The sequence below is a fragment of the Rhodoferax sp. GW822-FHT02D07 genome (assembly GCF_058802405.1).
The window spans coordinates 56,084-111,348 of the sequence record NZ_JBXAOD010000010.1 but is presented as its reverse complement, the minus strand read 5'-3'; the positions used below and the strand labels follow the sequence as shown (position 1 = coordinate 111,348).

At 64.1% G+C, this 55,265-nt stretch carries 56 protein-coding genes and 2 tRNA genes (2 of these 58 running past the window's edge); 38 read left to right on the top strand and 20 right to left on the bottom strand.

What is annotated here, in order from left to right:
- The 7 genes in view from pncB to AC1RNN_RS19080 are tightly spaced (at most 58 nt apart) and all read left to right on the top strand, a layout consistent with a single transcriptional unit that may run on beyond the window.
- Positions 1–801, top strand: the 3' portion of a protein-coding gene (pncB, locus tag AC1RNN_RS19110; protein ID WP_493091243.1) for a nicotinate phosphoribosyltransferase. 423 nt of this gene lie to the left of the window's left edge; only the last 801 of its 1,224 coding nucleotides appear in the window; its start codon lies off the left edge, out of view; its stop codon occupies positions 799–801.
- Positions 802–824: 23 nt separating this feature from the next.
- Positions 825–1,328, top strand: a complete 504-nt coding sequence (gene ybiA / locus AC1RNN_RS19105) for a riboflavin biosynthesis intermediates N-glycosidase (RefSeq protein WP_493091241.1) — start codon at positions 825–827, stop codon at positions 1,326–1,328.
- 58 nt (positions 1,329–1,386) lie between these two features.
- Positions 1,387–2,010: a nicotinamide riboside transporter PnuC gene (pnuC, locus tag AC1RNN_RS19100; RefSeq protein WP_493091240.1), complete on the top strand. Its 624-nt coding sequence runs from the start codon at positions 1,387–1,389 to the stop codon at positions 2,008–2,010.
- Positions 2,007–3,143 carry an AAA family ATPase gene (locus tag AC1RNN_RS19095; protein WP_493091239.1) on the top strand — a complete coding sequence of 379 codons (1,137 nt, stop codon included), beginning with the start codon at positions 2,007–2,009 and terminating at the stop codon, positions 3,141–3,143. The genes pnuC and AC1RNN_RS19095 overlap by 4 nt, the downstream gene beginning before the upstream one ends.
- A gap of 1 nt (position 3,144) precedes the next feature.
- The gene (locus AC1RNN_RS19090; RefSeq protein WP_493091238.1) at positions 3,145–4,854 is read left to right on the top strand and encodes an NAD+ synthase; all 1,710 of its coding nucleotides are present in this window, start codon (positions 3,145–3,147) and stop codon (positions 4,852–4,854) included.
- A gap of 22 nt (positions 4,855–4,876) precedes the next feature.
- Positions 4,877–5,917 carry an NUDIX domain-containing protein gene (locus AC1RNN_RS19085; protein ID WP_493091237.1) on the top strand — a complete coding sequence of 347 codons (1,041 nt, stop codon included), beginning with the start codon at positions 4,877–4,879 and terminating at the stop codon, positions 5,915–5,917.
- Positions 5,918–5,925: 8 nt separating this feature from the next.
- Positions 5,926–6,537 (top strand): 5' nucleotidase, NT5C type, encoded by a 612-nt coding sequence (locus AC1RNN_RS19080; RefSeq protein ID WP_493091235.1) that lies wholly within the window; start codon positions 5,926–5,928, stop codon positions 6,535–6,537.
- Between the two features lie 51 nt (positions 6,538–6,588).
- Here AC1RNN_RS19080 and AC1RNN_RS19075 read toward each other — a convergent pair whose 3' ends face one another.
- Positions 6,589–8,658 (bottom strand): AsmA family protein, encoded by a 2,070-nt coding sequence (locus tag AC1RNN_RS19075; RefSeq protein ID WP_493091234.1) that lies wholly within the window; start codon positions 8,656–8,658, stop codon positions 6,589–6,591.
- 235 nt (positions 8,659–8,893) lie between these two features.
- Between AC1RNN_RS19075 and AC1RNN_RS19070 the strand changes: the two genes are divergently transcribed.
- On the top strand, positions 8,894–9,214 hold the full coding sequence (locus tag AC1RNN_RS19070; RefSeq protein ID WP_493091232.1) for a hypothetical protein: 321 nt from the start codon (positions 8,894–8,896) through the stop codon (positions 9,212–9,214).
- A 77-nt stretch (positions 9,215–9,291) separates the two neighbouring features.
- Here AC1RNN_RS19070 and AC1RNN_RS19065 read toward each other — a convergent pair.
- The 3 genes from AC1RNN_RS19065 to hrcA all read right to left on the bottom strand — a co-directional run bounded on the left by AC1RNN_RS19065 (position 9,292) and on the right by hrcA (position 11,307).
- Positions 9,292–9,368 (bottom strand) — tRNA-Ile (locus AC1RNN_RS19065).
- A 49-nt stretch (positions 9,369–9,417) separates the two neighbouring features.
- Complete coding sequence (locus AC1RNN_RS19060; protein ID WP_493091231.1) at positions 9,418–10,242, bottom strand: substrate-binding periplasmic protein; 825 nt, start codon at positions 10,240–10,242, stop codon at positions 9,418–9,420.
- Positions 10,243–10,287: 45 nt separating this feature from the next.
- Positions 10,288–11,307 carry a heat-inducible transcriptional repressor HrcA gene (hrcA, locus tag AC1RNN_RS19055; RefSeq protein WP_493091229.1) on the bottom strand — a complete coding sequence of 340 codons (1,020 nt, stop codon included), beginning with the start codon at positions 11,305–11,307 and terminating at the stop codon, positions 10,288–10,290.
- Between the two features lie 39 nt (positions 11,308–11,346).
- On the opposite strand from hrcA, the gene AC1RNN_RS19050 reads away from it, so the two are divergent.
- The 3 genes from AC1RNN_RS19050 to rapZ are packed head-to-tail and all read left to right on the top strand — an operon-like array spanning position 11,347 to position 14,797.
- The gene (locus AC1RNN_RS19050) at positions 11,347–12,243 is read left to right on the top strand and encodes an NAD kinase (protein ID WP_493091228.1); all 897 of its coding nucleotides are present in this window, start codon (positions 11,347–11,349) and stop codon (positions 12,241–12,243) included.
- Between the two features lie 32 nt (positions 12,244–12,275).
- The gene (gene recN, locus AC1RNN_RS19045; protein ID WP_493091226.1) at positions 12,276–13,925 is read left to right on the top strand and encodes a DNA repair protein RecN; all 1,650 of its coding nucleotides are present in this window, start codon (positions 12,276–12,278) and stop codon (positions 13,923–13,925) included.
- The gene (gene rapZ / locus AC1RNN_RS19040) at positions 13,925–14,797 is read left to right on the top strand and encodes an RNase adapter RapZ (RefSeq protein WP_493091224.1); all 873 of its coding nucleotides are present in this window, start codon (positions 13,925–13,927) and stop codon (positions 14,795–14,797) included. Before recN ends, rapZ begins: the two co-directional genes overlap by 1 nt.
- 83 nt (positions 14,798–14,880) lie before the next feature.
- On the opposite strand, the gene mutY is transcribed toward rapZ, so the two are convergent.
- The 3 genes from mutY to mutM are packed head-to-tail and all read right to left on the bottom strand — an operon-like array spanning position 14,881 to position 18,766.
- Entirely contained in the window at positions 14,881–15,918 is a 1,038-nt protein-coding gene (gene mutY / locus AC1RNN_RS19035) for an A/G-specific adenine glycosylase (RefSeq protein ID WP_493091223.1), read from the bottom strand.
- A gap of 2 nt (positions 15,919–15,920) precedes the next feature.
- On the bottom strand, positions 15,921–17,900 hold the full coding sequence (locus AC1RNN_RS19030) for a dynamin family protein (protein ID WP_493091221.1): 1,980 nt from the start codon (positions 17,898–17,900) through the stop codon (positions 15,921–15,923).
- Between the two features lie 50 nt (positions 17,901–17,950).
- Positions 17,951–18,766: a bifunctional DNA-formamidopyrimidine glycosylase/DNA-(apurinic or apyrimidinic site) lyase gene (mutM, locus tag AC1RNN_RS19025; RefSeq protein WP_493091219.1), complete on the bottom strand. Its 816-nt coding sequence runs from the start codon at positions 18,764–18,766 to the stop codon at positions 17,951–17,953.
- Between the two features lie 39 nt (positions 18,767–18,805).
- Between mutM and AC1RNN_RS19020 the strand changes: the two genes are divergently transcribed.
- The 8 genes from AC1RNN_RS19020 (at position 18,806) to AC1RNN_RS18985 (ending at position 24,964) form a co-directional block, all read left to right on the top strand.
- A complete protein-coding gene (locus AC1RNN_RS19020) occupies positions 18,806–20,548 on the top strand; it encodes a tetratricopeptide repeat protein (protein WP_493091217.1) in 1,743 nt (580 codons plus the stop codon).
- Between the two features lie 77 nt (positions 20,549–20,625).
- Complete coding sequence (locus tag AC1RNN_RS19015) at positions 20,626–21,051, top strand: outer membrane lipoprotein LolB (RefSeq protein ID WP_493091215.1); 426 nt, start codon at positions 20,626–20,628, stop codon at positions 21,049–21,051.
- 31 nt (positions 21,052–21,082) lie between these two features.
- A complete protein-coding gene (gene ispE / locus AC1RNN_RS19010; RefSeq protein ID WP_493091214.1) occupies positions 21,083–21,952 on the top strand; it encodes a 4-(cytidine 5'-diphospho)-2-C-methyl-D-erythritol kinase in 870 nt (289 codons plus the stop codon).
- Positions 21,953–21,985: 33 nt separating this feature from the next.
- Positions 21,986–22,062 (top strand) — tRNA-Gln (locus AC1RNN_RS19005).
- 78 nt (positions 22,063–22,140) lie between these two features.
- Positions 22,141–23,109, top strand: a complete 969-nt coding sequence (locus tag AC1RNN_RS19000) for a ribose-phosphate pyrophosphokinase (RefSeq protein ID WP_493091213.1) — start codon at positions 22,141–22,143, stop codon at positions 23,107–23,109.
- Between the two features lie 97 nt (positions 23,110–23,206).
- A complete protein-coding gene (locus AC1RNN_RS18995) occupies positions 23,207–23,836 on the top strand; it encodes a 50S ribosomal protein L25/general stress protein Ctc (protein WP_493091212.1) in 630 nt (209 codons plus the stop codon).
- A gap of 90 nt (positions 23,837–23,926) precedes the next feature.
- Positions 23,927–24,571 carry an aminoacyl-tRNA hydrolase gene (gene pth / locus AC1RNN_RS18990; protein ID WP_493091210.1) on the top strand — a complete coding sequence of 215 codons (645 nt, stop codon included), beginning with the start codon at positions 23,927–23,929 and terminating at the stop codon, positions 24,569–24,571.
- Between the two features lie 126 nt (positions 24,572–24,697).
- Complete coding sequence (locus AC1RNN_RS18985) at positions 24,698–24,964, top strand: hypothetical protein (RefSeq protein WP_493091209.1); 267 nt, start codon at positions 24,698–24,700, stop codon at positions 24,962–24,964.
- A gap of 15 nt (positions 24,965–24,979) precedes the next feature.
- Here the strand turns inward: AC1RNN_RS18985 and AC1RNN_RS18980 are convergent, their stop codons facing one another.
- From AC1RNN_RS18980 to rsmD, 4 genes are read right to left on the bottom strand one after another with little or no spacing between them, the layout of a single operon-like run.
- The gene (locus AC1RNN_RS18980; protein ID WP_493091208.1) at positions 24,980–25,270 is read right to left on the bottom strand and encodes a YfhL family 4Fe-4S dicluster ferredoxin; all 291 of its coding nucleotides are present in this window, start codon (positions 25,268–25,270) and stop codon (positions 24,980–24,982) included.
- 39 nt (positions 25,271–25,309) lie between these two features.
- A complete protein-coding gene (locus AC1RNN_RS18975) occupies positions 25,310–25,756 on the bottom strand; it encodes a universal stress protein (RefSeq protein ID WP_493091207.1) in 447 nt (148 codons plus the stop codon).
- Positions 25,757–25,774: 18 nt separating this feature from the next.
- A complete protein-coding gene (gene coaD, locus AC1RNN_RS18970; RefSeq protein WP_493091205.1) occupies positions 25,775–26,263 on the bottom strand; it encodes a pantetheine-phosphate adenylyltransferase in 489 nt (162 codons plus the stop codon).
- A gap of 26 nt (positions 26,264–26,289) precedes the next feature.
- Entirely contained in the window at positions 26,290–26,907 is a 618-nt protein-coding gene (rsmD, locus tag AC1RNN_RS18965; RefSeq protein ID WP_493091203.1) for a 16S rRNA (guanine(966)-N(2))-methyltransferase RsmD, read from the bottom strand.
- 101 nt (positions 26,908–27,008) lie between these two features.
- Between rsmD and AC1RNN_RS18960 the strand changes: the two genes are divergently transcribed.
- Positions 27,009–27,707, top strand: a complete 699-nt coding sequence (locus AC1RNN_RS18960; protein ID WP_493091201.1) for a diguanylate cyclase — start codon at positions 27,009–27,011, stop codon at positions 27,705–27,707.
- A 105-nt stretch (positions 27,708–27,812) separates the two neighbouring features.
- Here the strand turns inward: AC1RNN_RS18960 and AC1RNN_RS18955 are convergent, their stop codons facing one another.
- Both AC1RNN_RS18955 and AC1RNN_RS18950 read right to left on the bottom strand, forming a co-directional pair.
- Positions 27,813–29,153, bottom strand: a complete 1,341-nt coding sequence (locus tag AC1RNN_RS18955; RefSeq protein ID WP_493091199.1) for a M16 family metallopeptidase — start codon at positions 29,151–29,153, stop codon at positions 27,813–27,815.
- 14 nt (positions 29,154–29,167) lie between these two features.
- Complete coding sequence (locus tag AC1RNN_RS18950; RefSeq protein ID WP_493091198.1) at positions 29,168–30,604, bottom strand: M16 family metallopeptidase; 1,437 nt, start codon at positions 30,602–30,604, stop codon at positions 29,168–29,170.
- A gap of 29 nt (positions 30,605–30,633) precedes the next feature.
- Here AC1RNN_RS18950 and ftsY point away from each other — a divergent pair, with 29 nt between their 5' ends.
- The 6 genes from ftsY (at position 30,634) to AC1RNN_RS18920 (ending at position 36,192) form a co-directional block, all read left to right on the top strand.
- The gene (gene ftsY / locus AC1RNN_RS18945) at positions 30,634–31,749 is read left to right on the top strand and encodes a signal recognition particle-docking protein FtsY (protein WP_493091196.1); all 1,116 of its coding nucleotides are present in this window, start codon (positions 30,634–30,636) and stop codon (positions 31,747–31,749) included.
- 15 nt (positions 31,750–31,764) lie between these two features.
- Positions 31,765–32,346: a hypothetical protein gene (locus tag AC1RNN_RS18940; protein WP_493091194.1), complete on the top strand. Its 582-nt coding sequence runs from the start codon at positions 31,765–31,767 to the stop codon at positions 32,344–32,346.
- A gap of 12 nt (positions 32,347–32,358) precedes the next feature.
- Positions 32,359–32,898 (top strand): hypothetical protein, encoded by a 540-nt coding sequence (locus AC1RNN_RS18935; RefSeq protein ID WP_493091192.1) that lies wholly within the window; start codon positions 32,359–32,361, stop codon positions 32,896–32,898.
- Entirely contained in the window at positions 32,895–33,479 is a 585-nt protein-coding gene (locus tag AC1RNN_RS18930) for a hypothetical protein (protein ID WP_493091190.1), read from the top strand. Before AC1RNN_RS18935 ends, AC1RNN_RS18930 begins: the two co-directional genes overlap by 4 nt.
- Positions 33,480–33,561: 82 nt before the next feature.
- Positions 33,562–35,007 carry a cache domain-containing protein gene (locus tag AC1RNN_RS18925; protein ID WP_493091189.1) on the top strand — a complete coding sequence of 482 codons (1,446 nt, stop codon included), beginning with the start codon at positions 33,562–33,564 and terminating at the stop codon, positions 35,005–35,007.
- A gap of 75 nt (positions 35,008–35,082) precedes the next feature.
- Entirely contained in the window at positions 35,083–36,192 is a 1,110-nt protein-coding gene (locus AC1RNN_RS18920) for an SMP-30/gluconolactonase/LRE family protein (protein WP_493091188.1), read from the top strand.
- On the opposite strand, the gene AC1RNN_RS18915 is transcribed toward AC1RNN_RS18920, so the two are convergent.
- Positions 36,193–37,074: an EamA family transporter gene (locus tag AC1RNN_RS18915; protein ID WP_493091186.1), complete on the bottom strand. Its 882-nt coding sequence runs from the start codon at positions 37,072–37,074 to the stop codon at positions 36,193–36,195.
- 85 nt (positions 37,075–37,159) lie between these two features.
- Between AC1RNN_RS18915 and AC1RNN_RS18910 the strand changes: the two genes are divergently transcribed.
- From AC1RNN_RS18910 to AC1RNN_RS18900, 3 genes are read left to right on the top strand one after another with little or no spacing between them, the layout of a single operon-like run.
- Positions 37,160–37,831, top strand: a complete 672-nt coding sequence (locus AC1RNN_RS18910; RefSeq protein WP_493091184.1) for an alpha/beta hydrolase — start codon at positions 37,160–37,162, stop codon at positions 37,829–37,831.
- Positions 37,828–39,093 (top strand): Hsp70 family protein, encoded by a 1,266-nt coding sequence (locus AC1RNN_RS18905; protein WP_493091182.1) that lies wholly within the window; start codon positions 37,828–37,830, stop codon positions 39,091–39,093. Before AC1RNN_RS18910 ends, AC1RNN_RS18905 begins: the two co-directional genes overlap by 4 nt.
- 29 nt (positions 39,094–39,122) lie before the next feature.
- Positions 39,123–39,761 carry a nucleoside/nucleotide kinase family protein gene (locus AC1RNN_RS18900; protein WP_493091181.1) on the top strand — a complete coding sequence of 213 codons (639 nt, stop codon included), beginning with the start codon at positions 39,123–39,125 and terminating at the stop codon, positions 39,759–39,761.
- 34 nt (positions 39,762–39,795) lie between these two features.
- Here the strand turns inward: AC1RNN_RS18900 and AC1RNN_RS18895 are convergent, their stop codons facing one another.
- On the bottom strand, positions 39,796–40,074 hold the full coding sequence (locus tag AC1RNN_RS18895) for a hypothetical protein (protein WP_493091179.1): 279 nt from the start codon (positions 40,072–40,074) through the stop codon (positions 39,796–39,798).
- Positions 40,075–40,280: 206 nt separating this feature from the next.
- Entirely contained in the window at positions 40,281–42,488 is a 2,208-nt protein-coding gene (katG, locus tag AC1RNN_RS18890) for a catalase/peroxidase HPI (protein ID WP_493091177.1), read from the bottom strand.
- Positions 42,489–42,636: 148 nt separating this feature from the next.
- Between katG and AC1RNN_RS18885 the strand changes: the two genes are divergently transcribed.
- On the top strand, positions 42,637–43,269 hold the full coding sequence (locus AC1RNN_RS18885) for a LysE family translocator (RefSeq protein ID WP_493091175.1): 633 nt from the start codon (positions 42,637–42,639) through the stop codon (positions 43,267–43,269).
- 138 nt (positions 43,270–43,407) lie between these two features.
- On the opposite strand, the gene AC1RNN_RS18880 is transcribed toward AC1RNN_RS18885, so the two are convergent.
- Positions 43,408–44,367 carry a phytanoyl-CoA dioxygenase family protein gene (locus AC1RNN_RS18880; RefSeq protein ID WP_493091173.1) on the bottom strand — a complete coding sequence of 320 codons (960 nt, stop codon included), beginning with the start codon at positions 44,365–44,367 and terminating at the stop codon, positions 43,408–43,410.
- 116 nt (positions 44,368–44,483) lie between these two features.
- Here AC1RNN_RS18880 and AC1RNN_RS18875 point away from each other — a divergent pair, with 116 nt between their 5' ends.
- The 5 genes from AC1RNN_RS18875 to AC1RNN_RS18855 all read left to right on the top strand — a co-directional run bounded on the left by AC1RNN_RS18875 (position 44,484) and on the right by AC1RNN_RS18855 (position 49,745).
- The gene (locus AC1RNN_RS18875) at positions 44,484–45,350 is read left to right on the top strand and encodes a helix-turn-helix domain-containing protein (protein ID WP_493091171.1); all 867 of its coding nucleotides are present in this window, start codon (positions 44,484–44,486) and stop codon (positions 45,348–45,350) included.
- 79 nt (positions 45,351–45,429) lie between these two features.
- Complete coding sequence (locus AC1RNN_RS18870) at positions 45,430–45,834, top strand: Rieske 2Fe-2S domain-containing protein (RefSeq protein WP_493091169.1); 405 nt, start codon at positions 45,430–45,432, stop codon at positions 45,832–45,834.
- Between the two features lie 138 nt (positions 45,835–45,972).
- Positions 45,973–46,470: a TlpA family protein disulfide reductase gene (locus tag AC1RNN_RS18865; protein ID WP_493091168.1), complete on the top strand. Its 498-nt coding sequence runs from the start codon at positions 45,973–45,975 to the stop codon at positions 46,468–46,470.
- 65 nt (positions 46,471–46,535) lie between these two features.
- A complete protein-coding gene (locus AC1RNN_RS18860) occupies positions 46,536–47,663 on the top strand; it encodes an FAD-dependent oxidoreductase (RefSeq protein WP_493091167.1) in 1,128 nt (375 codons plus the stop codon).
- 150 nt (positions 47,664–47,813) lie between these two features.
- Complete coding sequence (locus tag AC1RNN_RS18855) at positions 47,814–49,745, top strand: YhgE/Pip domain-containing protein (RefSeq protein ID WP_493091166.1); 1,932 nt, start codon at positions 47,814–47,816, stop codon at positions 49,743–49,745.
- On the opposite strand, the gene AC1RNN_RS18850 is transcribed toward AC1RNN_RS18855, so the two are convergent.
- A complete protein-coding gene (locus AC1RNN_RS18850; protein WP_493091287.1) occupies positions 49,746–50,714 on the bottom strand; it encodes a Bug family tripartite tricarboxylate transporter substrate binding protein in 969 nt (322 codons plus the stop codon).
- A gap of 248 nt (positions 50,715–50,962) precedes the next feature.
- Between AC1RNN_RS18850 and AC1RNN_RS18845 the strand changes: the two genes are divergently transcribed.
- From AC1RNN_RS18845 to groL, 3 genes are all read left to right on the top strand, one after another.
- The gene (locus tag AC1RNN_RS18845; RefSeq protein ID WP_493091165.1) at positions 50,963–51,256 is read left to right on the top strand and encodes a hypothetical protein; all 294 of its coding nucleotides are present in this window, start codon (positions 50,963–50,965) and stop codon (positions 51,254–51,256) included.
- A gap of 363 nt (positions 51,257–51,619) precedes the next feature.
- Positions 51,620–51,910 (top strand): co-chaperone GroES, encoded by a 291-nt coding sequence (locus AC1RNN_RS18840; RefSeq protein ID WP_493091163.1) that lies wholly within the window; start codon positions 51,620–51,622, stop codon positions 51,908–51,910.
- An 82-nt stretch (positions 51,911–51,992) separates the two neighbouring features.
- Positions 51,993–53,642, top strand: coding sequence for a chaperonin GroEL (gene groL / locus AC1RNN_RS18835; protein ID WP_493091162.1), 1,650 nt, complete (start codon positions 51,993–51,995; stop codon positions 53,640–53,642).
- Positions 53,643–53,772: 130 nt separating this feature from the next.
- Here groL and AC1RNN_RS18830 read toward each other — a convergent pair whose 3' ends face one another.
- Both AC1RNN_RS18830 and AC1RNN_RS18825 read right to left on the bottom strand, forming a co-directional pair.
- Positions 53,773–54,423 (bottom strand): HAD family hydrolase, encoded by a 651-nt coding sequence (locus AC1RNN_RS18830; protein ID WP_493091161.1) that lies wholly within the window; start codon positions 54,421–54,423, stop codon positions 53,773–53,775.
- Positions 54,420–55,265 carry the 3' portion of a winged helix-turn-helix domain-containing protein gene (locus tag AC1RNN_RS18825; RefSeq protein ID WP_493091159.1) on the bottom strand. It continues 396 nt past the right edge of the window, so the window shows 846 of its 1,242 coding nt (coding positions 397–1,242); its start codon lies beyond the right edge, outside the window; its stop codon occupies positions 54,420–54,422. Before AC1RNN_RS18825 ends, AC1RNN_RS18830 begins: the two co-directional genes overlap by 4 nt.

Below are 55,265 nucleotides of genomic sequence, written 5' to 3'. Positions count from 1 at the left end.
GCGCGGGAGCGCGGTGGCAAGGATGCGTTCCTGCAAGAAGCCCGACAACGCCTGCAGGCGAAGATTGCGCAGTTGCGTGCATACACGACCGCCGCGTCATCGCGCCACCCCTTCGAGTTTTTCGACTTCGGCGTGCGCCGGCGCTTCTCGGGCGAATGGCAAACCGAGATGGTGAAGACCCTGGCACGGGAGGTGCCGCAGTACTTCAAGGGCACATCCAACGTCTTGCTCGCCAAGGAGTGCAATCTGGTCCCCATCGGCACCATGGCGCATGAATACCTGCAGACCTTCCAGGCCACCGGCGTGCAGCTCAAGGGCTTTCAGAAAGCCGCGCTGGAAACCTGGGTGCAGGAATACCGTGGCGACCTGGGCACCGCGCTGACCGACGTGGTCGGCATGGACGCCTTTCTGGCCGACTTTGACCTGTACTTCGCCAAGCTGTTTGACGGCCTGCGGCACGACAGCGGAGACCCGGTGGTCTGGGGCGAAAAGGCGCTGGCGCACTATGGCAAGCTGAAGATCGACGCCAACACCAAGCGCCTGGTGTTCTCGGATGGCCTGAACGTGCCCACGGCGTTGCAACTGCACCAGCACTTTGCCAACCGGGTGCAGACCGGCTTTGGCATTGGCACCAACCTGAGCAATGACACCGGGCTGCGGCCGCTGAACATCGTGATGAAGCTCGTCACCTGCAACGGCCAGCCCACCGCCAAGCTGTCGGACACGCCCGGCAAGACCCTGTGCGACGACGCCACCTTTCTGGCGTACCTGCGGCAGGTGTTCAACCGCCCGGCGGACTGAGTGATAAATACAAAAGGAAAACCATGCGTACCGTCCAAGGAATGACGCTCTTCTGGCGAACCGCCGAAGTGTTCAGCAACTGGAACCTCGGCGACTTCACGGTGGAAGGGCGCAGCTTCAACTGTGCAGAGCAGTTCATGATGTTCACCAAGGCCATACTGTTTGGTGATGTGCAGATCGCAAACCAGATCATGGCCGAATCCAATCCCCGCAAGCAGAAAGCACTGGGGCGCCAAATTTCGGGCTATGTCGATGCCGTGTGGCAAAGCCAGGCGGAAGACTTGATGTTTCCGGGCCTGCTCGCCAAGTTCACACAAGATCCGGACCGCAAGGCTGCCATTCTGGCCACGGGCGACACCTTGCTGGTGGAAGCTTCACCGGATGACGTGGTCTGGGGCATTGGGCTCGAAGAGTCCGACCCGCGATGCCTGAACCCCGAGGAGTGGCTGGGTCAGAACAAACTCGGACGCGTGCTGACCCGTGTCAGGGACGCCATCCAGGCGGACGAGATCACGCGCCAGTCCTGACCGGCCCCCAACGATTCACCAGGAGAGCACCTGGACTCCTGGAATAAAGAAGACCCACATGGACATCATTGCAATACTGAACGCCAGCTTCGAGATAGGTGCGGTTCCCATCACCGTGGGAGATGCGCTGGGCTTTGCCACTGGCTTACTCTGTGTCTGGCTGACTGCCAAGGCCAGCATCTGGAACTTCGCCTGGGGCATTCTCAACAGCGCCATCCTGGGCCTTGTTTTTCTGGACCAGCGTCTATTCGCGGATTCCGCCCTGCAAATCGTTTTCATCGTGCTGTCCCTGCGCGGCTGGATCCAGTGGGCCAGTGATAGGCAGGCAGCGACACCCGACTTCAGGACGACGAGCTGGCGTGAACAAACCACGCTGCTGGCCGTGGCCGCAGCCATGGCACTGGTCCTGTGGGTGACCCTGCTGGAATTGCGCGGCAGCGCTCCGCCTATGGACGCGCTGATCACGGCCATGAGCCTGTGCGCGCAATGGCAGCTCAACCGGCGCCAGGTGTCCAGCTGGTACTGGTGGATTGCGGTGGACCTGATCTCCGTGCCGCTGTACTGGAGCCGCGGCCTGTACCTGATTGCCGGGCTGTATGTCATCTTCCTGGCCCTGTGCGTGCACGGTTTGCGTAACTGGCAACAGGCGCGGCGCACAACGCCACAAGTGGCCCTGGCATGAACCGGCGCGAGTTTCAGCACGGCCTGGTGATCGGCAAGTTCTACCCACCACACCTGGGCCATGAATACCTGATCCGCACCGCTGCCCTGCACAGCCAGACCGTCACGGTGGCGGTGCTGGGTGCCAGCGCGGAGCAGCTGACGATTGCGCAGCGCGTGCAATGGCTGCGCGATGCGTTTGCCGACACACCCAAGGTGCGCATCGTTGGCGAGCTGGACGACGTGCCCGTGGACTACAACGACGCGGCCATCTGGCAGGCCCATGTAGACATCATGCGTTGTGCCATCCGGCAGGCCGATGCCTGCTGGAGCCCGCAGCCCCCGGTGGATGCCGTCTTCAGCTCCGAGCCCTATGGCGACCGCCTGGCGGGCTACTTCGGCTGCCAGCACGTCTGCCTGGACCAGACCCGCAGTCTCTACCCCACCTCCGGCACCGCAGTGCGCGCGGATGTTGCGGGCCAATGGCACATGCTGTCGCCCGCCGTTCAGGCCGGCATGGCCTTGCGCGTGGTGGTGGTGGGCGCGGAATCCACGGGCACCACTACGCTGAGCCGGGACCTGGCGGCTGCCCTGCGCCAGCGCAGTGGCGTGTGGGCGAAGACCCAATGGGTGGCCGAATACGGCCGCGAGTACAGCGCCAATCTGCTGGCCCTGGCCCGCGCCATCAACCCGCAGGTCACGGCCTTTGACATTGCCTGGCAATCGCCGGACTTTGTGCAGGTGGCCCAGGAGCAATGCCGCCGGGAGAACGCTGCCGCTGCGCATGGCGGCCCGGTGCTGGTGTGCGACACCGATGCCATGGCCACCCGCATCTGGCATGAGCGCTACATGGGGACCACCAACCCCACTGTGGATAAGGCCGCAGCCGCCATGCCACCGCGTGCGCTCTATATCCTGACCAGCGAGCAGGGCGTGCCCTTTGAGGACGATGGCCTGCGCGATGGCGAGCACCTGCGCCACTGGATGAGCCAGCGCTTTCGCGATGTGCTGGCCAAGCAAGACACACCCTGGCTGGAAGTGCACGGCACACCCCAGGCACGCTGTCAGGCCGCATTGCAAGCCATCGACGCCCTGATGGCACAGCGATGGGCCTTCGCACCCCCATTACAGTTCGCAGACATTGAAAGCCAATGACATGCTGAAAATCACCAGCGCCCAAATCAATCCCACCATCGGCGACATTCAGGGCAACATCGCCCTGATGCTGCGCGCCGCGCGCCAGGCCCGCGACGAGCACGCCCACCTGGTCGTGTTCCCCGAACTCAGCCTCACTGCCTACTACCCGGCGGATCTGCTCGACGATGCGCACTTTCAGGCCCGACTGGATTCCGGCCTGGAACAGCTCAAGCTGGCCACGCGGGAGACCCCTGCCCTGCTGTGGGTGGTGGGCACGCCCGTGCGCCGCCAGGGGGCGGGCAAGCCTTTCCACAACGCGCTGCTGGTGCTGAAGAACGGCGAGACCGTGCTGGAGTACTCCAAGCAGCTGCTGCCCACTTACAACATCTTCGACGAGCGTCGCCACTTCGAGCCGGGGCCGGACGTCGCCCGTGTGCTGCGCATTGCCGACCAACAGGTGGGCATCATGATTTGCGAAGACGGCTGGAACGACGACGGCCACGACTACACCGTGAACCCTTTCCAGCGCCTAGCAGATGCTTCGCCAGACCTGGTAGTGTCCATCAACGCCAGCCCCAGCAACGTGGGCAAGCGCGAGCAGCGCCACACCGTCTTTGGCAAGGCCTGCCAGCGCCACAAGCTGCCGCTGCTGTATGTGAACCAGGTGGGCGGACACGACCAGTTGGTATACGACGGAGCCTCATTCGCCATGGATGCGGCGGGCCAGGTGGTGTTTGAAGCCCGGCGCTTTGCCGAAGACGTGACCACGCTGAGCTTTGACAGCCACGACCAGAGCTTTGGCGATGCGCATGGGCAGCCACTGGCCACCGTACAGCGCGATGGCCTGCCCACGCTGGAGTTCTACCGCCAGCAGATCGTGCTGGGCCTCAAGGACTACGCGCGCCGCTGCGGCTTCAAGACGGCGGTGGTGGGTTGCTCGGGTGGCATCGACTCGGCCCTGACACTGGCCCTGGCGGTGGAAGCCCTGGGCGCACAGAACGTGGTCGGCATCACGATGCCCTCCAAGTTCTCCAGCGAAGGCAGCGTTTCGGACTCCGTAACCCTGTGCCGCAACCTCGGCATTGCGCTGGTGGAGCACCCCATCCGCGACATAGTGGCCAGTTTCGAGTCCGGGTTCGAGACCGCATTTGGCACACCCCTGCAAGGCCTGCCGCTGGAGAACCTGCAGGCGCGCGTGCGCGGCACCACGCTCATGGAGTATTCCAATGCCTTCGGCCACCTGCTGCTGACCACGGGCAACAAATCCGAAGTCAGCGTGGGCTACTGCACGCTGTATGGCGACACCAATGGCGGCCTGGGCCTGATTGGCGACCTGTACAAGACGGAGATCTTTGAACTGTGCCGCCACATCAACACCACGGCAGGACGCGAGCTGATCCCGGCTGCCATCATCGATAAACCCCCGTCGGCCGAGCTGGCCCCGGGGCAAAAAGACACGGACAGCCTGCCGCCCTACGAGGTGCTGGACGAAATCCTTAAAACCCTGATCGAGGGCGACCGCCTGCCCGAATGGGAACACGAGCGCGCTGCCGCGCTGATGACGCAGCTGCAGTCTGAAGCAGCTGGCCGAGCCACCATTGAGCGCATCCAAAAGATGATTGCCCGCAACGAATACAAGCGCCGCCAGGCACCGCCCGTACTGCGCGTGCGCGGCCGTGCCTTTGGCAGTGGTCGGCAGGTCCCCATCGCCGCCGTGCAATACGCCTAAGTCACACACCACAGGGAACAACATGACAGTCAACACGCAAACATTGCCCGGCACCGCCATCATCGTGGGCCGCTGGCAAATCTTCCACAAGGGCCACGAAACACTGCTGCGCACGGCGCTGGGCCTGGCCGGCCAGGTCATCGTGGTGATCGGATCGGCCTACCGCTCACGCAACCCGCAGAACCCCTTCACTTGGCAAGAGCGCCAGAGCATGATCCTGTCCACGCTGTCGGAGTCGGACAAGGCGCGCGTGCAGTTCCTGCCCGTGCGCGACTACTACGACGACACACGCTGGAACGCGGCCGTGCGCGAAGGCGTCAAGCAGTTGGCACCCAGCGCGCCGGCCAACGCCATCACGCTGGTCGGGTTCAAAAAGGACCACACCAGTTATTACCTGGACAACTTCCACCCCTGGGCGTGGAAGGAGGTGGAGCAGGACATCGAGATCGACGCCACCGCGCTGCGCAATGTGTACTTCGAAGGCACTGACCCCGACGCGCGCATCGAAGTCATGCGGCCTTACGTCAGTGCGTCCGTGCTCGCCTATCTGCAGGCCTGGGCTCGCCTTGCGACCTATACCGAGCGCGTGACAGAACACACCGCCGTGGTGAATTACCGCAAGCGCTGGGCGGCTCCCTTCCACCTCACAGCCGACGCCATCGTGCAAGCCCGTGGAAGCGTGTTGCTGGTGCGGCGCGGAGGAAACATCGGCCACGGCCTGTGGGCACTGCCTGGCGGCTTTGTCGAACCCGGCGAACGCATGTACACCGCCGCCCTGCGCGAGCTGCACGAGGAAACCGGTTTCAAGACTCTGGCCTCCACCATGCAGGCGGCGTTCAAAGGCAGCGTGGTGTTCGACCACCCCGGACGCAGCCCGCGCGGACGCATCATCACCCACGCCTGCCACTTCGACCTGGGCAACATCGCCCTGCCCAAAGTCAAGGGAGCCGACGACGCCCAGGAAGCCCGATGGATTCCGCTGGAAGACTTGGCCGGGATGGAAGACCAGCTCTTTGACGACCACGCCGCCGTGCTGGACCATTTCTTCGGTTTGTACCGGTAGCAGGTGCAATGGCCATTCTGGCCGTCGACTGCGACGGAGTATTGCTGGACTACAACACGGCCTACGCGGGAACATGGGAACGGGCTTTTGGAGAAACGCCCCGTCTGGTCAATCCCGATGCCTACTGGGCCACAGATCGATGGTCCGTACACAAACTGGAAGGAGCGGAATTGGCTCATTTCCATTCCTTCTTCGATGAAACGTTCTGGAGCGGCATCCCTGCCATACCGGGCGCACTGGAGGCTTGCGAAGTACTTGTCGATCTTGGACTGGAGCTGGTTTGCGTCACCGCCTTGGAGCCCCAGTTTCAAGGCGCCCGCATGCGCAACCTGCAAGCCCTGGGTTTTCCCATCCAGCGCGTGATGGCCACCGCAGGGGCTTCAAACGGAATCAACCCCAAGGCCTCCGCATTGAATTCCCTCAAGCCCGTTGCCTTTGTGGACGATTTCGCACCCTATCTGGTTGGTATTGATCCCGGCACACACTTGGCGTTGGTAGAGAGGGAATCTGCTGGCGGCCCAAACACGGGGCCTCTGCTGCAAGTACCTCACTCCCGCCATCTCAACTTGCTTCAGTTCGCGCAATGGTGGGAGGAAATAGGCCCTAGCCCCCGTGAATAGTTCGCAAGCAGCTCCTGAAAAAGGAGCAAACTGCGCACCACGGTGACGGGTTTACTTGCCCAGCAAGCCCTTGAACAAGTCCTTGGCCTTGTCTTTCACAGCCTCTTCGGCCTTGGCCTTGATCTCCTGTTTCTTCTCTTCCACCTTGGCCTTGGTGGCGTCTTCCAGCATGGCGCCCCATTCGATCTTGTAGCTCAGCGCTTCAAACGGGCCGCTCAGGCGCACCGGCACGGTCAGGCCCTTGAGGTCGCCGGCCTCCTTGCCGCCCTGCCCTTCGCCGCTGGCCACTACCGTGGCCTTGGCGAGATAGTTCATCTGGCCGGCGCCCACATTCACATCGCCCGCACCGCCCAGGCGGATGAAGGGCGATTTCATGGTCAGGTCGTCATTGCGGGCCACGCCGTTGGCAATCTTGAAGGATGCGCTCAGCTCTGAGAAATCCGTCTTCTGGCTGGCATTCGCCGCCTGCGTGCTGTCGGCCTGGCCCAGCTTGGCTTTCACGTCGCGCAGGCTCTGCGCGAGGTTGATGCCCTTGATGGCGCCGTCCTTCAGCGCCAGCGATGCGCTGCCGCCCAGCGCCTTCTTCATCGCCGTCACCGTACTGCCCTGGGTGTTGAGGTCCAGCGTCACATTGCCCTTGCCTTCCAACAGGTCCTTGGCCACCAGGTCTTTCATCAGCGGGTTGATGCTCACGCCCACCAGCGCCTGCTTGATAGCCACGGCGTTGCCATTCGCGTTGACCGACAGGCTGCCGCTGGTGCTGCCCTCGTACAGGTTGAGCGACAGGGGCGCCACCTCCAGCTTGCCGCCGGCCAGCGCCAGCTTGGCGTTGATCTTTTCCAGCTTCAGGTTGGACACCTGCAGCGCGCCAATGCGGATGGCGCCGTTGACGTTGTGGCCCTTGAGTGCGCTCAGGTCGATGGGCGCCTCCTGGCCTGCGGCGGCCTCCTTGGCCGGTACCGCCGCAGCGGGCTTGGGCGGCAGGTACTTGTCCACATTGAGCTTGTCCACGTCCAGATCAAAGGCCAGCGCCAGGGGCGCGAACTTGGCCACCTTCACGCTGGTGGCGATCTTCGATTCGTCAAACTGCGTGGCCAGCTCCAGCGCGGCGGTCTGCTGCAGGGCGTCCACCTTCAGGCTGCCGTTGATGGGCAGGGTCACGCTCTTCATTGGCATGCTGGGGTGGGCCAGATCAAGGCTGCCCGACAGCTTGGCCAGCGCCACGCTCTGGCCTGCCACGTTCACTGCCACAGGAGAGCTCAATTGCCCCTTCACCGACGCGTCCCCCGCCTTGGCATCCAGCTTGAGCGCCAGGCTGGCGATCTTGAGCGCATCGGCATTGCCCTCCACACCATTCAGCGCCAGGTTCACCGTCGCATTGCGGGCCGCGCCCTGCAGCGTGGCCGACAGGGTGATGGCCTCGCCAGCCGACTTCTCGGGCGACAGGCTCAGCTTGGGCGCGTCCAGCGTCAGCGCAAAGGCATCGGCGCCGCTCTGCCCCTTGGCAGTGAAGCTGAGCTTGTCCACGGCCGCAGTCTTCTTGCCCGTATCCGCCTGCACCGCGCCGGTCGACAGGCTCAGGTTCGACAGCGTGGTTGTGCTGCCGGCCTTTTCATCGCGCCAGGTGAGCTGCGCATTTGCAATGCGCACACCGGCCACATCGATCTGCAGCGGCTCGGCCGGTTTGGCAGGCTCGTTGGGTTTGCCGGCATCGGGCGCAGCGGGCTGGCCCAGCAGGTCGGCAATGTTGAGCGAGCCGTCTTTCTTCTTCACCAGCGTGAGCTTCAGGCCCTCAATGTCCAGGGCACGCACCTGCACCTGCTTGCTCAGCAGCGGCATCAGTGCCACCGAAATCCGCGCGGACTGCAGCGCCGCAAACTCGTCCTTGCTCGCGTGCTCGGACAGGGTCACGCCGTCCAGCTGAATGCCCACATTGGGCCAGACCGAGAGCTGCGGCTTGCCCACAATCACCAGCGTGCGCTGCTTCTGCTCCAGCACTGTGCGGCTGATCTCGGCCTTGATCTTGTCGCCGTCAAACAGGGCGTAAAGCACGCCCACGGCAAGCACCAGCAGTGCGAGGATGGCAGCGAAGATAAGACCGACAACGCGAAGCGCCTTCATGGTGGAACGTCCTTGTGCAAAGGGTAAACCCGATGCAAACCATTCTATTTCTGCACTGCACGCCCGCCTGGGCCAGAGTGTGCGGTTTTCCGCAGTAACGCTTTGTAATTGCTGACACAGTGCTTTGCCAAACGCGTGTTTTGTCAGGCTCAGTTGGTGCGCAAGGGGCACACTGCGGAGATGGGATCACACACCACCACCGCGGCCACTGGCACCGCGGCAGCCCGCTGACCACATGCGCATCAAAAACAGTTTTTGGAACTTCGTGGGGCCTGAGTCCGTCGAGACCCAAGAGGAAGCTCTCGAACGCATTCGCATCACGATGCTCCAGGTGCTGCGCGCCTACTGCCCCAACGCCGACTTCCACCTGGAGTTCAGGATCACCTACGCCAAGGACATCACCGAACTCTGGTACCTGCGCTCCGAACTCATGCAGGCCCTGTGCGCCCACCAGGCGGAGGCCCGGGCCCACGCCTTGATGGTGGGCGTGACCACGCTGTTTGTGGAACACCACCCTGCAGCGTCGGGCTCCAAGCTCAACAAGCCCGGACGTTGAATGTCCCAACGGTAACGAATCGGCAACAAAAAGGCCCATCGCCTTGGAAGCGATGGGCCTTTGTATAGGTATTCAATTGGTAGGGCGTGAGGGACTTGAACCCGCGACCAAAGGATTATGAGTCCTCTGCTCTAACCAACTGAGCTAACGCCCCGACCGAAGGCGAGATTGTATAGGCGTCGCGGCGGCCTCTTGCTTGCGGCTCAGCGCGTCGCTGGAGGTGCAGCGGTGGGTTTTGTACCTTGCTTGCCAGCCAGCACCGCAGGCACCGTGATGCTGTGGCGCCTAGCCAAGGCCAGGTATTCGCCGGAAGCGATCAGCCGACCCATGCCCGCATTGAAGGCCTGACGAATCGCATCATGGTCCGCGCCCTTGCCAAATGCGAAGTAACCCACCTCGGTGCCAATCATCGGGGACACCCTGGCAAAGGCATCCTGCTTCCCCAGTGCGGCCATGCCCGCCATGGTGTTGCGCTCGTTGGCCACAAAGAAGTCCATGCGGTCGTTCAGCAGCATGGACAAGCCGCTCTCCACCGTGCTGGCATTGGTCACACCCAGGCTGGCACGTTCCTGGTCGAACGGCTGGCCATAGGCCCAGCCCAATACCGCCACCAGGCGTTTCCCTTTGAGCGAGGCGTAGGTACCGTCCCAACTGGCCTTGGACGCTGCCAGTTTGTAGAACACCATGTTGTCTTGATAAAACGGCGTTTCGGCAAACGCAAACAGCGCTTCCCGCGCTGGCGTTTTGTAGGGCCCCACCAGCACGTCCGCAGCCCCCTTGGCCACCATGTCCTGCGCCCGGGCCCAAGGGTAGAGGCCGAACTTGATGTCCAGCCCCTGCTGCCGCGCAATGCTGCGCGCCAGCTCCGCCCCCAAACCGACAAACTCGCCCGCGTCGGTGCGTTCAAAAATCCGCGCAAACGTGGCTCCCACCACCAGCAGTTCCCTGGCCTGCACCATTCCCATCACGCAGGCGGCAAACAGGCCTACAACGGTGCGTAACAGGAATGAAAAACGGGAGGAAGACATGCTGCGCAAGTTATAGCGCATGTACCCCGCTCTGGGAACCAACGACTACTTGTTGTGGCTCAGCGCGTTGCTCACCAGCTTGGACGTGATGTCCACGATCTGGATCATGCGGTCATAGGCCATGCGCGTGGGGCCGATGACACCCAGGGTGCCCACCACCTTGCCGTCCACCTCGTAGGGGCTGCTGACGATGGACAGGTCTTCAAAAGGCACGACCTGGCTCTCGCCGCCAATGAAGATGCGCACGCCCTCGGCCTGGCCGGTCACGTCCAGCAGGCGCATGAGCTGGGCCTTTTGCTCGAACAGCTCAAAGGCGCGACGCAGGTGGCCCATGTCGCTGGAGAAATCGGTCACGGAGAGCAGGTTGCGCTCGCCCGAGATCACCACCTCGTCCTGGGTTTCGCTGATGGCTTCGGAGCTGACCTTGACCGCCGCCTGCATCAGGGCGACAATTTCTCCGCGCAGGCTTTCCACCTCGTTCTGCAGGCGCGCGCGCACCTGTTCGATCTCCAGCCCCATGTAGTTGCTGTTGAGGAAGTTGGCCGTCTCGGTGAGCTGGCTCTGGGAATAGTCAGCCTCGGTATAGATGACGCGGTTCTGCACGTCGCCATCGGGCGAGACGATGATGACCAAAAGGCGCTTTTCAGACAGGCGCAGGAACTCGATGTGGCGGAAGGCCGAGCTGCGGCGCGGCGCAATGACCACGCCCACGAACTGCGACAGGCTGGAGAGCAGGTTGGCCGCGTTGGAGATGACTTTTTGCGGCTGGTCCGGCGCCAAGCTGTGCGAGGGAAACTGGCCGCCCTGTGCATGGCCGGGCTGCACGGTGAGCATGGTGTCCACAAACAGGCGGTAGCCGCGCGCCGTGGGCACGCGCCCGGCCGAGGTATGGGGGCTGACGATGAGGCCCAGCTCCTCCAAGTCCGACATGACGTTGCGGATGGTGGCGGGCGAGAGTTCCAGGCCCGAGGCTTTGGACAGCGTGCGGCTGCCCACGGGCTGTCCGTCGGCGATATAGCGCTCCACCAGCGCCTTCATCAACAACTTGGAACGATCATCGAGCATGCGGCCATTTTAGTAACCTATTTAGTGTCTAATTTGCGCATGTTGTCCAAATTCCGACAGGTTGCCGTCATTGGCAAATACCAGACCACGGGCGCCCGGGCGGCCGGTGCGTCTTCGCGCGAATCGCTGGACGAAATTGCCCACTTCCTTATGGCCCAAGGCTGCGAAGTGGTCATTGAAGCCGCCACCGCGGCCAACACCGAGCTCACTGGCTACACCACCATGGATGTGGCCGGCATTGGCGCCAGCTGCGACCTGGCCCTGGTGGTGGGTGGCGACGGCACCATGCTGGGCATTGGCCGCCAGCTCGCGCAGTACAAGGTGCCGCTCATCGGCATCAACCAGGGGCGCCTGGGGTTCATTACCGACATCCGCTTCGAGCAGTACAAGACCACGCTGGCGCCCATGCTGGCGGGCCAGTTTGAACTGGATGACCGTAGCCTCATCCAGGCGCGCGTGATGCGTGACGGGCACTGCGTGTTCTCGGCCCTGGCCATGAACGATGTGGTGGTCAACCGCGGCGCCACCTCCGGCATGGTGGAGTTACGCGTGGAGGTGGACGGCCACTTTGTGGCCAACCAGCGTGCTGACGGCCTCATCATCGCCACGCCCACGGGTTCCACCGCCTACTCGCTGTCGGCGGGCGGCCCGCTGATGCACCCCTCCATCCCCGGCTGGGTGATGGTACCCATTGCGCCGCATACCTTGTCCAATCGGCCCATCACCATCCCCAATACTGCGCAAGTCGCTATCGAAATCGTAGCGGGCCGCGATGCCAGTGCGAATTTCGACATGCAGAGCCTGGCCAGCCTGATGCACGGCGACCGCATCGAGGTGACGCGCTCCGAACACCAGGTGCGCTTCTTGCACCCCAAGGGCTGGAACTACTTCGACACCCTGCGCCAGAAGATGCACTGGAATGAGGGTGTGGCCTGACACGGCCACCGTGACACGACCTGTAGCGAGATATGGCACTCAAACGCATTGTTCTGCGAGATTTTGTAATCGTCAGCGAGCTGGAGCTGGACCTGGAGTCCGGCTTCTCGGTGCTGACGGGTGAAACCGGGGCTGGCAAGTCCATCCTCATCGACGCCTTGCAACTGGTCACCGGCGCGCGCGCCGACACCGGCGTGATCCGCGAAGGCGCGGCGCGCACCGATGTGTCTGCCGAATTCGACTCCGCCCCCGGTGTGCAAGCAATATTGGACGAGGCTGGCTTTGAAGCTGGCGACACCTTGCTATTGCGCCGCACCGTGGACACGCAAGGCAAAAGCCGCGCCTGGGTCAACGGCAGCCCCGCCACCGCCCAGCAACTGCGCGCCATTGGCGAACAGTTGCTCGACATCCACGGCCAGCACGCCTGGCAAAGCCTGACCCGGCCCGAGGCCGTGCGCGGCCTGCTGGATGCCTATGCCAAGGTCAACACCGCCACGCTGACCCAGCTGTGGACCACCTGGCGCCAGGCCCAAGCCGCGCTGGAAAAAGCCCAACAAGCGCAGGATTCGCTGCAGCGCGAACGCGAACGCCTGGCCTGGCAGATTGGCGAAGTGGACAAGCTCAGCCCCCAGCCACAGGAGTGGGACGAGCTCAACACCAGCCACAGCCGCCTCTCCAACGGCCAGGCCCTGCTGGACGCTGCGCAAGGTGCAGTGAACCTGCTCGAAGATGAAGACGGCAATGCGCTGAACCCCTTGCACGCGGCGCTGCAGCTGCTGCAGGCCCAGGCCGCGCTGGAGCCCGAATTCAAGGACCCGCTGGAGGCGTTGAACTCCAGCATCGCGCAGATCGAAGACGCCGTGCACACCCTGCGCAGCTACGCCCGCCGCACCGAGCTGGACCCCGAACGCCTGGCCGAGTTGGACGAGCGCCTGTCGCTCTGGGTGAGTCTGGCGCGCCGCTACAAGCGCAGTCCCGAAGATCTGCCCGAACTCTGGGCCAGCTGGAAAGACGAGCTGGCCCAGCTGGATGCCGCGGCTGATCTGGACGGTCTGCAGGCCGCCGAGCGCAAGGCCCAAACCGCCTGGCTGGCCGAGGCCAAAAGCATCTCCAAACAGCGCACCAAGGCCGCGCCTCTGCTGGCGCAAAGCATCACCCAGGCCATGCAAGGCCTGGGCATGCAGGGCGGCCGCTTCGAGGTGGCACTGGAGCCCCTGGCCCAGCCCCAGCAAAGCGGGCTGGAAGATGTGCAGTTTCTCGCCGCCGGCCACGCCGGCAGCAGTCCGCGCCCCGTGGGCAAGGTGGCTTCGGGTGGCGAGCTCTCGCGCATGGCGCTGGCCATTGCCGTCACCACCAGCCAGCTGGGCACCGCACAAACGCTGATCTTTGATGAGGTGGATTCGGGTGTGGGCGGCGCGGTGGCCGAGACCGTGGGCCGCCTCATGCAGCAGTTGGGTACCGACCGCCAGGTGCTGGCCGTCACCCACCTGCCCCAAGTGGCAGCCTGTGCGGACCACCACCTCGTGGTCTCCAAGACACTGCAGGGCAAAGCCACGCTAAGCACCGTGGCCCCCGTTGCTGGCGAGCAGCGCGTGGGCGAGATTGCCCGCATGCTGGGCGGCGAAAAACTCTCCAGCACCACCCTGGCCCATGCCAAGGAAATGCTGCAGGCGGGCGCGTGATGGAGATCGTGCTCATTACCGGCATGTCCGGCTCCGGCAAATCGGTGGCGCTCAACGCGCTGGAAGATGCGGGCTTCTACTGCGTGGACAACCTGCCGCCCGAGCTGCTGCTGGATTTTGTGGAACTGGAGAAGAAACACAACGCGCCGCGCGTGGCGATTGCCATGGACGTGCGCAGCGCCACCTCCCTGCCGCTGGTGCCGCAGCAGCTGGCCGCAGTGCGCGCGCTGGGCGTGGTGGTCAAACCCCTGTTTCTGGACGCCAGCACCGACACCCTGGTTCGTCGCTACTCCGAGACACGCCGCAAGCACCCGCTCTCGCAGCACAGCAGCCTGCCCGGCGCGCAGGACGAACGCCGCGCGCTGATGGACGCCATTGAGCTGGAACGCGAGCTGCTGGCCGACCTGCGCGAGCAGGCCCACGTCATTGACTCCAGCATCATCCGCCCCTCGCAGCTGCAGGGCTACGTCAAGACGCTGATCGCCGCGCCCGGCGGGCAGCTCACGCTGGTGTTCCAGTCCTTCGCCTTCAAGCGCGGCGTGCCCACCGATGCGGACTATGTGTTCGATGTGCGCATGCTGCCCAACCCGCACTACGACCCCGAGCTCAAGGCACTGACGGGCCGCGACCAACCCGTCATCAGCTTCCTGAAAGCGCAGGACGAAGTGCTGCGCATGCAGCAGCACATCACCGACTTTCTGGAACACTGGCTGCAGGCCCTGGCCCATGACCACCGCAGCTATGTCACCGTCGCCATCGGCTGCACGGGTGGGCAACACCGCTCGGTCTATCTGGTGGAACAACTGGCCCGCCACTTCAGCGGTGCCTGGGTGACGCTCAAGCGCCACCGCGAGATGGACGCAAGGGAATAGAGCCCCCACGCTCCGCCGCTATGCGGGTCGCTGCCCCCTCAGGGGGCGTTTCAGCTTGGGGCGGCCCTACGCTGAAACCTCACTTAACCTTCCAGCAGCTTGCGCACCGGCGCAGGCAAGCCAGCGGCGCTCCACTCTGCGGGCGAGAACCAGGCACCCGCTCCTAAATCCATAGCTGCTTGCGCACTGTCCACGCGGGCTATGTGCATAAACAGGTCTTTGTGCGTGAGGACGTGGGTGAAGGTTGGCAAAAACTCCAGCGCCTTGGTTTGCGCCGGTGGCAGCGCCGCACGCAAAGCCTCTTCACTCTCAAACAGCGGAAAGCACTGCAGCCCTGCCCACACGCCGGGCGTAGGCCGCTGGGCCAGCCAGACCGCGCCATCTTCGCGGCGCACCCACAGCAGCCACAGGCTCTGGCTGCTGCGCTTGAGCTTGCGGGTACGCACCGGGTAACGCTCGGCATCGCCCGCCCTGGCAGCCACGCAGTGGCTGTGCACCGGACACAGCAGGCAGCTCGGCTTCTTGGGGCTGCATACGGTGGCGCCCAAGTCCATCATGCCCTGCGTGTAGCGCGGCATGGCCTGCGCGGCGCCCTTACCTGCCGGCAGCAAACCGGTCGCCGCATCCCATAGCTTCTTCTCGTTGGCGGAAGACGCTAGGTCCGCGTCAAAACCCAGCACGCGGGTCAGCACGCGTTTCACATTCGCATCCAGAATCGCCACCCGCTCGCCAAAGCACAACGATGCAATGGCCGCCGCAGTGGAGCGGCCTATGCCGGGCAGTGTGGCCAGCGTGGCCGCATCGCGCGGAAACTGGCCGCCATGGTCCGCTACCACCCGCTGTGCGCAGGCGTGCAGATTGCGCGCGCGGCTGTAGTAACCCAGCCCGCTCCACAGGCCCATGACCTCTTCGCTGCTTGCAGCGGCCAAGTCGGCCACCGTGGGGCAACGCGCCAGAAAGCGGTCGAAATAGCCCATGACAGTAACCACCTGCGTCTGCTGCAGCATGATTTCCGAGAGCCAGACACGGTAGGGGTCCTGCGTGTTTTGCCAAGGCAGCGTGTTGCGCCCGTGCTCGCGCTGCCAGGCCACCACCCGGGCGGCAAAGTCCTGCGCGGCCACGCTCAGGCGATGACCACGTCCACCGGTGGGGTGGCGGCCGCGACAGACATCAGCGTGGCTGCGTCCTGTGCGGCAATCAGGTAGGCGGTGAGTTCGGAGAGCTTGCTGTCAAGCTGGTCCAGCGCAGACTCCTGCGCACTGATCTCGCCAATGCGGTCGTCCAATCCACCCGCGGCCTGCGAGATGCGGTCGATCGCCTCGATACGGCGCGCAAAGTTGCGGCGGCGTTCGCGCAACTGGGCGTCGAGCTGGGCTGCAGCAGATTTGCTCCACAGCTCCACCTCGCCCAGTGCGTTCTCGTGCACGGAGCGCAAGCGGGTGGACAGGGCGCGCACCAACCGGTCCGAGAACTCGGGCTGGGCCAGCTTGAAGGCATTGCCCACGCCCAGGTACTGCAGGTGGTTGCGCTCGATGGTGTCAAGTTCGGCCACAAACCGGGCCATGTCCGGCTCGGCAGGCACCTGCAAGGAGAAGCCATATTCGCCATTGAGCAGCTTGAAGCTGGCTACCAGCATGCTCTGGATTTCAGTGCACAAGCCCTGCACTTTTTGCAGATTGGCACGCAGGCGGTCGAAGGTCTCGCCGTAGGCGCGCTTCACCCCCAGCTTCAGGCCCTTTTGCATCAAGGTATCGGTCAGCTGCGCCATCTCTTTCTTGAGCGCGCTGGAGCCCAGAATGCCAAACACCTCGCGCAGCAGCTTGAGGTGCACCGAACGCACCGCATGGATCTTGGCGCCACCCTGGTCGAACTCGGCCTGCTCCTGCGAGATGCGGTTGCGCATGTGCTTGATGACGGTGGCGTTCTTGCCCTGCAAGCCCTTGAGCTCCATCATCTGCTCGGTCAGGTCGCGCTTTCGGATGTTGATCACGCGGCCGCTCTCGGCACGCAGATCCACAATATTGCTGGCCATGGCGGCGCCCAAAATCTTCTGGCGCTTGCCCATCATGCCGCGACCCAGCACATCTTCCAGCACGGGCAGGCAGCTGCGCTTGAGCAATTCGTCGTCTTCGGTGACCTTGGCCACCAGGCCCTTCTGGGCGGATACGGCAATCACCTTGTCCTTGGGCAGGCCCAGGATGTCGGCGGTGCTGGCCTTCTGACGCTCAATCTGGGTCTGGATCTGCGCAGGCGTGCTCAGCGCATCCCACAGCGTGTCGATCTTGTTGAGCACCACCAGGCGTGCATCGGGGTCGGTGGACTCGGTGATCAGGTGTTCGCGCCAGATCGACAGGTCGGACTTGGTCACACCCGTGTCAGCGCCCAGCATGAACACCACCGCATGCGCCTGCGGAATCAGGCTCACGGTCAGCTCGGGTTCGGCACCAATGGCGTTGAGCCCCGGCGTATCCAGAATCACCAAGCCCTGCTTGAGCAGCGGGTGGGCGATGTTGATGAGGGCATGGCGCCACTTGGGCACTTCGACCATGCCCTGCGCGTCGACCATGGGGTTGTCTTCAGGCGCCTGGTTGTGCCAGAAGCCCAGGGCGCGGGCTTCGTCCTGCGTCACCTTGCGTGTCTCGGCCACCTTCTCCAGCGCCTTGGCCAGCTGCTGGGGGTTGTTCACATCCAGGTCGATGCGGATCCATTTCTCGGGCGCCATGCGCCATTCCATCAGCGCTTGCGGCTGCAAGCGGGTTTCGATCGGCAGCAGGCGCAGGCAGGGCGGCACATCGGCGTCGTAGCCCATCTCGGTCGGGCACATGGTGGTGCGGCCCGCACTGGCCGGCATGATGCGCCGGCCATACCCTGCGAAGAACAGGGCGTTGATCATCTCGGACTTGCCACGCGAGAACTCAGCCACAAAGGCGACCATCACCTTGTCGGAGCGGACCTGGCCTTCCAGGCGGCGCAGGCGCTCTTCCACTCCGGCGTCCAGCAGGTCGTGGTCTTTCATCCACTCGCCCAGCAGCTTCAGGCGCAGCGCAAACTCGCGCCGCCACGTACCGTGCTGGTCAAACTGTTCGTTAAATGAAGTAGCCAAGAATCCCCCGTGCAATCATTCAATATAGCACCGCCCCCCTGCGCACCCGCTCAGGGTTTCTGGCAAGTGGGACAGAAAAACGTGGAGCGCTGCCCCTGCCGTATGCCCCGTATCAGCCCGCCGCAAACCCGGCATGGCTCGCCCTCGCGGCCATACACCATGGCCTCCAGCTGAAAGTACCCGCTTTCCCCTTTGGCATTGGAAAAGTCCCGCAGGGTACTGCCGCCCTTTTGGACGGCACGCGCCAACACATCGCGGATCGCCCCGTGCAGCCGCGCCAAACGGGGCTTGCTAACCTTGTTGGACGCCGTCGTCGGGCGTATGCCCGCCAGGAACAGTGCTTCCGACGCGTAGATATTGCCCACACCCACCACCACCTCGCCCGCCAGCAGCACCTGCTTGATAGGCCCTTTGCGCTGCGCCATGGCCAGCTGGAAGGCTGGCAAATCAAAGCCATCTCCCAGCGGCTCCACGCCTAGATGCGCCAGCAGTTTCTGTGCCACGGGGTCGGCCTCGCTGGCAGCGAACACCACGGCGCCAAAACGGCGCGGGTCGTTCAGGCGAAGCGTCCCGCGCGTCGTCACCAAGTCAAAGTGGTCGTGCGTGCCGGGCGGCGGCATGCGGCCGCCAAAGGCCACGCTGCCCGACATGCCCAGGTGCACCAGCAATAGGCCCGGGTCCATGTCGAGCAAGAGGTATTTGCCGCGACGGCGCACCTGCTGCACCTGCCGCCCCACCAGTTGGTCCGGGGCGCAACCCAGCGGCCAGCGCAGCGGCTTGCCCAGATGCACGGCCTGCACCTGGCCGCCGGAGATCCGGTCCGCAAAGCTCAAACGGGTGACTTCAACTTCGGGCAATTCCGGCATGGGACCTTCTGGCAATTCGGGTTGGATTATTATGGTCCGATGAACCGATCCAAGCACCTCGTTTCCCTCAGCATTCTGGCGGCCTGTTTGGGTCTCGGGCCACTGGCCCACGCGCAGGACACCGAGGGCGGCCCGGTACAAAACTCGGAACTCAACAGCGAGCTCTTTTACCAATTGTTACTAGGGGAGCTCAGCGCCACCAACGGCGACCCGGCCACCGCCTATGTGCGCATGCTGGATGCCGCACGCAAAACAGGCTCAGAAAAGCTGTTTGAACGCGTCGTGGAACTGGCCCTGCGCGCCCGCAGCGCCGACGCGGCGCTGGACGCAGCCCGCGCCTGGCAGCGGAGCGTGCCCAGCTCTAGGGAAGCCAACCGCTATGTGCTGCAAATCCTGATCGGCCTGAACCGGGTCAGCGACACGCTGGACCCGCTCAAGCGTGAACTCGCTGGCGTCACCGGCAAGGAGCGCATCGCCACCATCAGCCTGCTGCCGCGCTACTTTGCCCGCGTCACCGACAAGGCCCTGGCCGCCCAGCAGGTGGAGCTGGCCCTGGCACCTGATCTGGGCAACGCGCTCACCGGCCCCGCCGCGTGGTCTGCCGTGGGCATGTTGCGCCTGGGCAGCGGCAATGCGGACAGCGCCCTGGAAGCCGCACGCCGTGGCGCGGCGCTGGACCCGCAGGCCGACGAAGTGGCCATCCTCGCGCTCAACCTGATGGAAGCCAAAGGCGCTCAGGTCGAGCCATTGCTGCTGAAGTACCTGAACGGTAAACCCATGCCCGAGCTGCGCATGGCCTACGCCCGCCGACTGATCGACGGCACCCGCTACGCCGAAGCGCTGGCGCAAATGCGCACGCTGACGCAGCAGGCTCCAGCCTTTGCCGACGGCTGGCTGATCAAGGGCTCGCTGGAGTTCCAGGAGAAAAAGCTGGCCGAGGCCGAGGCCTCGCTCAAGCAATACCTGCAACTCGCAGCCCCCCAAGAGAACGCTACCGACGAAACAGAACCCGGCCGCGGTCTGGTACAGGCCTTGCTGCTGCTGTCGCAGATTGCAGAACAGACCCAGCGCCCGGACGAAGCCGGCGCCTACCTGGCCCGCATCCACAGCCCGCAGGATGCGCTGCGCGTGCAGTCCCGCCGTGCCACCCTGCTGGCGCGCCAGGGCAAGATGGACGAGGCCCGTGCCCTGATCCGCGCCACCCCCGAAACCCAGGCCGATGACGCGCGCGCCAAGGTCAGCACCGAAGCCCAGTTGCTGCGTGACTTCAAGCAGTACCAGGCCGCCTACACCCTGCTGCAGGAGAACGCCAAGCGCTTCCCCAAGGACATGGGCATCACCTATGACCTCGCCATGCTGGCCGAGAAGCTGGGCAAGCTCGGTGAAATGGAGCAGCTGCTGCGCAAGGTGATTGCCGAGCAGCCCGACTACCACCATGCCTACAACGCGCTGGGCTACTCGCTGGCCGATCGCAATATGCGCCTGCCCGAGGCCCGCCAACTCATTACCAAGGCCCTGGAGTTCGCGCCCAACGACCCCTTCATTGTCGACAGCATGGCCTGGGTGGAATACCGCAGCGGCAACCTGCAGGAAGCTCGCCGCCTGCTGGAACAGGCCTACGCCAACCGCCAAGACGCCGAAATCGCTGCCCACCTGGGCGAAGTGCTCTGGAAGCTGGGCCAGCGCGACCAGGCCACCATGCTGTGGCGCAAGGCCCTGAGCGAAGACAAGGACAACGACACCCTGCAGGAAACCGTGCGCCGCCTGGGCGCGGCCCTGTAATGCAGCGTCTGGTCACCGCCGGCCTGCGTGCCGGTCTTCTGCTTGCTACACTTTTGCTAGCTGCTTGCGCAACATCCATGGGGGCTAGAGGCACAAATGATGCCGAAAATCACTGGCAAGGCCGCATCGCCATCAAGGTACTCGCTACGCCGCCCCAGAGCTTTGCCTCCAGCTTTGAACTGGACGGCCAGGGCGACGCGGGCCGCCTGACCCTGCTGTCCCCGCTGGGCACCACCGTGGCGCAGATGCAATGGGCCCCTGGCCTGGCCCAGCTGCGCCAGGGCAGCGAGGTGCGCGACTTTGCCTCCCTGGACGATCTGGCCCTGCAGGCCACGGGCACCGCCTTGCCAGTGGCCGCGCTGTTTGACTGGCTGCACGGCACCCCCACCCCCGCCCTAGGCTGGGACGTGGAGCTGAAGCAATTGCCCGAAGGCCGCCTGCAGGCGCGCCGCCAGGCCGACACCGCCCCGGCCGTCGAGCTGCGCATCCTGCTGGAACGCTGAACCCCGCGGGGCAGCCCCGATAATCCGGGCCATGCAGTCGCTTTACGACATTCCCGCCCCCGCCAAACTCAATCTGTTCTTGCACATCACAGGGCGGCGCGCCGATGGCTACCACCTGCTGCAATCAGTCTTCATGCTGATCGACTGGTGCGACACCCTGCACTTCTCGCTGCGCCACGACGGGCAAATCTCCCGCGAAGACCTGAACATGCCCCTGCCGGCCGAAGACCTCACGGTCCGTGCGGCGCGAGCCCTGCAACAGGCCACAGGCTGCGCCTTGGGCGCACATATCGGTGTGCTCAAATCTGTGCCCGCACAAGCAGGCATGGGCGGTGGTTCTTCGGATGCGGCCTCCACACTATTGGCACTCAACCGCCTCTGGAAGACCGGGCTCACCGTGCAACAGCTCTCCGCCATCGGCCTGACCTTGGGCGCCGATGTTCCTTTCTTTCTCAGTGGACGGCATGGCTGGGTCGAGGGCATTGGCGAAAAAATCAGCCCCATCGATCTGCCTGCAGCACGCTGGGTCGTGGTCAAACCCGACGCCGGCCTGGACACAAAATTGATTTTTTCTGATCCCGAGTTGAAACGCGACTCAGAGTGCGCTACAATCTATGGCTTCGCTGCAGATACTTTCGGCAAACCTTGGCGGTACGGCCGAAACGACTTGCAAGCTGTCGCCCAGAAGCTCTGCCCTGGTGTGAATCAAGCGCTGCAATGGCTTGATGACAAGGGATTGGAAGGACGGATGACAGGCTCTGGAAGTGCGGTTTTTGCGCACTTGCAGCACGACATCGATGTGGGAAATGTGCCAAGCGCATTTCAAGTCAAGTTGTGCAGCGGTTTGGAAGTTCATCCTTTGTTGGGGTGGGCAACCAGCGACAGCCAAATGAAGGTTTAGCGGTGGGCAGCACGTTGTGCTGTCAACCTGTGTAGGGGAGTCGCCAAGTTGGTTAAGGCACTGGATTTTGATTCCAGCATGCGAAGGTTCGAATCCTTCTTCCCCTGCCAAATTGCTGTTCGGGCCGGTCCCGCTTCAGCATGCGCATAGTGACGACGTAAACCCAAATTCTCTTCGCTGGATTCCACATGCAGGCTTTCACCCCCCCTGATTTCATGGTTTTCACTGGCAATGCCAATCCTGGCATGGCCGCCGACATCGCCAAGCACTTGGGCATTTCCCTCGGCGCGGCGGCAGTCGGGCGCTTCTCGGATGGTGAAGTCACGGTCGAGATCAACCAGAACGTGCGTGCACGTGATGTGTTTGTGGTGCAGAGCACTTGTGCGCCCACCAATGACAACCTGATGGAACTGCTGATCATGGTCGACGCCCTCAAGCGCGCCTCGGCCGAACGCATCAGCGCCGTCATCCCCTATTTCGGCTACGCCCGCCAGGACCGTCGCCCGCGTTCCACCCGCGTGCCCATCACCGCCAAGGTGGTAGCCAACATGCTGCAGACCGCTGGTGTGTCCCGCGTGCTGACCATGGACCTGCACGCGGACCAGATCCAGGGCTTCTTCGACATTCCGGTGGACAACATTTATGCGTCCCCCGTACTGCTAGGCGATCTGCGCCAGAAGAATTACGAAGACCTGATCGTCGTGTCGCCCGACGTCGGCGGTGTGGTGCGTGCCCGTGCGCTGGCCAAGCAACTCGGTTGCGACCTGGCCATCATCGACAAGCGCCGTCCCAAGGCCAATGTGTCCGAAGTGATGCACGTCATCGGTGAAATCGAAGGCCGCAACTGCGTGATCATGGACGACATGATCGACACCGCCGGCACACTGGTAAAAGCTGCCGAGGTATTGAAGGCCCGTGGCGCCAAGAAGGTGTATGCCTATTGCACGCACCCCATCTTCTCGGGCCCGGCCATTGAGCGTATTGCTGGTGGCGATGCGCTGGACGAAGTGGTGGTGACCAACACCATCCCGCTGAGCGCTGCGGCTGCCCAATGCACCAAGATTCGCCAACTCACCGTGGCACCGCTGATCGCCGACACGATCCAGCGCATTGCCAAGGGTGAGTCGGTCATGAGTTTGTTCTCGGATCAAATCTGATCGGGGCAAAAAGCCGACGCCAACGACCACGGGGTTGACTGGCGTCTTTTAAAACCGGAGTCACACTGGTCGCGGTGGACTCTTACTGGAGTGAGTTATGAAATTTGTCGCTTTTGAGCGCGCTAAGCAGGGCACGGGTGCGAGCCGCCGTCTCCGCGTTACCGGCCGTACCCCCGGCATCGTTTATGGTGGTTCTTCCGAACCCGCACTGGTTGAGCTGGACCACAATGCACTGTGGCACGCCCTGAAGAAGGAAGCCTTCCACTCGTCCATCCTGGACATGGAACTGGCCGGCAAGGAAAGCAAGGTTCTGCTGCGCAACGTGCAAATGCACCCCTACAAGCAACTGGTGCTGCACATCGACTTCCAACGCGTGGAAGCCAACACCCGCCTGAGCATGAAGGTCCCCCTGCACTTCAGCGGTGAAGAGAACTCTCCCGCCGTGAAGGCCGACGCCTGCCTGGTGAACCACGTGATCACCGAACTGGAAGTGGCCTGCCTGCCCGCCGACCTGCCCGAGTTCATCAATGTGGACCTGTCCGGTCTGGTCAAGGGCAAGTCCCTGCACCTGGCTGACCTGGCTCTGCCCAAGGGTGTGACTGCCGTGACCCATGGCAAGCCCAACCCCGTGATCGTGGCCGTGGTGGCCCCGGTGGTGGAAGAAATCGTGGCGGCTCCCGCTGCGCCCGCTGCTGACGCCAAGGGCAAAGGCAAGGGCAAGAAGTAATTCTTCCCTGCGCTGACGCACACACAAGGGCCCACTTCGGTGGGCCCTTGTCGTTTCTGCGGCGCTTTTTTGTACGCGATAATTTTCCCGATGATCAAACTGTTTGTTGGCCTGGGCAACCCGGGCCCCGAGTACGAGGCCACCCGCCACAACGCGGGTTTCTGGTGGGTCGATGCCCTGGCGCGTGAGCTCAAGGTAAACCTCGCCATGGATCGCAGTTACCACGGCCTCATGGCGCGCACCACGGCGCAGGGCCAGACCGTCTGGCTGCTGGAGCCACAGACCTTCATGAACGTATCCGGCAAGTCGGTCGGTGCGCTGGCGCGTTTCTTCAAGATCCAGCCCCAGGAAATTCTGGTGGCCCATGACGAGCTCGACATAGTTCCCGGCGAGGTGAAGCTCAAGTTTGGTGGCGGCCATGCCGGCCACAACGGTCTGCGCGACATCCACGCCCAGCTGGGCAGCGGGGATTACTGGCGCCTGCGCCTGGGCGTGGGCCACCCGGGCGTGAAATCCGAAGTGGCGAACTGGGTGCTCAAGAAACCATCGTCGGACCACCGCATCGCCATTGACCAGTGCATAGACCGCTCGCTCAAAGCCCTGCCCCACCTGCTGGCTGGTGAGATGGACAAGGCCACCATGCTGGTCCACACTAGCAAGCCGCCGCGTCCCAAGCCCCCTCGCCCCGCCCCGGCGCCCGATGCCGGCCCAGCACCTGTACTGCCAACGGAATAAGCCATGCCCCTGCCCAGCCGGAATGCTCTCATTTTCATAGCTGCTTGCGCACTATCTACGGGGGCTAGCGCCCAAAAAATCTATAAATGCGGAGCCAGCTATAGCCAGGTGCCCTGCCCGGACGGCGTGTCCATCCAAGCGGACGACGCACGTACCCCAGCCCAGAAGGCAGCCGCTGACAAGGTGGCGCGCGAAGAAGCCACCCAGGCCCGGCAGCTGGAAAAAGCACGGCTGAAAGACGAGGCCCAGGCAGAGGCATCCAGCAAAGCGGCCAAGCCGCAAACCAAGGCAGAGAAGGCGTCCAAGAAAGAGGACGCGGCTGCCAAAAAGAAGAAGGGCAAGGAGCCTGAGTACTTCACCGCCAAAAACACGGCGGAGCCGAAGAAGAAGTAAGGCGCGGTAGCCAGCTCAGACTGTGGTCTGGGGCTGAACTGGCGCCGGATCGGCAGGGCCTTGCGCCTGCAGGCGGCGGTATTTCTGGAACAGGGTTTCGCGGTCTTCCACAAACTCCGGGTTCACCGGAATGCAGGCCACGGGGCAAACCTGCACGCACTGCGGCTCGTCAAAGTGGCCCACACATTCCGTGCACTTGTGCGGGTCGATCTCGTAGATCTTCTCGCCCATGTAAATCGCCTCGTTCGGGCACTCGGGCTCGCACACATCACAGTTGATGCATTCGTCGGTAATCAGCAGTGCCACGGCAATTCACGCTCCATGGCCGCAATTATCGCCGCAGGGTCAGGATACCTCTTCGTCCTGTGGGGGTTTGACGATGACTACAGGCACTGCACTGGCGTGCAGCACCTCGTTGGAGACCGAGCCCAGCATCGCGCTGCGCAGGGTGCTGGTGCCTCGCGCACCCATCACCACCATCTCGCAACCAAAGCGCTCACAGATGTCGATCAGCGTGTGGGCCGGGTCGCCCTTGGCCACCTCGCACTCGTAGTCCACGCCTGCTGCATCCAGCAGCTTGCGCGCGGGCTCCAGCGCGTCCAGACCGGCTTCGGCGCTCACGTTGTCGATGACCTCCGGGTCGTGGGCCACCAGCATCTCGTAGAGGCTGGCGGGCTCCTGCACATTGGCCAGCACGACCGTCAGGTGCAGGCCCTGCTGGCGCATGCGCAGGGCCACACGCACGGCCTCCATGGACAACTCCGAACCATCCACTGGCAACAGAACTTTCATGGCGACCTCCTTGGGGTGTCAGGTGGCTAATTTGTCCATCAGGCGGGCATGGACCACGGGCGCCACGAACTGGGCAACATCTCCCTTGAGCGTGGCGATCTCGCGTACCAGCGTACTCGAGATGAACTGATAACGCGAATCCGGCGTGAGGATGACCGTCTCCACGTCGGGGGCGAGTGCCCGGTTCATGCCGGCGAGCTGGGCTTCGTAGTCAAAGTCGGTAACCGAACGTACGCCACGCACCATGGCGCGCGCGCCACGTGCCACGGCAAAGTCGCGCACCAGCCCGGTAAAGCTCTCCACCTGCACATTGGGGAGCGGCGCAAACACCTCACGCACCAACGCCAGGCGTTCGTCCAGGGTGAACAGGGTCTTCTTGTGGTGGGCGACGGCCACTGCCACGATGACGGTGCCAAACAGGCCAGCCGATCGGCGGATCAGGTCCTGGTGGCCGAGGGTGATGGGGTCGAAAGTGCCGGGGAACACGGCGATCACGGGGTGGGACATGGGCGCTCCAGACAGGAATGCGGAAATTATGCGGCGCTGTGCTTGAGCAGGTGGGCGTGTACCATGCCGGCCTTGAGATGCCGGTGCACGCTGAGGCCCACCGCAGTCAACAGCGCGTCGGTGTAGGCCGTGGGCGCTTCCAGGTAGACCCAGCCATCCGGGGCCAGGGCACGGGCGCAGGCGCCGAGCGCGGGTTCAAACAGCGGCGCGTCGAACGGCGGGTCGATGAAGATCACATCCAGGCTGGCAGGGGCGGCCTGGCGGATGGCCGACACCCCGTCACCGCGCACCACGTGCACGGCGGTGGCCTGCAGCTGCGCTTGTGTCTTCTTGAGCTGATCGACCAGCACGCCGTCCTGCTCCACCAGCAGCACTTCCTGGGCGCCGCGTGAGGCGGCCTCAAAGCCCAGGGCACCGGTACCGGCAAAGGCGTCCAGGCAGCGCAGGCCTGACAAGTCCTGGCCCAGCCAGTTGAAGACGGTTTCGCGCACGCGATCGGGCGTGGGACGCAGGCCGGGCTTGTCGGCCACCTTGAGCTTGGTGCGCTTCCACTGCCCGCCAATGATGCGAATCTCGTGGCTTTGGGCGGAACGGGGACGGGGCGCGCGGGCTGCGGCGCCGGAAGACGGGACTTTGGCTTTCATGCAAGCAGCTTACCGCATGGGCTGTGGCTTGGCGGAGCGACATGTTTGGTAACAAATTACCTAGTACAAACCCTAGATAGCCACCGCAGAATGGACAGCAGATGAAGTCTTTGCTTACCCATTTCCAATTGGAGGCATTGGCCTTGCTGGCCGCCGCGGCGTGCTTGGCCGTGTCTCCTTACCTGGCGCTGCTGCCCCTGGCGCTGGCGCTGGTTCACCTGGGCCTGCGGCTGCGCAAGGCGCTACGCCAGCAAGCAGCTTTGCAGCGCGAAATCGCCACCCTGGAACGCAATACCCAGCAGCTCAAGGGCCAGGCCTTCACGGACAGCCTGACCGGTCTGGCCAACCGCCTGCTGCTGGCCGACCGCTTTCAGCTCACGCTGGAGCGGTCCAAACGTAAAAAAGTGCCGTTTGCCTTGCTGATGGTGGATCTCGACGGCTTCAAGACCATCAACGACACCTATGGCCACGCTGCCGGTGACATGGTGCTGCGCGCAGTGGCATTGCGCCTTCTGAGCACGGTGCGCGCCTCGGACACCGTGGCGCGCATTGGGGGCGACGAATTCGTGTTGCTCATCGAGTCCTTTGAAGACCCCGACGAACTGGTCCACGTCGGCCGCAAGCTGATTGCAGCGGTGTCCGAACCCATCGAACTACCGGGCTCAGGCCGTGTCAGCGTGGGCGCCAGTGTGGGCTTTGGCCTCTTCCCCCGCCACGGCACCGACCTGGATGAACTCCTGGACACGGCCGACCGTGGCATGTACGACTGCAAGGCCTCCGGCCTGATGGAGCTGCATTAGAGTTCGCTGCCCCCACGCTCCACCGCTGCGCGGGTCGCTGCCCCCCAAAGGGGGCTAATTTGCCTTGGGACGGCCCGGCGGCAAATAGCCCTTCATCCTCTTAGCCTAAGGCGCGCCTAGCACCACCGTGGCCATCTTCTGCGGCTGCAGCACGCGCGCAAAGGCGGTGCGCACCTCGGCCGCGCTGATCTTTTCCATGCGCTGCGTCCAGGTGTCCAGGTAGTCCAGCGGCAAGCCGTTCCACGCGATGTTGGCGACGTTGTCCAGCAGCTTGCGGTTGCTGTCCAGGCGAAGCGCAAAACCGCCCACCAAGTTGTCCTTGGCGGCGCGCAGCTCCTTCTCGGTCGGGCCCTCGGCCACAAACTTGGCCAGCACCTCGCGTACCAGACCCAGTGCCTGCTCGGTCTGGTCGGGGCGGGTCTGCAGGCCGATGCTGAAGGCGCCCGCATGCAGGCCGGGCGCGAAGCCGCTGTAGACGCTGTAGGTGAGGCCGCGCTTCTCGCGCACTTCTTCGGTCAGGCGCGAGGTAAAGCCCCCGCCACCCAGAATGTGGTTGCCCAGCAGCAGGGCAAAGAAGTCCGGGTCATTGCGCTTGTAGCCGGGTTGGCCCAGCAACACTTGCGCCTGGGCCGAGGCGAAGGGAATGCGCTTCTCGGACGCTGCCGCCAAGGGCTGCACCTCGGGCACCGTAGATTGCGGCGTGCAGGTGCTCGCCGACAGGCGGGCGAACAGCTGGGTCACCAGCGCATCGGCCTGGGCTCGCGTCAGCGCCCCCACGATGCTGACCTTGGCATCGCAGGCGCGCACGGCGCGGGTGTGCAGGCTGCGCATGTCGTCAGCGCTGATGCGCAACAAACCGGCTTCATTCATCTCCCAGCCGTAGGGGTGGTTGCCGTACACCGCCTGGCTGAAGGCGCGGCCGGCCAGCGTGGCGGGGCGGGTGTCAGCCTCTTTCAGGCTGGCAATGAGCTTGGGCCGGTCGCGCAGCCAGGGCGCTTCGGGGAAGGACGGCTCGCCGAGCTGGCGCGCAGCCAGCCGCACCGCCTTGTCCAGCAGGTCCGGGTAGGTCAGCGATCGCAGCGCAAAGCTCATACGGTCGGCACTGGCGCTGCCACCAAACGAGGCGCCCAGGTCGGCCCAGGCTTCGCCCAGCTGGTGCTCGTCCAGCGCAGGTTCGCTGCTGGTGGCGCGCACGCCATTGGAGGTGCCCGAGGCCGTGAGGCTGGCCAGACCGGGTTTGTCGGCGGGGTCGCGGCGGCTGCCGGCGTCCAGGTCAATTTGCACATCCACCATGGGAATGGCCGGGCTCTCCACCAGGTAGACGCGGGCGCCGTTGGGCTGCGTCCAGTGCTGGATGGGAATGCCCGCCCAGGCAGAGTTCATGTAAAAAAAGGCTGTAACCCCCGTAGATACTGCGCGAGCAGCTACTGATTTGATAGTGATCATGGTGCGTCTGAATGTCAGTGGCGGCTGCCGGCGGGTGCCTGGCGGGGCTTGCGGGTGGTGTCCACGGGCTGGGGCAGCAGCGTGGCCACGGTGAGTGCGTCATCGCCAAAGTACTTCGTGGCCACGGCCTGTACCTGGGCCGCCGTCACACCGCGCAGGCGCTGCAGCAGGCGTTCATCGCTGCCCAGCGGGTAGCCGCTGATCCAGTTCACGCCCAGGGCGCGGGCCTGGTTGAACACGCTGTCTTGCTTGTAGACCTCGCTGGCCACCCAGCGGTTCTTCACACGGGCCAGTTCGGCCTCGGTCACGCCGTCCTTCGCCACCAGGGCGATCTGCGCACGCAAGGCCAGCTCTACCTCTGCCGCGGTCTTGCCCGAGGCGGGCACGCCATAGAGCATGAAGAGCTGCGGCCCGCGGCCGCTGAGGCCGTAATAGGCGCCCACGTTGTCCGCCACCGAGTTGGCATCCAGCGTCAGCGCACGCGGCAGGCGTGCACCGTCGTAGCCATTGAGCACGGCCGACAGCACGGTCAGCGCCAGCGCGTCCTGCGCAGCCGGGCCCTCGTCGGCCAGTGCTGCGGGCGTCAGCGCCGGCACCTTGAAGGCCAGTGCCACGTAAGCCTGCTCGGCCTGGGCCTTGAAGTCCAGGCGGCGCATGCCGGCCTGCTCCGGCTCCTCGCGCGGCTTGCGCGGGGGCACGGCATGGACTGGCAGGCTGCCGTAGTACTTTTCGGCCAGGGCGCGCACATGTTCCACGTCCACATCACCGGCCACCACCACGGCGGCGTTGGCGGGCGTGTACCAGCGGCGGTAGAAGGCGCGCGCGTCCTCGGGCGTGAGGTTGTCCAGATCGCTCATCCAGCCCACCACGGGGCGGCGGTACGGGCTGGCCTGGTAGACCATGGCGTCCAGCGCCTCGTGCAGGCGGGCGTGGGGTTGGTCTTCGGTCCGCATGCGGCGCTCTTCTTTCACCACCTCCAGCTCCTTGGCAAACACCTCGTCACTCCAGGCGTTGTGGGCGAAGCGGTCAGACTCCAGGCGCATCACGTCTTCGAGCCGGTTCGACGGAATCTGCTGGTAATAGCCCGTGTAGTCCCGCGTGGTGAAAGCGTTTTCACGCCCGCCCAGCGCTGCCACCTGGCGCGAGAAGTCGCCAGCCTTCACGGTGGGCGTGCCCTTGAACATCATGTGCTCCAGCAAATGGGCCACCCCAGTGGTGCCATCCACCTCGTCCATGGAACCCACGCGCACCCACACCATTTGCACTGCCGTGGGCGCGCGCCGGTCAGGCTTCACGATCAGGGCCATGCCGTTTTTCAGCGTGAACTGCTGGGCCTGGGGAGGTGCAGCCGTCTGGGCGGCAGTGGGGAAAGACAGGGGGAGCAGCGCAAACGCCAGGGGCAAGCAGCGGGTCAGCGCGCGCCGCCCCAGCTGGTGGAATGGGTGTTTCATAGAATGCTGTGATTCTAAGAACGCCCTCCATGTTCAGTTTTTTCAAGAAAAAATTCTCGCCCTCCCCCGCACCGGCTCCCGCAGAGCCGGCCAGCCCCCCTGCCGCAGAGCCCATTGCCACGGAAGCACGGCCCGCAGCGGCAGTAGCCCCGGCGGCTCCGGCGGCCCCGCAATCCACTGGTTCGCTGATCGGCAGCGCGCTGGTCGCCCCGATCGAGATTCCAGTTGCCGCAGCCACCCCGCCCGAGCGCCAGAAGTGGCTGGACAAGCTCAAGGCCGGCCTGGGCAAGACCGCCAGCAGCATCTCGGGCGTGTTTGGCGGCAGCCAGATTGACGAGACGCTGTACGAAGACCTGGAAGGCGCCCTGCTCATGGCCGACACCGGCGTGTCGGCTACCCAGTTGCTGACCGACGCGCTGCGCAAGAAGGTCAAGGCCACGGGGGTGACCCACCCCACGGCGCTCAAGAACATCCTGATTGCCGAACTCACTGAACTGCTGCAGCCCCTGCAAAAGCCGCTGGTGATTGGCCAGCACACGCCCACCGTCATCATGGTGGCCGGCGTCAACGGCGCCGGCAAGACCACCAGCATCGGCAAGCTCACCAAGCATCTGGCCGACAGCGGCGCCAGCGTGCTGCTGGCTGCGGCCGATACCTTCCGCGCCGCCGCCCGCGAGCAGCTCACTGTCTGGGCGGATCGCAACACGGTGGAGATCGTCAGCCAGGAAGGTGGCGACCCCGCCGCCGTGAGCTATGACTCGGTCAGTGCCGGCAAGGCGCGCGGCAAGGACGTGGTGCTGATCGACACCGCAGGCCGCCTGCCCACGCAGCTGCACCTGATGGAAGAGCTCAAGAAGATCAAGCGCGTGATCGCCAAGGCCGAAGGCACTGCACCGCACGAAGTGTTGCTGGTCATCGACGGCAACACCGGCCAGAACGCCGTCGCCCAGGTCAAGGCCTTCGACGACGCGCTGGGCCTGACCGGCCTCATCGTCACCAAGCTCGACGGCACCGCCAAGGGCGGCGTCCTCGCCGCCATCGCGCGCGAACGCCCCATCCCCGTCTACTTCATCGGCGTGGGCGAAAAACTCGACGAACTGGAAACCTTCAACGCGCGGGAGTTTGCGCAGGCGCTGCTGGCCTGAGGCCACGATCCATTCATGCGGATTCACAGTGATGACTTCGGCTACACAGAAGTCATAGTATTTGGCTTGGCGTTCATAGGTTTCCTTGGATTGGCGGCATCTTGGAACTTCGACAGTTTCGTTCTCAATTTTTTAGTTCTTGTTTTCGCCGCGCTCTGCCTGCTCATTTTCCATGCGACCCACGTGGGGAAGAAGGCCTACATTCGCGTTGACGCCGCAAGCGGTTGCGTTCTTTCGCATAGGGTGAACCTACTGGGTAAAGAAATCATAGAGACATACAAGCTATCCGAATTTCACGGTGTAGTCTCTTTCTTGAATGCTACGAGCCCTAGTCCGGACACATGGGCAGGGACCCAATACAACTGCGTGGAACTCATTGCCAAGCAAAAAGGGAAGGGGCTTGTAGTTGCGCGCTTTAACCCCAACAGACTGGACAAAAAATTCCTCACGTCACCCACCTATGGTGAGTCGGACAAAGCCGTGGGGCTGAGACAGTTTTTCGTCGAGCAGTGCGCGATGACTGACCTCGGATTTGCGGGTCGACGAAGCTTCAGGGAACCCCTGAAACCCCAAGCAAGCGCCTCACACATTGAATAGTTCACTCTTTCCATGCTGATTCGACCTCTGACAAGCAGAACCAACACCATTGGCTTGGGCCTGGTTGTGTTGGTCTTGGTTGTTCCATTCAGCTTCATCAATGGCTTCGGCATTTTTGGGTCCCTGGGAGCCTTTGTTGTCTGGATGGTTGTTGCCTTGGCTGAAATGAGGGACAACAAGCGATACGTGGAAATTGACGCGCCAAACAACAGCATCGTTGTCCATGATCGGACATGGGCTTACCGAAAACGTGAACGCAAATATTCCCTGCAACAGTTCCGCTTTGTTATTTCGTACATCACACCCAGCAAAAATCCGATAAATCGTGTCGAACTGCTCACCCACGCAGGAGGCGAGGCGCTGTGGCTGGCAAGTTACCCGGTCCGGGCATCAGAAATGCGACGTGCCCAGTGGGCACTTCATCCTAAATGGCAGGAGTCGGCAGACGCCAGTCTTCTCAGGGCACAGCTGACGAACAGCCTCCATTTGGAAGACAAAGGATTTGTAGGTTCGCGGTGGCCTGGTGCACATGTCAGACATAACGAGCCATGAGCACCTGGATCAAACCCTCATCACTGCTGCGAATGACCTTATTCATTCTGGTGGTCGTACCACTTGGTGCGTGGTTTCTCGTCAAACCAGTGCGCGTCGTAATGCCCGAATGGGCTGGGGTTGTCTGTCCCTCTGCTCAAGTATGCGTAGAAGACCTGCAACAGCTCCCTGCTGCACAGGCTTTGCACGCTGAAGCGCAACAGTTTGTGGCCCAGCGACTGGGACCACTGGATGCCAGCCCCCGGGTCATTTTCTGCATTACCGACGCATGCGCAAATGGTTTTGGCTTGGGCGCGCGCTCCGCCGTCACGGTGGCCTCCGCAGGAACGGTCATCGGCCCGCGCGCCTGGAAACCCCACTACGTCCGCCACGAAATGATTCATGTGTTGCAGGCCCAACGTCTGGGTACGTTGCCGCTATTACTTAAACCCGCATGGTTCAAGGAAGGCATGGCCTATGGTCTGAGCGAAGACCCGCGCGCGCCCTTGAACCAGCCCTTCGAAGGATGGCGAGCCCAGTTTCGAAGCTGGTACGCCAAACTCCCGCCGGAGCAACTCTGGACCGAAGCCGCCAAACTGTGACAGCCCACCGTACAGCCGACGCATAAAACCGTCGGGCACGTTGCAAAGCAACATTAAGGGCGCATGGGCCACAATGGTGTCCATGTCTGACACCGCCCCCCTTCAGGAGACGCCGGCGCCGTCGGCGCGTTTTATCCGACGCCGCCACGCCACCGCGCTCGCGCTGGTGGTGGGCCTGTTTGTGCTGGCCCTGCTGGCCTATGGCTGGAGCGTATATGCCCGCCAGCGCGCCACGCTGTGGTGGACGCTGAGCAACCAGGGGGAGCAGGTGCAACTGGCGCTGAACGATACGCTGGACGTGGCGCGCAGCCATGTGGCCGCCATGCGCCAGACCACCGAACGCAACCTGCGCCAGCCCCTGCTGGCCGACAACGCCTTGGTGGACCGTCTGGAGCGCCGCAACCTCGCGCCGCTGCGGGACGCCCCCTGGGACCGCCTGCCGCAGGACCTCGTAAAGGACGTGGGCGCCGTCCATGTGGACCCCAACGGCGATGCCATGGCCTACCGCCGCGGTGTGGAAGCACCGCTGGGCACACTGGCCCAGGTCAGTGCCTCGCACAGCCAGCACCAGCGCCTGCTGTCGAGCTATTTCTACGATGCACAAAAGCAGTGGCGCTGGGTCTACCCCGCCCAGTCCCGCGACGAATTGCTCAGCGCCACCGGCAAACCCGACATGGGTGCTGCACTGGCCGTGATGTGGGACGCAGGCGGCACCATGCCGCTGGACGCTGCAGGCCCCGCGCGCAACCCGCAAAAGGAACTGGTATGGACTGCCGCGCACACGGACCCGGTGAAGAAGGTGGGTGTGGTCTCGGTGCTGGCTCCGGTCTATGCCGGAGAACGCTACGCGGGCGTCATCGGCGCGGACCTGACGCTGGAGGCGCTGTACAACGTGCTGCTGCAGCGCAGTCTGCCAATGGGGCAGAGCTGGGTGGTCAATGGCCAGGGCCAGGTGCTCGCTACCAGCACGCCGCAGGGGATTGCACTCCCGACCGGCCCCTACAGCCCCGAAGCGGGCTGGCTGCGCTTTGCTCTGCGCGGTACGGACTGGAGCCTGCTGGTGCACGCTCCCGGCGGTGTGGTGATGCGCCAGACCTTGCTGAACATGGTGCCCATGCTGGTGACGGGTGCGGCGGGCGTGCTGGCCCTGCTGATTACGTGCCTGTGGCTGGCGCGGCAGTACACGTTCCCGGCCCTGCAACTGGCCGACTATGTGCAACAGACCGAAGGCCCCACCATCAAGCGCCCGCCGCCCGTGCCGGTGCTGTGGAAGCCCTGGTTTGACCGCGTGGCCAAGCTGGCGCTGCAGCGGCGTGACCAGGTGATGGCCGCCCACAACCGCAGCACCCAGCTGGAGAACCAGGCCCTGCAACATGCCAACGACATGCGCACCCAGGCGGCGGAGCACGAGACCCAGATGGCTGCTCGCGCGGGCGAGCTGCGCAGCGCCTACGCGCAGCTCAGTGCGGCGTTGGCAGACGCACAAGCAACCGGCAAGAAACCCGCACCGCCCCTGTTACCCGACTGAGGCATTGTCTGCGTGCGCCTCACGCACACCGTCTTCGCCCACAATAGCCACTACAAGAAAATCGGGAGACATGCCTTGAAGAAAGCTGCTTTCAGTGCGCTGGTGCTGGTGGCACTGGCCGCCGCGTACCTGCTGGCCTGGCCAGTGCCGATTGCCCCTGTGGCCTGGGACGCCCCCACCGCGCCGGGCTACAGCGGCCCCTTCGCCACCAACACCCGTCTGGCCCAGTTGCAGATGATTGACCTCAAGGGCGAGATCGGCCCCGAGCACATCCAGTTCGGCCCCGACGGCAAGCTCTACACCACGGTACTCAGCGGCAACATCCTGCGCATGAACGCCGATGGCGGCGAGCAACAAGTCTTTGCCAACACCGGCGGGCGCGTGCTGGGATTTGACTTTGACTCCAAGGGCAACCTCATCGCTGCGGATGCGATGAAAGGCCTTCTGTCCATCAGCCCCGAGGGCAAGGTGGCCGTGCTGGCAGACCACGTCAACAACGACCCCATCCGCTATGCCGACGCCGTGGTGGTGGCCAAGAGCGGCAAGATGTACCTGAGCGACGCATCGACCCGCTTCGCGCCCAAGGACTGGGGCGGCACCTTCGAAGCCAGCGTGCTCGACATCCTGGAGCAGGCCAGCACCGGCCGCATTCTCGAATTCGACCCCGCCAGCAAGACCACGCGCGTGGTCGCCAAGGGCATCAGCTTTGCCAACGGCGTAGCGCTGAGCCAGGACGGCCAAACCCTGTTTGTGAACGAGACCGGCAAGTACCGCGTCTGGAAAATCGCCGTCACCGCCAACAACCTGGACGTGCGCACCCTGGCGAGCCAGCCCAGCGCCCAGGCCAGCGTGCTGCTGGACAACCTGCCGGGCTACCCCGACAACCTCATGCGCGGGCTGGACGGCAAGATCTGGATGGGCCTGGTCAAGCCGCGCAACCCCACAGTGGACAAACTCGCCGCCAAGCCCTGGCTGCGCAGCCTCACGTTGCGCCTGCCGCGCGCGCTGTGGCCTATTCCCAAGACTTACGGCCACGTCGTCGCCTTCACCGAAGACGGCAAGATCGTTGCGGACCTGCAAGACCCCAGCGGCGCCTACCCCGAAACCACGGCCATTACTGAAACAAAAGACAGGCTCTACGTGCAGAGCCTGCATGCCCAGGGCCTGGGCTGGCTGGCCAAGTAACTATTGAAGGAGCTGGGCGGCGACAGGCGGCTCGCGCTTTGCTGTCACCGAGCTGCCGGCAGCCGCAGCCATGATGAGCACAATCGCCCCCCATTGCAGGGCCGTGAGCCTCTCATCCAGCATGAACAGGCCCAGCAGAGCCGCCACGGCAGGCTCCATGCTGGTCATGATGCCAAAAGCGCCCTGCGGCAGGCGCTTCAGGGCCACCATTTCCAGCGAAATCGGGATGGCGCTGGAGATGGCCGCGACCACCAGACCGATGAGCAAGGTGCGCGGCTCCAGCAGGGCCGCGCCCGCGTGCCAGATGCCAAAGGGCACCACGGTCAGCGCCGCCACGGCCAGCCCCAGCGCCACCGAATGGCCCGCATGCAGATGCCCCAAGCGTTTACCAAAGACGATGTAGGCCGCCCAGAAGGCCGCTGCCGTCAGGGCATACAACACACCAGTCACATCCAGCGCCTGCACATCTCCACCCAGCGGTAGCAGCAAGGCCAGTCCGGCCATGGCCAGCGCGAGCCAGACGAAGTCCACCGGCTTGCGCGAGCCGAACAAGGCCACGGCCAGCGGTCCCGAGAACTCGATGGCCACTGCAATGCCAAACGGAATGGTGCGCAGCGACATGTAGAACAACAGGTTCATCAAGCCCAGCGCCACGCCATAGCGCAACACCAACAGCCAATCGCCCCGCCCCAACGCCACCCGCCAGGGCCGCCAGATCAGCAGAAGCAGTAGCGCCGAAAAACCCACGCGCAAGGCGGTGGTCCCCAGCGATCCGACCACGGGAAACAACTGCTTGGCAATCGACGTACCCAAACCCAGCGCAGTGACGGAACCCAATACCGCCAGCAGCGGCACAACATGATGAAAACGATGTGAAGACATGCGCTGACGATAACCGCTCCCACAAGCGCTTTCAGTCGGGAACTCAGGTATAAACCCAGCTCCATTTCTGAACCCGCGCCCTACCATGACCGCCCTGCTCCCCCGCATCGAACTCGAATCCGCCCCCAACCCCACAGCCGCCGTCATCTGGATGCACGGGCTGGGCGCCAGCAGTGATGACTTTGCGGGGTTGGTGCCCGAACTGGATCTGGACGGCTGTCAACCAATCCGTTTTGTGTTTCCGCAGGCGCCCAGCATTCCCATCACCATCAACGGCGGCTACGTCATGCCCGGCTGGTACGACCTGTATGGCATGGACCTGGTGAGCCGGCAGGACGCGGCGGGCATCCAGCGCTCCGAGGCGCAAATCCGTGCGCTGGTAGACAACGAAGTGGCACGCGGCATTCCGTACGAGCGCATCGTGCTGGCCGGTTTCAGCCAGGGCTGCGCCATGGCCCTGCACACTGCGCTGCGCCTGCCGCACAAGATTGCGGGTGTGATGGCCCTGTCGGGTTACCTTCCGCTAGCCGACCGCTTTGCGGCGGAGCGCCACCCGGCCAATGCGACCACGCCCATCTACATGGCGCACGGCACGCAGGACCCGGTGGTCATCCTCAAGCGCGGTGAAGACTCGCGCGATGCCCTGGCCGCCCTGGGCCACACGGTGCAGTGGCATACCTACCCCATGCCGCACAGCGTGCACCCGCGCGAGGTGGCGGACATTGCGGCCTTCCTGAAACAAGTGCTGCCCGCGTGAGCCAGAGCGCTCGCCCCCTGGTGCTGGGCATTGACTTCGGTACCTCCAACTCCGCCTGCGCGCTGATTGACGCCAGCGGCGCCCTGCAAGTCATCCCGCTGGACGGCGCCCGCGCCGAAATGCCCACCGCCCTTTTCTTTGCCAGCGAGACCCATACCGTGCTGTACGGCAGCGAAGCCATGCAGGCCTACCTGGCCGGCACCGAGGGCCGGCTGCTGCGCTCGCTCAAGAGCCTGCTGGGCAGCCGGCTCATGGACGAGTACACCGCCGTGGGCGACAAGAGCATCCGCTTCTTTGACATCGTGGTGTTGTTCTTCAAGGAACTCAAACGCCGCTGCGAGACCCATGTGGGTCAACCCCTGACCCACGCCGTGCTGGGCCGGCCGGTGCACTTTGTGGACGACAGCGCCGAGCGCGACGCACTGGCGCAGGAGACGCTGGGCAAGGCGGCCATGGAGGCTGGCTTCACCCACATCGCCTACCAGATGGAGCCGATTGCTGCGGCGCTGGACTACGAGCAGCGCCTGCAGGCCGAGACCACGGCGCTGGTGGTGGACATTGGCGGCGGCACCTCGGACTTCACCGTCATCCGCCTCAACCCCGCGCGTGGCACGCAGGGCGACCGCAGCGCCGACATCCTGGCCACCACCGGCGTGCACATCGGCGGCACCGACTTTGACCGCCTGCTGGACTTGACTACCGTGATGCCGCACCTGGGCTACAAGCATGTGGGCGCCGGCGGGCGCATCGTGCCCAGCAGCGTGTTCTTTGACCTCAGCACCTGGCACCTGATTCACCAGGCCTACACGCGCAAGGCCCTGCACTTTGCCAAGGAGCTGTGGACGGACTACGCCGACCAGACCCTGCACCGCCGCCTGATGGAGGCACTGGAAGAGCAGCACGGCCACCGCATGCTGGCCAGCGTGGAGGCGGCCAAGATCGCCTGCTCCATCAGCGGCGACACGGCGGCGGTGGACCTGACCTTTCTGGACCGGCAACTGGCCGCCACCATCGATGCCGCGGGCATGGAGCTGGCGCTGCAAACGTCCATCGCCCAGGTGGTGCAGTGCGCGCAGGACTGCGTGGCTGCAGCGGGGCTGGCGCGCGTGGACGCGGTGTACCTCACCGGAGGCTCGTCCGCCCTGCGCACGCTGATTGCGGCGCTGCGCGACGCCATGCCGCAGGCCACGCTGGTGGAAGGCAACCGCTTTGGCGGGGTGGCCGCCGGCCTGGCTTGGGCGGGCGCAGTGCAGGTTTTTTAGGGTTGCCACCCATCTGCACCGGGAAACCCATGACACAACACCTTCAGACACTGAGTTTCGCGCAGGCCTGCGAGCGCCTGCAGTCCTTTCTCGCGCGGGACACCCGCACCATCCTGGGCATCATCGGGCCCCCGGGCGCGGGCAAGTCCACCCTGTCCACACGGCTGCAAGCCCTGCACCCCGCGCAGGCGCAGATCGTGCCCATGGACGGCTACCACCTGGCCAATGTAGAACTCGCGCGCTTGGGCCGCGCTGCCCGCAAGGGAGCTCCCGACACCTTTGACAGCCACGGCTACGTGTCGCTCCTGCAGCGCCTGCGCCAGCAGGCCGCAGACGAGATCGTCTACGCGCCCGAATTCCGCCGCGAGATCGAGGAGCCCATTGCCGGCGCCATTCCGATCTTCGCGCAGGCAAAGCTGCTGATTGCCGAGGGCAACTACCTCGCGCTGGACCAGGGCGGCTGGCGCCATGTGGCAGCGCTGCTGGACGAGATCTGGTACGTGCATGTGGACTCCACCGTGCGACATCAGCGCCTGGTAGCGCGGCACATGCAGTTCGGCCGCACACAACAGGCCGCAGAAGACTGGGTGCGCGACACCGATGAACCCAATGCCCGCCTCATCGAATCCACCCTGCCGCGTGTGCACTTCAAGGTGAGCGAGGCGTAAGCGGCGCGGCACGCGAAAAAACTATCAACCCGGCTCAGCCGCCACCAAACGCATTCAGCAACGCGGCGACAACGCAACAGGCTGCAAGGAACAGCCAGAGGTAGAACAGGTTGTTCGGCATGCCAATGCCGGCGCGCAGTGCCCATGTCCGCCGGTCGTACGAATCCGCCACCGAAGCGCCCTCGCGCGCATCCGTGCGTGCCCTGGCATCCGGCTCGTAAGACAAGTCACGCGACAGCTGCCCCAGGTTGTGGGCATCCATGGCGAGACAGGCAAAGACAAGCGCTGCAAACAGCAGCAGGAAAACAAACATGCGCTTCTACAGCGACGAGGACTGCAAGAGCCCGGAACAGGATGAATGGATGTTCATGAAGCGCGCCTCCCTATCTGCAACGAAGTTTTTCTCTTGTTATTTTTTCAGTATAGGGCCTTGCGCCATATGTACAAGCCCCCTGTGTGCTCCAAAAGCACTACAGCTGCCGCCCCGGCGCCTTGCACGGCACTAGGGCGGCAGCGCGATCAGGCCAGGTCGAAACGGTCCAGATTCATGACCTTGGTCCACGCCGCCACAAAGTCCTGCACGAACTTGGGACTGGCGTCGTCCGTGGCGTAGACCTCGGCCAGTGCCCGCAACTGCGAGTTGGAGCCGAAGACCAGATCCACCACGGTGGCCGTCCACTTCACGGCGCCTGTCTTGCGGTCACGGCCTTGGAGCACGCCTTCGGTGGCGGACTTGCTCCACTGTGTGCGCATGTCGAGCAGGTTGACGAAGAAGTCATTGCTCAGCACACCGGGGCGGCTGGTGAAGACACCGTGCGAGGCACCGTCCACGTTCGCGCCCAGCGCGCGCAGGCCGCCAACAAGCACCGTCATCTCGGGCGCACTCAGGGTCAGCAGTTGGGCCTTGTCCAGCAGCAATTCCGCCGCCACGCCTTCCAGGCCCTTGCGGGTGTAGTTACGGAAGCCATCGGCCTCAGGTTCCAGAACGGCGAAGGACTCCACATCGGTCTGGGCCTGGCTAGCGTCCATCCGGCCGGGCGTGAAGGGCACGCTCACGTTATGGCCCGCCTGTTGGGCTGCAGCTTCAACGGCGGCGCTGCCGGCCAGCACGATCAGGTCGGCCAAGGAGATTTGCTTGCCGCCACTTTGTGCGCCGTTGAAAGCCTTTTGAATGCCTTCAAGCTTGGCCAAAACCGTAGCCAGTTCATCCGGCTGGTTCACCGCCCAGTCTTTCTGCGGGGCCAGGCGGATACGGGCGCCGTTGGCACCGCCGCGCTTGTCGCTACCACGGAACGTGGCGGCGGAGGCCCAGGCTGTGCGCACCAGTTGCGCGGTGCTCAGGCCCGAGGCCAGCACCTGTGCCTTGAGCGCGGCCACGTCCTTGGCGTCCACCAGCGCGTGGTTCACGGCGGGGATGGGGTCTTGCCAGATCAAGTCTTCCTTGGGCACCAGCTTGCCCAGGTAGCGGGCACGCGGACCCAGGTCGCGGTGGGTGAGCTTGAACCAAGCGCGGGCAAAGGCATCGGCAAACTCGGCCGGATTATGGTGGAAGCGGCGCGAGATTTTTTCGTAGGCCGGGTCAAAGCGCAGCGAGAGGTCGGCCGTGGTCATCATGGGCGCGTGTTTCTTGCTGGGGTCATGCGCGTCGGGAATCATGTGCTCCGGCTTCACACTCTTGGCGATCCACTGGTGGGCGCCTGCGGGGCTCTTGGTGAGCTCCCATTCGTAACCGAACAGCATGTCAAAGTAGCCGTTGTCCCAGGTGGTGGGGTTGGGCTTCCAGGCGCCTTCGATGCCGCTGGTCGTGGTGTGCACGCCCTTGCCAGTGCCCAACTGGTTGATCCAGCCCAAGCCCTGTGCTTCGACGGGCGCGGCTTCGGGCTCAGGGCCCACCAGCTTGGGGTCTCCTGCGCCGTGCGCCTTGCCAAAGGTGTGGCCACCGGCCACCAGGGCCACGGTCTCTTCGTCGTTCATGGCCATGCGGGCAAAGGTTTCGCGTACATCGCGGCCGCTAGCTACCGGGTCTGGATTGCCATCCGGGCCTTCGGGGTTCACATAGATCAGGCCCATCTGCACGGCGGCCAGGGGTTTGTCGAGTTCGCGCTGGCCGCTGTAGCGGCTGTTGGGTTGGTCGCTGGTGGCGAGCCAGGCTTTTTCTGCACCCCAGTAGATGTCTTCTTCGGGCGCCCAGATGTCTTCGCGGCCGCCCGCAAAGCCAAAGGTCTTGAAGCCCATGGATTCGAGCGCCACGTTGCCGGCCAGGATAAACAGGTCGGCCCAGGAGAGCTTACGGCCGTACTTTTGCTTGATAGGCCAGAGCAGGCGGCGTGCCTTGTCGAGGTTGCCGTTGTCAGGCCAGCTGTTGAGCGGGGCGAAGCGCTGGTTGCCGGTGCCTGCGCCGCCGCGGCCGTCGGCCGTGCGGTAGGTGCCGGCGGAATGCCAGGCCATGCGGATCATGAGACCGCCGTAGTGGCCCCAGTCCGCGGGCCACCAGTCTTGCGAATCCGTCATCAGGGCAGTGAGGTCTTTGACCACAGCGTCCAGGTCCAGGGTCTTGAATTCCTCCGCGTAGTTGAAGCGCTCGCCCATGGGGTTGGAGGCCGGCGCGCGCTGGTGCAGGATGCCAAGTTTGAGCTGCTTGGGCCACCAGTCAGCGTTGGACGGTGAGGCCGCGATGGTGGCTTTGACGGCGGCGTGGGGGAAAGGGCACTTGGCTTCTTGGGACATGCAGGTCTCCTGGGGTTGGTAATCAGCGATGGAGGCCAGTCTAGAAGCCGCTCCTGCAAAAAACCAATTGGATTGCCCAATGCCAGCCATAGCCTATGAACCCGATGGACAGCCCCTATACACTGGCAGCACACCGGAGGACTTGCCCATGTTTCCCATTGACGTCGTGATGACCTATCTGGCCGCCTGCCTGCTGGTGGTGCTGGCGCCGGGGCCCGACAACATCCTGGCCATCGGCCGCGGCCTGAGCCAGGGGCGCATGGCCGCCCTGCTATCGGCGCTGGGCGCAGGCGTGGGCATCCTGTTCCACACTGTTACCGCCGCGCTGGGGCTGTCGGTCATCCTGCAAAGTTCAGCCGCAGCCTTCTGGGTCGTCAAGATGGTGGGCGCGATGTACCTGCTCTGGCTGGGCTACAAGGCGCTGCGCTCCCGGGACCTGATCACCTTCACGCCCGCGGCCCATCTGCCGCTGCACCGCATCTTCATCAGCGGCGCGCTCTCCAACATTCTCAACCCCAAGCCTGGCCTCTTCGTGCTGGCCTTTCTGCCGCAGTTTGTGGATGCGCACCGCGGCTCGGTGCCGGTGCAGATGCTGGTCTATGGCGCCATCTTCGCCGTGATGACGACCGTGCTGTTCACGCTGATGGGCAGCTTTGCGAATCGCCTGGCGGCCTGGCTGCAGGCCCGTCCGCGCGTGACCATGGGGCTGAACCTGGGTGCAGGGATGGCTTTCATTGCTTCCGGCCTTACCGTGCTCTCACTCAAATCGCGCGCAGCCTGAGAAGCTTTTTTCTGGGGAGAGCCCGGGGGCCGGACGTTCTGCTCCGTGTCCCCCGGCCTTCGGCCTCCTCCTTTACCTGCGCAGAACGCCCAGCCCCCAGGCTCTCAGGCGATTTGTGCTCGACACACTTCAATCAAGTCAGCTCCAGTCGGCCAAGCCCAGAATGCGCTCACCCAACGGGCTAAGCGTGGCCGTGGGGCAGTTCAGTTTTTCCCATTCGCGCGGATCCCCCGGGAAGGCGTACCCCTGCGGCGCGGTACGCTCGCGCCATGAGGCCACACGTGCCTCGCGCAGGGCAGTATTAGATTCATTGGCCGGCGTGAAGGCGATGTACTGCGCCATGCGCACGAGATGCTCGCTGCTGTTGGGGCGGATGCCGTGTGCCAGCAGGCTGTTAAAGATCAGCAGGTCTCCGGCCTGCATGGGGATGAACTGTACCGGCCAGGGCAGGCTGTCCACATCGGGGCGCCAGGGGTTACGGTCAGCCGGGGCCGTCTTGCGCCATTCGTTAAAGTGCTTGAACAACTCGGGAATGCACTGGAAGCCGCCACTCTCCGGGCTGGTGTCAGACAGGGCCAGCACGCCCTGCACGTTGACGGGCAACGGGTCCAGCGTGGTGTCGGCGTCCCAGTGGATGAAGCCGGTGAACTGGCGCGCGCCACGGTTGGGCGTGTTGAGGTTGGCGCGGTCGATGCTGACCCAGAGGTCTTCGCGGTCCCATATGTCCACAAAGGCGTCGTACACGCGCTGGGTCTGGCGGTTGTCCCACAGCAGCTGGTGCTGGTAGGTCTCCACCATGCCCGAGCCGTTGAGTTCCTTCATCTCGTGGCCGCGCAGCTCGGCGCGGTTCCAGGTCGTGGGGTCCTTGGGGTCCCAGTCCTGGAAGGCCCACAGGTGGTCCACTGTCTTTTGCACCTGCTCGGGGCTCACCGCCTGCTTCACCACCACGTAGCCATAGGTCTGCCAGTGCGCAAAGTCGGCTTCGGAGAGGACACGCAGCGGCAGCAGCTTGCGGATATCGCGCAGCTGCTCGTTGTGCGTGTAGGACAGTGTGGGGTTGCCGGGGCGCTGGTCTCCGTAGCGGTAGCGGTCGTTCATGAAAGTCTCCTGTTGTGGTTTGCGGTAGGGGAATTGTGGAAACCGCCCCCCTTTCGCAGTACCTTGGGACTGCTCCATACTGATACGATTCTGACTAATTTGAGTAACTTAATGTCATGAAACCGCAGTTCGAGCAGGTCACCATCCCGGCCGGCGCCTCCTGGCGCCTGCTCTGGCGCGAGCTGCCGGAACTGCCCTTTCTCTGGCACTACCACCCCGAGTTCGAGCTCACACTGACTCTGAACGCGCGCGGCCAGCGCTACGTAGGCGACAGCCTGGAGGACTTCGAGCCCGGTGACCTGGTGCTCACCGGCCCCAACCAGCCCCACACCTGGGCCGCGACCCAGCGCCCCGACGCGCGCCGCCCCATGCTGGCGGTGGTAATGTGGTTCAGCGCCGACTGGCTGCAACGCGCCGTGGACCAATGGCCCGAGCTGACCGGCCTGCAAACACTGACCGCGCAAGCCGGGCGCGGGCTCAAGTTCTCCGACGCGGCGCGCGACCTGGTGCAGCCCCACATCCTGGCGCTGCAGGCGCAAGACCCCGCCTTGCGGCTACCCGCGCTGCTGCAGATCCTGACCCTGCTGGCGCAGGACAGCGCAGCCCGCCCCCTGGCCACCCACGCTTACCTGCCCGCGGGCGACAAAGTGGGTGCGCGCATCGGCAAGATCCTGCACCGCCTGCACGAGGACGCCAGCGCCACCCTCAGCGCCCAGGCCCTGGCCGACGAGGTGGCCATGTCGGTCGGCGCCTTCCACCGTTTCTTCAAGCGCCACACCGGCATGACCGTGCTGGACTACATGGCCCAGCTGCGCATCGGCCAGGCCTGCCAGCTGCTCATCAGCACCGCCCAGCCCATACGCCTGATTGCTGCCGAGGCGGGCTACGGCACGCTGGCGCACTTCAACCGCCAGTTCCTGCAGCGCAAGGGCATGACACCGCGCGACTTCCGCGCCCGCTACCAGCAACAGGCACCTTCCTGAAACCCGCAACTTGCTATATCTTTCATAGCTGCTCGCGCATAATCGACGAGGGCTAGAACCAATTTTCAATCTCAAACCGATGCACCACGATCCACAGCACTGGCACGAAGTCCCCAACGCCCCTGCCCCGGGAGCGGTGCTGGGCGCACTGCATGCGCTAGTGGATGGCAGCGCGACCCTGGCGGAGCTGCCGGCGGTGGGTGCAGAGGCGGGCACGCTGCCGTTTCGCTATCTGCTGCTGCGCAGCGGTGCGCATGCCCAGGCCTTCGTCAATCGCTGCGCACACTTCGGCGTGCCGCTGGCAGCCCGGCAGGAATTGCTGATCTACCAGCCCCACGTCCGGATCACCTGCAACGTGCACTACGCGCACTACCGCTGGAGCGATGGCAGCTGCGTGAGCGGGGAATGCGATGGCGCCGGCCTGCTCCCTATCCCGGTGCAGATCGACGCGCAGGGGCGGATCGTGATCGCCCAATCCGGCTGACGGAGCCCAGCCCCAGCGTGCACGCCGGTTGTAAGAATTTGCGGCACCGCCCGACCGATAGGCAGCCCGCCAGGCGGCTGCCCCCTACCCCGGTACTCCTCCATGACAAGGTTTTGCTCTCCACTGTTTCTCGCGCACTTGGCGCAACGGGTATCCGTATCCGTACTGCTGTCCCTGGTCAGCGCGCTGGTCTTTGCCCAAGCGGGCATCCCGCCCTGGCAGAAAGGCGAAGTGCTCAAGCTGGACGCCGTGGACGCGGCCGACCGCCCGCTGGCAGTGGATCGACTGCAGGGGCAGGTGCTGGTGGTCTTTGTCTGGTCCACGGCCTGTGCCGTCTGCCGAGACAGCCTGCCGGAACTGCGCGCGAACGCGAATGGTTGGCAGAACAAACCCTTCGCCCTGCTGGCCGTGAATGCCGACGCCCGCGCCGGGGACTGGGCCCGGTACGAGGCCTTGGTGGCCAAGACCCTGATGCCCGCCAGGAACTGGCTATCGCTGCGGCTACGGGATGCACTACCTCTCGGCCAGCGCCTACCCTTGACCTTGCTGGTGGACAGAAACGGAAAAATCCTGCAGCGCTATGAGGGCCGGCTGGCACCGGAGGTATGGGACGGCGTGGCCGACACACTGCCCTGAGCCCTTAGGGAAAGTGCTGCCACGCTCGATTGTCAAGCCCGGCCCACTCATGAAACAATAGCAGCATGAACGCTCTGGCTGCGCATCTCAAGAACCATGGGGACCCGGCGCCCAGCGCCGAGGCCCGCGGTTACCAGCCGCGCCAGCTGGTGCTGCTGGGCGGCGGCATGGCCAATCTGCAGGTGCTGGCCAACCTGGCCGCCCACCCGCTGGCAGAGATGCGCATCATCCTCGTGGCGCCCCACCCGCGCAGCATCTACCCCAGCATGCTGCCCGGCTTTGTGGCTGGCCGCTACACGCTGGACGAATGCGCCATTCCGCTGGAGCCGCTGGTGCGACGCGCTGGCATCCGCTGGCTGCAGCGCAGCGTGCGCGCACTCAACGCCCAGACCCAGACCCTCCAGCTCGACGACGGCAGCACCCAGCACTACGACTGGTTGTCGGTGAACACCGGCCCGGTGCAAAACCGCGAACAGATCGAAGCCGACATCCCCGGTGCGCGCGAGCACGGCCTGTTCGTGCATCCGCTGGAAACCTTCGCCGCGCTGTGGCCGCGCGTGTGCGAGCTGGGCACCTCACGCGCGCTGCGTGTGGCCATCGTGGGTGCAGGCACCGCGGCCATGGAACTGGCCCTGGCCGTACGCCAGCGGCTGCCGCAAAGCGCCGTGACCCTGGTCGCCGGTCCGCTGGCGGATGGTGCTGCCACCCCCAGCCCCCTGCAGCAGCGCCTCATCGCCACCATGAAGGCCCAGCGCATCACGGTGCTCTACGACCACGCCATCGGCCTCAAGGCGGATGAGATCCAGCTGGGTTGCGGTGCCCGGCTGGCCTGCGACGTGCCGCTGCTGGCCATTGAGGGCCAGGTTCCGGCCTGGCAAGCCAGGAGCACGTTGGCCCTCACGCCCCAGGGCCAGATCGCCACCGACCACTACCAGCGCAGCACCAGCCACCCGCAGGTGTTTGCCGTGACCGACAACAGCATGGCGCTGGCCCGCAACCTGCCAGCCGCCACCACCGGCGGCCATCTGCACGCCAGCCGCAACGAGGCCCATGCCCTGCACCTGCTGTTTGGCGGGGCCAAGCAGGCCGTCGCTGGCTGGGGCACCTATTCGGCCCAGGGCCGGCCCATCACCTGGCTCAAGGAATGGGCAGACCGCCGCTTTGTGGCGCGGTACTTGCAAAGCACGCCCTGAGGGCCTAGACCCCGCCCAGTCCCGCCCGGGACTGGGGCGCCAACGGTGTTACAGCGTGGTAACCCGACGCCACCGGCCTTGAGCGACAATGTTTTTCGATATAAAACGATTCTGATCGGGAGGCTGGGTCGCGCGCCCGCACAACACACGATGACACCGTTCCAGCAGATCCACTACATCGTGCGCAGCGAACTGCGCACCTTTGTGCGCTACCCCAAGACGCTGGCCGCTGCGGCCGCAGTGGTGATGCTGCCTGCGCTTTATGCGCTGATCTACCTCTTCAGCGTCTGGGACCCCGCAGCCAACACGCAGTCGCTGTCCGTGGCCCTGGTCAACCTGGACGAAGGGGTGGAGTACCGGGACCATGTCTTCAACGTGGGCTGGCAAGTAGTCTCCAAGCTGCGCAGCAGCCACCGCTTTGGCTATGTAGATCTGTACGACGCCGAAGAGGCACGGCACAAGGTGCGCCAGGGCCAACTGGCCTTTGCGCTCATCATCCCCAAGGACTTCAGCTCCAACGCCATTCCGGGCGCCCACCCCGGCGGCGGCAAGCTGGTCATCTACAGCGCCGAGGGCAATAACTACGAAACCGCAGTGATCGCACGCCAGTTCGCCACCGAGCTGGGCCACGAAGTCAACGAGAGCCTCAACGAACGCCGCTGGACCCTGGTGCTCAGCACCGCCGCCGGCTCGCAGCAGAGCGTGGACCAACTGCGCGCGGGCGTGCACCAGCTGCGCATGGGGGCCGAGCAGCTCAAGAACGGCTCCGAACACGCGGCCAGCGCGGCCAAGGCCCTGTCCAACGGTGCCGGCCGCTTGCAGGGCGGCGTGGAGCAGCTCACCGACGGCATGCGCCAGCTGGGCGCCGGCTTGCGCACCATGGACGCACGGCGGCCACCCAACTCGGAACTCAATCGCCTCAAGAATGGAGCAGAAGCGCTGGCCGCAGGCCATGGCGAACTGGCGCGCGGCTTGGACGAGTTGCAAACCGGCTCGCAGAAGATCCGCGAAGCCGTCAACGGATTTCAGGAAGAAGCCAATGGCAGCCTGCTGGTGTCCACCCGCGTCAAGGACAACGCCAGCGAGCTGGCCCGGGGGGTAGGCCAGCTCGATGACGGCCTGCGCACCGCTAGCAGTGCGCAACGCCAACTGGCCGACGGGGCGGAGAAGGTCAGCGCCGGGGTTGGCACTCTGACTACTGGTGTGCGCGCCCTCACCGGCGGCATCCGCACCGCCGTGGGCAAGCTGCCGGAAGATAGCCAGCTCGAAGAACTCAACCGCGGCGCGCAGGCGCTGAGCAATGGCAACCAGGCGCTGAGCGATGGCCTGCAGAAAGTCCACCTCGGCTCCCAGACCCTGTCGGGCGGACTGGATCTGTTGGCCAATTCCCTGCCCACGGCGCTAGACACCCCCGGTGGCAGCGCCGCCGGCATGGCCAGCTCGGTGCAACCTGTCATGGAATTGAGTGCGCCGGTGTCCAACAGCGGCAGCGGCTTTGCCCCCAACATCCTGCCCGCCGCGCTGTGGCTGGGCGCGGGCATTGCGGCCTTCCTCATCCATGTGCGCACCCTGCCACGGCGCGCGCAGCACTTCTCTCGCCCGACCCAGTTCCTGGGCAAGATGGCCCTGCCGGCCGGTGTGGTGATCCTGCAGTCGCTGCTGCTGGGACTGGCCGTGCGGCAAGTGCTGACCATGCAGGTGGCCAACACCCCTGCCTTTATGCTGACGCTGATGGTGTCGGGCCTGAGCTTTCTGGCCATGGTGCTGATGCTGACCAAGGCGCTGGGCGATGCGGGCAAGGCCATGGCCATGGTGCTGCTGGCGGTGCAGCTGTCCTCGTCGGGCGGAGTGATGCCGGTGGAGCTGAGCGGGGGCCTGTTCACGCAGATCAGCCCCTGGCTGCCCATGACCTGGGTGGTGCGCGCAGTGAAGGCCAGCCTGTTTGGTGCCTTCGATGGGGAATGGATGCGGCCGCTGGCCTATGTGGCTGCAGCCGGCATGGCGGCCATGCTGGTTGCCATGCTGGTGGGGCGCTGGCGCTACGTCAAAGCCGCCGCCATGCGCCCTGCAATCGACCTGTAGTTATTCAACCTTGGCGCCCGAAGACTGGACGATGCCCTTCCACTTGGCGTAGTCCGCCTTGAGCAGATTGGAGAACTGGTCCACCTTCATGGCCACGGGTTCTGCGCCCTGGGCCTGGATGGCGGCCTTGATCTCGGGGTTGGCCAGCAGCTTGTTGATCTCGGTATTGAGCGTGGTGACCACGTTGGCGGGAGTGCCAGCCGGCGCGAACACACCGTACCAGGTACTCACATCAAAGTCCTTGTAGCCAGATTCCGCCACGGTGGGCACATCGGGCAGCGAGCTGCTGCGCACGGCCGATGTCACCGCCAAGGGGCGCAGCTTGCCGGCCTTGATCTGGGCCATGGCCGAGGGCACGGACGACACCAGCAAATCCACATTGCCCGCCAGCGCGTCCATCAGCGCAGGGTTGGAGCCCTTGTAAGGAATGTGGCGGATGTTGATGTTGGCGGCCTTCTCAAGCAGGTAGCCGGCCAAGTGGATGGTGGTGCCATTGCCGGGCGAACCGTAGGTGATGGCATCAGGCGCCGCCTTCGCAGCGGCCACCACATCGGCCAGAGTCTTGAACTTGGAGTTGACGCTGGTGGCAATCACCACCGGGGTGTAGGCCACGTGGGCCACCGCCACCAGGTCCTTGGTCGGATCCCAAGGCAGGTTGCCGTAGAGCCAGGGACCAACGACGAGGTTGTCCTTTTGGCCCATGACGATGTCGTAGCCCGTGGGCGCGGCCTTCACGGCTTCGGTGATGCCGATGGTGCCGCCGGCGCCGGCGCGGTTGTCGGGCACCACAGACCATTTGTCCACCTCGGTCAGCTTCTGGGCCACCAGGCGGGACAGGATGTCGGTACCGCCACCGGGCGGAAACGGAATGATCAGGCGGATGGATTTGTTGGGATAGGTGCCCTGCGCCTGGACCACGGGCAGGACGGCCAGCGCCAGACCGAGCGCGGCGGCGAGTTTCTTCAGCATCGACATAGACATTTCCAGAAGGTGAAACCACGCGGCCATGCACCGCGCATGGCCGCCAGATTGTGCCCCGGCCCCACGCACGCCGTGAGCGGGCAACTACCAAGCCCCGCCGCCAGCAAAGCCCTTGGCAAACGCCCGACAGGCGGCAGAAAAGCAACAAATTAGGGGGGTGGACCTAAGCGGCTTGAGTTGACCTAGGGTTTACCCTATACTGCAGTGCAACATCATCGTTTTCAGGAGAAGCCGCCATGAGTACCACCACACTGTCCAACGCCCCTTTTGCCCAAGATACACGCCACAACGTGGGTGCCGCAGTGCGTGCACTGGCGGTGTCGGCCAACAATCTGGCGGTTGCCCTGTGGAATAGCGCTTTCCAGAGCGCCCCTGTGGTAGCCAAGGAACTGACCGCCTTTGAAGAAGCGGCCAACCTGCGCGCCATGGCCGATGACGCCATGTCTGCCAAGGACGTGGGCTTTGCCAACGACCTGTACGCCATGGCCGATCGCGTGGAACGCGCCGCCCTGGCCGCACAAGCCCAATAAGTTAGCACACGCTCTCCCAAAAAAAACGCCGCCCTTGGGTGGCGTTTTGCATTTCCGGGGCTGGAGCTCAGCCCTTGTGGTTGCGCAGGTTGTGCTTCTTCTCGAACACTGCGACGCTCTGGCGGTCTTCCTTGCGCTGGATGCGGGCTTCCTGGTTCACATTGCGTTGCACATCCGCCTGCATGCGCTCAGTCCGAAGTCATTGGGTACCGGTAAAGCCCGGCGGGCTTGAATCCCACGTTTTTGGCCTTATGATTAGCACTCGATGGAGTTGAGTGCTAACAACACCCTCCACACGTACCTGTGCATGCACCCCTGAGGGTGTCTGCCTGTTCCCTTTGTTTGAAACCCAGGAGATTCCTCATGAAACTGCGCCCTCTGGCAGACCGCGTGATTGTTAAGCGCGTTGAAAACGAAACCCGCACCGCTTCCGGCATCTACATTCCTGATGCTGCCGCCGAGAAGCCTGACCAAGGTGAAGTTCTGGCTGTGGGCCCTGGCAAGACCAACGACAAGGGCGAAACCAAGGCCCTGACCGTGAAGGTCGGCGACCGCGTGCTGTTCGGCAAGTACTCTGGCCAGACCGTCAAGGTCGACGGCGACGAACTGCTGGTGATGAAGGAAGACGACCTGTTCGCAGTCGTTGTTTCCTGATCTGCAACACTATTAATTTCATAGCTGGCTGCGCAATATCCACGCGGTCCAGCACCTGATTTCACTTATTTAGGAGCCACACATGGCAGCAAAAGACGTAATTTTCGGCGGCGAAGCCCGCGCACGCATGGTTGAAGGCGTGAATGTTCTGGCCAACGCGGTCAAAGTGACCCTGGGCCCCAAGGGCCGCAATGTGGTGCTGGAACGCTCCTTCGGCGCCCCCACCGTGACCAAGGACGGTGTGTCCGTGGCCAAGGAAATCGAACTCAAGGACAAGCTGCAGAACATGGGCGCCCAGATGGTCAAGGAAGTCGCTTCCAAGACGTCTGACAACGCTGGTGACGGCACCACTACCGCTACCGTGCTGGCCCAGGCCATCGTGCGCGAAGGCATGAAGTACGTGGCCGCCGGCATGAACCCCATGGACCTGAAGCGCGGTATCGACAAGGCTGTGGAAGCCCTGATCGCCGAACTGAAGAAGGCCTCCAAGCCCACCACCACTTCCAAGGAAATCGCCCAAGTGGGTTCCATTTCCGCCAACTCTGACTCCTCCATTGGCGACATCATCGCCAACGCGATGGACAAGGTCGGCAAGGAAGGCGTGATCACTGTGGAAGACGGCAAGTCCCTGCAGAACGAACTAGATGTCGTCGAAGGCATGCAATTCGACCGCGGCTACCTGTCCCCCTACTTCATCAACAACCCCGAAAAGCAAGCTGCTTTGCTGGACAACCCCTTCGTTCTGCTGTTCGACAAGAAGATCAGCAACATCCGTGACCTGCTGCCTACCCTGGAGCAAGTCGCGAAGGCTGGCCGTCCCCTGCTGATCATTGCCGAAGACGTCGAAGGCGAAGCCCTGGCGACTCTGGTGGTGAACACCATCCGCGGCATCCTGAAGGTTGTTGCCGTGAAGGCCCCTGGCTTCGGCGACCGCCGCAAGGCCATGCTGGAAGACATCGCCATCCTGACTGGTGGTAAGGTCATCGCCGAAGAAGTCGGCCTGTCGCTGGAAAAGGTGACCCTGGCTGACCTGGGTTCTGCCAAGCGCATCGAAGTGGGCAAGGAAAACACCATCATCATCGACGGTGCTGGCGCTGCTGCCGACATCGAAGCCCGCGTGAAGCAAGTGCGCGTGCAAATCGAAGAAGCCACTTCTGACTACGACCGTGAAAAGCTGCAAGAGCGCGTGGCCAAGCTGGCTGGCGGTGTGGCCGTGATCAAGGTCGGCGCTGCCACCGAAGTCGAAATGAAGGAAAAGAAGGCCCGCGTCGAAGACGCCCTGCACGCTACCCGCGCTGCGGTGGAAGAAGGCATCGTGGCCGGTGGTGGCGTGGCTCTGCTGCGCGCCAAGCAAGCTGCTGGCGAAATCAAGGGCGCCAACGCTGACCAGGACGCCGGTATCAAGCTGGTACTCAAGGCCATCGAAGCGCCCCTGCGCGAAATCGTGTTCAACGCTGGTGGCGAAGCCTCCGTCGTGGTGAACCAAGTGCTGGGTGGCAAGGGCAACTACGGCTTCAACGCCGCCAACGACACCTATGGCGACATGATCGAAATGGGTATCCTGGACCCCACCAAGGTGACCCGCACCGCTCTGCAAAACGCAGCGTCTGTGGCCTCCCTGATGCTGACCACCGAGTGCATGGTTTCCGAAGCCCCCAAGGACGACGCTCCTGCCGGCGGCGGCATGCCTGACATGGGCGGCATGGGTGGTATGGGCGGCATGGGCATGTAATTGCCCGTGGCGTGAGGGCGCAAGCCCTCGCACTGCCAACAAAAAGCCCCGCAAGGTTTGCGCCTTGCGGGGCTTTTTTACGTTTGTATCACTATGTTTTTGATAGCTGCTCGCGCACTATCTACAGGGGCTATAGACCGATTTTCTTCAAACTCCAGGCTTGCAGATCCTGCGTGACCTGAGTAGCGCTCTTGAAGTGGATACCGTGCCAGCCCTGGGCCTGCGCGGCTTCGATGTTGCCCAGCAGGTCGTCGATGAACACGGTCTTGGCCGGGTCTAGGTCATAGCGGCTTTGCAGCAGTTGGTAGATGGCGGCTTCGGGTTTGATGAGCAGCACATCGCCCGAAAAAATGCCACCATCAAAGCCCAGCAGGAAGGGATGCAGGCGCTCCAGCGTACGGGCGTAGGGCACGGGCATGTTGGAGAGGAAGCAGAGCTTGAGCGGCTCGCCGCCCTTGGCCTGCTGCTGCGCGCGCAGCGCGTCCAGCTTGTTCAGCAGCGCGATGGAATCGGGCATGGGGACCAGGCGTTCACCGATCTCGCCCACCAGCTTGATGAGCGCCGCGCGGTCCAGCCCCAGGCGGGCCACGGTGCGGTCGATCACCTCTTCCATGGTGGCCGTGCCGCGGTCAAAGGCCTGCCAGTCCGGGTGGCCAAACACCTCGTGCGCCAGATGGCCGGCTTGCGCGGGCGTGGCGGCGCGGTCGGGGAAACATTCGGCCACCAGGTCCACAGGGCGCCAGGTAAACAGCACCGCGCCAAAGTCAAACACCACATTCATGTCTCAGTTCTTTCCAATTGCAAATTCTTCAGGGCGCGCTTGAGCGCTGCGGCCAGCTTGGCGGGCTGCGTGCGGGTGATGCGCACCTGCGGCGTGCCATGCCAGTTGGCGCTGCGCTGGATGGCCTGGGCCACGTCGGTAGTCTGCGCCTCGCTCCACACCAGCCCGGGCTGGGCATGCAGCGCACGCACCTCGAACACGCCCTGGTCCCGGTGCGCTTTGGCGTCCAGCCGGCCAATGAGTTCGCCGCGGCAGAGGATGGGCAGCACAAAGTAGCCATACACGCGCTTCTCTTCAGGCGTGTAGCACTCCAGCCGGTAGTCAAAATCAAACAGTGTGGAGCCGCGCTCGCGGTCCCACACCACGGGGTCAAACGGCGACAGCAGCGCAGTGTGCGTCGCCTGCAGCGTGCCGGCGCGGGCCTTCTTCAGTAGCGTAGCGTGGCTCGCGTGCACATAGCCGGGCACATCCCAGCCGTCCACCGCCACGCGCACCACCGTGCCAGCATCCACCAGCGCGTCCAGGTCCGCATCCTTGAGGCGCGGCTTGGTGCGGAAATAGTCATTGACCCAACGCGCTTGGGTAATGCCCAAGGCGGCGACGGCTTTCTCCATGAGCTGGGCGTGCAACGCAGCCTTGCTGACCGACTCCACAGGCTGCAGCAGCTGCGGCGCCACGCGCTCGCTGAGGTCGTAGACGCGGTGGAAGTTCTCGCGCCGCGCAATCATCAACTCACCCAACGCAAACAGCGCCTCCAGCCAGCGCTTCTCATCCTTCCAGCCCCACCAGACGCCGCCCTTGCCCTCGGGCCGCTCAAAGTCGGAAGACTTGACGGCGCCATT

Bases quoted from the DNA above. Each gene is read 5' to 3' on its own strand.
- ybiA (WP_493091241.1), top strand. From the start codon at position 825: ATGCGTACCGTCCAAGGAATGACGCTCTTCTGGCGAACCGCCGAAGTG.
- pnuC (WP_493091240.1), top strand. From the start codon at position 1,387: ATGGACATCATTGCAATACTGAACGCCAGCTTCGAGATAGGTGCGGTT.
- AC1RNN_RS19095 (WP_493091239.1), top strand. From the start codon at position 2,007: ATGAACCGGCGCGAGTTTCAGCACGGCCTGGTGATCGGCAAGTTCTAC.
- AC1RNN_RS19090 (WP_493091238.1), top strand. From the start codon at position 3,145: ATGCTGAAAATCACCAGCGCCCAAATCAATCCCACCATCGGCGACATT.
- AC1RNN_RS19085 (WP_493091237.1), top strand. From the start codon at position 4,877: ATGACAGTCAACACGCAAACATTGCCCGGCACCGCCATCATCGTGGGC.
- AC1RNN_RS19080 (WP_493091235.1), top strand. From the start codon at position 5,926: ATGGCCATTCTGGCCGTCGACTGCGACGGAGTATTGCTGGACTACAAC.
- AC1RNN_RS19075 (WP_493091234.1), bottom strand. From the start codon at position 8,658: ATGAAGGCGCTTCGCGTTGTCGGTCTTATCTTCGCTGCCATCCTCGCA.
- AC1RNN_RS19070 (WP_493091232.1), top strand. From the start codon at position 8,894: ATGCGCATCAAAAACAGTTTTTGGAACTTCGTGGGGCCTGAGTCCGTC.
- AC1RNN_RS19060 (WP_493091231.1), bottom strand. From the start codon at position 10,242: ATGTCTTCCTCCCGTTTTTCATTCCTGTTACGCACCGTTGTAGGCCTG.
- hrcA (WP_493091229.1), bottom strand. From the start codon at position 11,307: ATGCTCGATGATCGTTCCAAGTTGTTGATGAAGGCGCTGGTGGAGCGC.
- AC1RNN_RS19050 (WP_493091228.1), top strand. From the start codon at position 11,347: ATGTTGTCCAAATTCCGACAGGTTGCCGTCATTGGCAAATACCAGACC.
- recN (WP_493091226.1), top strand. From the start codon at position 12,276: ATGGCACTCAAACGCATTGTTCTGCGAGATTTTGTAATCGTCAGCGAG.
- rapZ (WP_493091224.1), top strand. From the start codon at position 13,925: ATGGAGATCGTGCTCATTACCGGCATGTCCGGCTCCGGCAAATCGGTG.
- mutM (WP_493091219.1), bottom strand. From the start codon at position 18,766: ATGCCGGAATTGCCCGAAGTTGAAGTCACCCGTTTGAGCTTTGCGGAC.
- AC1RNN_RS19020 (WP_493091217.1), top strand. From the start codon at position 18,806: ATGAACCGATCCAAGCACCTCGTTTCCCTCAGCATTCTGGCGGCCTGT.
- AC1RNN_RS19015 (WP_493091215.1), top strand. From the start codon at position 20,626: ATGGGGGCTAGAGGCACAAATGATGCCGAAAATCACTGGCAAGGCCGC.
- ispE (WP_493091214.1), top strand. From the start codon at position 21,083: ATGCAGTCGCTTTACGACATTCCCGCCCCCGCCAAACTCAATCTGTTC.
- AC1RNN_RS19000 (WP_493091213.1), top strand. From the start codon at position 22,141: ATGCAGGCTTTCACCCCCCCTGATTTCATGGTTTTCACTGGCAATGCC.
- AC1RNN_RS18995 (WP_493091212.1), top strand. From the start codon at position 23,207: ATGAAATTTGTCGCTTTTGAGCGCGCTAAGCAGGGCACGGGTGCGAGC.
- pth (WP_493091210.1), top strand. From the start codon at position 23,927: ATGATCAAACTGTTTGTTGGCCTGGGCAACCCGGGCCCCGAGTACGAG.
- AC1RNN_RS18975 (WP_493091207.1), bottom strand. From the start codon at position 25,756: ATGAAAGTTCTGTTGCCAGTGGATGGTTCGGAGTTGTCCATGGAGGCC.
- coaD (WP_493091205.1), bottom strand. From the start codon at position 26,263: ATGTCCCACCCCGTGATCGCCGTGTTCCCCGGCACTTTCGACCCCATC.
- rsmD (WP_493091203.1), bottom strand. From the start codon at position 26,907: ATGAAAGCCAAAGTCCCGTCTTCCGGCGCCGCAGCCCGCGCGCCCCGT.
- AC1RNN_RS18960 (WP_493091201.1), top strand. From the start codon at position 27,009: ATGAAGTCTTTGCTTACCCATTTCCAATTGGAGGCATTGGCCTTGCTG.
- AC1RNN_RS18955 (WP_493091199.1), bottom strand. From the start codon at position 29,153: ATGATCACTATCAAATCAGTAGCTGCTCGCGCAGTATCTACGGGGGTT.
- AC1RNN_RS18950 (WP_493091198.1), bottom strand. From the start codon at position 30,604: ATGAAACACCCATTCCACCAGCTGGGGCGGCGCGCGCTGACCCGCTGC.
- ftsY (WP_493091196.1), top strand. From the start codon at position 30,634: ATGTTCAGTTTTTTCAAGAAAAAATTCTCGCCCTCCCCCGCACCGGCT.
- AC1RNN_RS18940 (WP_493091194.1), top strand. From the start codon at position 31,765: ATGCGGATTCACAGTGATGACTTCGGCTACACAGAAGTCATAGTATTT.
- AC1RNN_RS18935 (WP_493091192.1), top strand. From the start codon at position 32,359: ATGCTGATTCGACCTCTGACAAGCAGAACCAACACCATTGGCTTGGGC.
- AC1RNN_RS18930 (WP_493091190.1), top strand. From the start codon at position 32,895: ATGAGCACCTGGATCAAACCCTCATCACTGCTGCGAATGACCTTATTC.
- AC1RNN_RS18925 (WP_493091189.1), top strand. From the start codon at position 33,562: ATGTCTGACACCGCCCCCCTTCAGGAGACGCCGGCGCCGTCGGCGCGT.
- AC1RNN_RS18915 (WP_493091186.1), bottom strand. From the start codon at position 37,074: ATGTCTTCACATCGTTTTCATCATGTTGTGCCGCTGCTGGCGGTATTG.
- AC1RNN_RS18910 (WP_493091184.1), top strand. From the start codon at position 37,160: ATGACCGCCCTGCTCCCCCGCATCGAACTCGAATCCGCCCCCAACCCC.
- AC1RNN_RS18900 (WP_493091181.1), top strand. From the start codon at position 39,123: ATGACACAACACCTTCAGACACTGAGTTTCGCGCAGGCCTGCGAGCGC.
- AC1RNN_RS18895 (WP_493091179.1), bottom strand. From the start codon at position 40,074: ATGTTTGTTTTCCTGCTGCTGTTTGCAGCGCTTGTCTTTGCCTGTCTC.
- katG (WP_493091177.1), bottom strand. From the start codon at position 42,488: ATGTCCCAAGAAGCCAAGTGCCCTTTCCCCCACGCCGCCGTCAAAGCC.
- AC1RNN_RS18885 (WP_493091175.1), top strand. From the start codon at position 42,637: ATGTTTCCCATTGACGTCGTGATGACCTATCTGGCCGCCTGCCTGCTG.
- AC1RNN_RS18880 (WP_493091173.1), bottom strand. From the start codon at position 44,367: ATGAACGACCGCTACCGCTACGGAGACCAGCGCCCCGGCAACCCCACA.
- AC1RNN_RS18875 (WP_493091171.1), top strand. From the start codon at position 44,484: ATGAAACCGCAGTTCGAGCAGGTCACCATCCCGGCCGGCGCCTCCTGG.
- AC1RNN_RS18870 (WP_493091169.1), top strand. From the start codon at position 45,430: ATGCACCACGATCCACAGCACTGGCACGAAGTCCCCAACGCCCCTGCC.
- AC1RNN_RS18860 (WP_493091167.1), top strand. From the start codon at position 46,536: ATGAACGCTCTGGCTGCGCATCTCAAGAACCATGGGGACCCGGCGCCC.
- AC1RNN_RS18855 (WP_493091166.1), top strand. From the start codon at position 47,814: ATGACACCGTTCCAGCAGATCCACTACATCGTGCGCAGCGAACTGCGC.
- AC1RNN_RS18850 (WP_493091287.1), bottom strand. From the start codon at position 50,714: ATGCTGAAGAAACTCGCCGCCGCGCTCGGTCTGGCGCTGGCCGTCCTG.
- AC1RNN_RS18845 (WP_493091165.1), top strand. From the start codon at position 50,963: ATGAGTACCACCACACTGTCCAACGCCCCTTTTGCCCAAGATACACGC.
- AC1RNN_RS18840 (WP_493091163.1), top strand. From the start codon at position 51,620: ATGAAACTGCGCCCTCTGGCAGACCGCGTGATTGTTAAGCGCGTTGAA.
- groL (WP_493091162.1), top strand. From the start codon at position 51,993: ATGGCAGCAAAAGACGTAATTTTCGGCGGCGAAGCCCGCGCACGCATG.
- AC1RNN_RS18830 (WP_493091161.1), bottom strand. From the start codon at position 54,423: ATGAATGTGGTGTTTGACTTTGGCGCGGTGCTGTTTACCTGGCGCCCT.